This window comes from Candidatus Thorarchaeota archaeon (genome assembly GCA_013388835.1).
Lineage (GTDB): Archaea > Asgardarchaeota > Thorarchaeia > Thorarchaeales > Thorarchaeaceae > JACAEL01.
Map to the genome: position 1 here is coordinate 1 of JACAEL010000092.1, position 55266 is coordinate 55266.

67 protein-coding genes, 4 tRNA genes, 1 rRNA gene and 1 other RNA gene (1 of these 73 only partly in view) are annotated in these 55266 nt (G+C 54.7%); 31 read left to right on the forward strand and 42 right to left on the reverse strand.

Annotated features, from left to right (window positions below; genetic code table 11):
* Positions 1-334: hypothetical protein (locus HXY34_13365; GenBank protein NWF97125.1), on the reverse strand; the 334-nt coding region annotated here is incomplete at its 3' end.
* A gap of 476 nt (positions 335-810) precedes the next feature.
* Positions 811-1149, reverse strand: a complete 339-nt coding sequence (locus HXY34_13370) for a hypothetical protein (GenBank protein NWF97126.1) — start codon at positions 1147-1149, stop codon at positions 811-813.
* A 388-nt stretch (positions 1150-1537) separates the two neighbouring features.
* On the opposite strand from HXY34_13370, the gene HXY34_13375 reads away from it, so the two are divergent.
* From HXY34_13375 to HXY34_13385, 3 genes are all read left to right on the forward strand, one after another.
* A complete protein-coding gene (locus HXY34_13375; GenBank protein ID NWF97127.1) occupies positions 1538-2359 on the forward strand; it encodes an HD domain-containing protein in 822 nt (273 codons plus the stop codon).
* Between the two features lie 132 nt (positions 2360-2491).
* Positions 2492-2929 carry an Lrp/AsnC family transcriptional regulator gene (locus HXY34_13380; protein ID NWF97128.1) on the forward strand — a complete coding sequence of 146 codons (438 nt, stop codon included), beginning with the start codon at positions 2492-2494 and terminating at the stop codon, positions 2927-2929.
* A gap of 14 nt (positions 2930-2943) precedes the next feature.
* Positions 2944-3372: a M67 family metallopeptidase gene (locus HXY34_13385; GenBank protein NWF97129.1), complete on the forward strand. Its 429-nt coding sequence runs from the start codon at positions 2944-2946 to the stop codon at positions 3370-3372.
* Here the strand turns inward: HXY34_13385 and HXY34_13390 are convergent.
* From HXY34_13390 to HXY34_13410, 5 genes are all read right to left on the reverse strand, one after another.
* Positions 3308-3676: a hypothetical protein gene (locus HXY34_13390; GenBank protein NWF97130.1), complete on the reverse strand. Its 369-nt coding sequence runs from the start codon at positions 3674-3676 to the stop codon at positions 3308-3310. The genes HXY34_13385 and HXY34_13390 overlap by 65 nt on opposite strands.
* Complete coding sequence (locus HXY34_13395; GenBank protein NWF97131.1) at positions 3676-4353, reverse strand: hypothetical protein; 678 nt, start codon at positions 4351-4353, stop codon at positions 3676-3678. The genes HXY34_13390 and HXY34_13395 overlap by 1 nt, the downstream gene beginning before the upstream one ends.
* Positions 4354-4357: 4 nt before the next feature.
* Entirely contained in the window at positions 4358-4816 is a 459-nt protein-coding gene (locus tag HXY34_13400; protein ID NWF97132.1) for a hypothetical protein, read from the reverse strand.
* Between the two features lie 29 nt (positions 4817-4845).
* Positions 4846-5427 carry a 50S ribosomal protein L15e gene (locus tag HXY34_13405; GenBank protein ID NWF97133.1) on the reverse strand — a complete coding sequence of 194 codons (582 nt, stop codon included), beginning with the start codon at positions 5425-5427 and terminating at the stop codon, positions 4846-4848.
* Between the two features lie 549 nt (positions 5428-5976).
* Entirely contained in the window at positions 5977-6897 is a 921-nt protein-coding gene (locus tag HXY34_13410; GenBank protein NWF97134.1) for a hydroxyacid dehydrogenase, read from the reverse strand.
* 94 nt (positions 6898-6991) lie between these two features.
* Between HXY34_13410 and HXY34_13415 the strand changes: the two genes are divergently transcribed.
* A complete protein-coding gene (locus HXY34_13415) occupies positions 6992-7531 on the forward strand; it encodes a flavin reductase family protein (protein ID NWF97135.1) in 540 nt (179 codons plus the stop codon).
* Positions 7532-7545: 14 nt separating this feature from the next.
* Here the strand turns inward: HXY34_13415 and HXY34_13420 are convergent, their stop codons facing one another.
* Complete coding sequence (locus HXY34_13420; protein ID NWF97136.1) at positions 7546-8763, reverse strand: redox-regulated ATPase YchF; 1218 nt, start codon at positions 8761-8763, stop codon at positions 7546-7548.
* Between the two features lie 752 nt (positions 8764-9515).
* Here HXY34_13420 and HXY34_13425 point away from each other — a divergent pair.
* Positions 9516-9623, forward strand: a tRNA-Met gene (locus tag HXY34_13425).
* Between the two features lie 173 nt (positions 9624-9796).
* Entirely contained in the window at positions 9797-10054 is a 258-nt protein-coding gene (locus HXY34_13430) for a hypothetical protein (protein ID NWF97137.1), read from the forward strand.
* Between the two features lie 10 nt (positions 10055-10064).
* On the opposite strand, the gene HXY34_13435 is transcribed toward HXY34_13430, so the two are convergent.
* From HXY34_13435 to HXY34_13465, 7 genes are all read right to left on the reverse strand, one after another.
* Positions 10065-10223 (reverse strand): 30S ribosomal protein S27ae, encoded by a 159-nt coding sequence (locus HXY34_13435; protein NWF97138.1) that lies wholly within the window; start codon positions 10221-10223, stop codon positions 10065-10067.
* Positions 10223-10528 carry a 30S ribosomal protein S24e gene (locus HXY34_13440; GenBank protein NWF97139.1) on the reverse strand — a complete coding sequence of 102 codons (306 nt, stop codon included), beginning with the start codon at positions 10526-10528 and terminating at the stop codon, positions 10223-10225. The genes HXY34_13435 and HXY34_13440 overlap by 1 nt, the downstream gene beginning before the upstream one ends.
* Before the next feature lie 87 nt (positions 10529-10615).
* A complete protein-coding gene (locus HXY34_13445; GenBank protein ID NWF97140.1) occupies positions 10616-10828 on the reverse strand; it encodes a hypothetical protein in 213 nt (70 codons plus the stop codon).
* Positions 10829-10845: 17 nt separating this feature from the next.
* Positions 10846-11433: a DNA-directed RNA polymerase gene (locus tag HXY34_13450; protein NWF97141.1), complete on the reverse strand. Its 588-nt coding sequence runs from the start codon at positions 11431-11433 to the stop codon at positions 10846-10848.
* Between the two features lie 484 nt (positions 11434-11917).
* A complete protein-coding gene (locus HXY34_13455) occupies positions 11918-12328 on the reverse strand; it encodes a hypothetical protein (protein ID NWF97142.1) in 411 nt (136 codons plus the stop codon).
* 25 nt (positions 12329-12353) lie between these two features.
* On the reverse strand, positions 12354-13595 hold the full coding sequence (locus tag HXY34_13460; protein ID NWF97143.1) for a translation initiation factor IF-2 subunit gamma: 1242 nt from the start codon (positions 13593-13595) through the stop codon (positions 12354-12356).
* A gap of 100 nt (positions 13596-13695) precedes the next feature.
* Positions 13696-14079 (reverse strand): 30S ribosomal protein S6e, encoded by a 384-nt coding sequence (locus tag HXY34_13465; GenBank protein NWF97144.1) that lies wholly within the window; start codon positions 14077-14079, stop codon positions 13696-13698.
* Between the two features lie 200 nt (positions 14080-14279).
* On the opposite strand from HXY34_13465, the gene HXY34_13470 reads away from it, so the two are divergent.
* From HXY34_13470 to HXY34_13485, 4 genes are all read left to right on the forward strand, one after another.
* Positions 14280-15449 carry a site-2 protease family protein gene (locus HXY34_13470; protein NWF97145.1) on the forward strand — a complete coding sequence of 390 codons (1170 nt, stop codon included), beginning with the start codon at positions 14280-14282 and terminating at the stop codon, positions 15447-15449.
* 55 nt (positions 15450-15504) lie between these two features.
* Positions 15505-16446: a TIGR00269 family protein gene (locus HXY34_13475; protein NWF97146.1), complete on the forward strand. Its 942-nt coding sequence runs from the start codon at positions 15505-15507 to the stop codon at positions 16444-16446.
* Entirely contained in the window at positions 16446-17144 is a 699-nt protein-coding gene (locus HXY34_13480; GenBank protein ID NWF97147.1) for a nucleotidyltransferase domain-containing protein, read from the forward strand. The genes HXY34_13475 and HXY34_13480 overlap by 1 nt, the downstream gene beginning before the upstream one ends.
* 194 nt (positions 17145-17338) lie before the next feature.
* A complete protein-coding gene (locus HXY34_13485; protein NWF97148.1) occupies positions 17339-18454 on the forward strand; it encodes a radical SAM protein in 1116 nt (371 codons plus the stop codon).
* A gap of 2 nt (positions 18455-18456) precedes the next feature.
* On the opposite strand, the gene HXY34_13490 is transcribed toward HXY34_13485, so the two are convergent.
* From HXY34_13490 to HXY34_13500, 3 genes are all read right to left on the reverse strand, one after another.
* Positions 18457-19542 carry an mRNA surveillance protein pelota gene (locus HXY34_13490; GenBank protein ID NWF97149.1) on the reverse strand — a complete coding sequence of 362 codons (1086 nt, stop codon included), beginning with the start codon at positions 19540-19542 and terminating at the stop codon, positions 18457-18459.
* Positions 19543-19568: 26 nt separating this feature from the next.
* Complete coding sequence (locus HXY34_13495) at positions 19569-21002, reverse strand: ATP-binding protein (protein ID NWF97150.1); 1434 nt, start codon at positions 21000-21002, stop codon at positions 19569-19571.
* Between the two features lie 301 nt (positions 21003-21303).
* Complete coding sequence (locus HXY34_13500) at positions 21304-22608, reverse strand: DNA primase (GenBank protein ID NWF97151.1); 1305 nt, start codon at positions 22606-22608, stop codon at positions 21304-21306.
* A gap of 809 nt (positions 22609-23417) precedes the next feature.
* Between HXY34_13500 and HXY34_13505 the strand changes: the two genes are divergently transcribed.
* From HXY34_13505 to HXY34_13520, 4 genes are all read left to right on the forward strand, one after another.
* Complete coding sequence (locus tag HXY34_13505; protein NWF97152.1) at positions 23418-24332, forward strand: type II methionyl aminopeptidase; 915 nt, start codon at positions 23418-23420, stop codon at positions 24330-24332.
* A gap of 70 nt (positions 24333-24402) precedes the next feature.
* Positions 24403-24523: ribosomal RNA gene (gene rrf, locus HXY34_13510) — 5S ribosomal RNA — on the forward strand.
* 96 nt (positions 24524-24619) lie between these two features.
* The gene (locus tag HXY34_13515; protein ID NWF97153.1) at positions 24620-25741 is read left to right on the forward strand and encodes a DUF1512 domain-containing protein; all 1122 of its coding nucleotides are present in this window, start codon (positions 24620-24622) and stop codon (positions 25739-25741) included.
* A 10-nt stretch (positions 25742-25751) separates the two neighbouring features.
* Entirely contained in the window at positions 25752-26123 is a 372-nt protein-coding gene (locus HXY34_13520) for a hypothetical protein (GenBank protein ID NWF97154.1), read from the forward strand.
* On the opposite strand, the gene HXY34_13525 is transcribed toward HXY34_13520, so the two are convergent.
* Entirely contained in the window at positions 26120-27013 is an 894-nt protein-coding gene (locus HXY34_13525; GenBank protein ID NWF97155.1) for a type II methionyl aminopeptidase, read from the reverse strand. The two genes, HXY34_13520 and HXY34_13525, sit on opposite strands and share 4 nt — an antisense overlap.
* 128 nt (positions 27014-27141) lie before the next feature.
* Here HXY34_13525 and HXY34_13530 point away from each other — a divergent pair, with 128 nt between their 5' ends.
* Positions 27142-27381 (forward strand): hypothetical protein, encoded by a 240-nt coding sequence (locus tag HXY34_13530; GenBank protein NWF97156.1) that lies wholly within the window; start codon positions 27142-27144, stop codon positions 27379-27381.
* A complete protein-coding gene (locus HXY34_13535) occupies positions 27378-27794 on the forward strand; it encodes a hypothetical protein (protein NWF97157.1) in 417 nt (138 codons plus the stop codon). The genes HXY34_13530 and HXY34_13535 overlap by 4 nt, the downstream gene beginning before the upstream one ends.
* A gap of 247 nt (positions 27795-28041) precedes the next feature.
* Here HXY34_13535 and HXY34_13540 read toward each other — a convergent pair.
* From HXY34_13540 to infB, 3 genes are all read right to left on the reverse strand, one after another.
* A tRNA-Ser gene (locus HXY34_13540) sits at positions 28042-28158 on the reverse strand.
* Positions 28159-28240: 82 nt separating this feature from the next.
* Positions 28241-28552: signal recognition particle sRNA (gene ffs, locus HXY34_13545), an RNA gene on the reverse strand.
* A 45-nt stretch (positions 28553-28597) separates the two neighbouring features.
* Positions 28598-30394: a translation initiation factor IF-2 gene (gene infB, locus HXY34_13550; GenBank protein NWF97158.1), complete on the reverse strand. Its 1797-nt coding sequence runs from the start codon at positions 30392-30394 to the stop codon at positions 28598-28600.
* 296 nt (positions 30395-30690) lie between these two features.
* Here infB and HXY34_13555 point away from each other — a divergent pair, with 296 nt between their 5' ends.
* Positions 30691-31356, forward strand: coding sequence for a nucleoside-diphosphate kinase (locus HXY34_13555; GenBank protein ID NWF97159.1), 666 nt, complete (start codon positions 30691-30693; stop codon positions 31354-31356).
* Positions 31357-31416: 60 nt separating this feature from the next.
* On the opposite strand, the gene HXY34_13560 is transcribed toward HXY34_13555, so the two are convergent.
* The 4 genes from HXY34_13560 to HXY34_13575 all read right to left on the reverse strand — a co-directional run bounded on the left by HXY34_13560 (position 31417) and on the right by HXY34_13575 (position 33333).
* On the reverse strand, positions 31417-31620 hold the full coding sequence (locus tag HXY34_13560; GenBank protein NWF97160.1) for a 50S ribosomal protein L24e: 204 nt from the start codon (positions 31618-31620) through the stop codon (positions 31417-31419).
* A gap of 2 nt (positions 31621-31622) precedes the next feature.
* Positions 31623-31841, reverse strand: coding sequence for a 30S ribosomal protein S28e (locus tag HXY34_13565; protein NWF97161.1), 219 nt, complete (start codon positions 31839-31841; stop codon positions 31623-31625).
* Positions 31842-31860: 19 nt separating this feature from the next.
* On the reverse strand, positions 31861-32232 hold the full coding sequence (locus tag HXY34_13570; protein NWF97162.1) for a 50S ribosomal protein L7ae: 372 nt from the start codon (positions 32230-32232) through the stop codon (positions 31861-31863).
* A 120-nt stretch (positions 32233-32352) separates the two neighbouring features.
* On the reverse strand, positions 32353-33333 hold the full coding sequence (locus tag HXY34_13575; GenBank protein ID NWF97163.1) for an iron-containing alcohol dehydrogenase: 981 nt from the start codon (positions 33331-33333) through the stop codon (positions 32353-32355).
* Between the two features lie 155 nt (positions 33334-33488).
* Between HXY34_13575 and HXY34_13580 the strand changes: the two genes are divergently transcribed.
* The 7 genes from HXY34_13580 to HXY34_13610 all read left to right on the forward strand — a co-directional run bounded on the left by HXY34_13580 (position 33489) and on the right by HXY34_13610 (position 37060).
* Positions 33489-33986, forward strand: coding sequence for a 50S ribosome-binding GTPase (locus tag HXY34_13580; protein NWF97164.1), 498 nt, complete (start codon positions 33489-33491; stop codon positions 33984-33986).
* Positions 33987-34152: 166 nt separating this feature from the next.
* Positions 34153-34953 (forward strand): DNA-directed RNA polymerase subunit D, encoded by an 801-nt coding sequence (locus HXY34_13585; protein ID NWF97165.1) that lies wholly within the window; start codon positions 34153-34155, stop codon positions 34951-34953.
* 15 nt (positions 34954-34968) lie between these two features.
* Positions 34969-35331: a 50S ribosomal protein L18e gene (locus tag HXY34_13590; protein ID NWF97166.1), complete on the forward strand. Its 363-nt coding sequence runs from the start codon at positions 34969-34971 to the stop codon at positions 35329-35331.
* A 10-nt stretch (positions 35332-35341) separates the two neighbouring features.
* Positions 35342-35794, forward strand: a complete 453-nt coding sequence (locus HXY34_13595) for a 50S ribosomal protein L13 (protein ID NWF97167.1) — start codon at positions 35342-35344, stop codon at positions 35792-35794.
* A gap of 2 nt (positions 35795-35796) precedes the next feature.
* The gene (locus tag HXY34_13600) at positions 35797-36195 is read left to right on the forward strand and encodes a 30S ribosomal protein S9 (protein ID NWF97168.1); all 399 of its coding nucleotides are present in this window, start codon (positions 35797-35799) and stop codon (positions 36193-36195) included.
* A gap of 12 nt (positions 36196-36207) precedes the next feature.
* Entirely contained in the window at positions 36208-36423 is a 216-nt protein-coding gene (locus HXY34_13605; protein NWF97169.1) for a DNA-directed RNA polymerase subunit N, read from the forward strand.
* A gap of 43 nt (positions 36424-36466) precedes the next feature.
* Complete coding sequence (locus HXY34_13610) at positions 36467-37060, forward strand: 30S ribosomal protein S2 (protein ID NWF97170.1); 594 nt, start codon at positions 36467-36469, stop codon at positions 37058-37060.
* Here the strand turns inward: HXY34_13610 and HXY34_13615 are convergent.
* From HXY34_13615 to mvk, 4 genes are read right to left on the reverse strand one after another with little or no spacing between them, the layout of a single operon-like run.
* Positions 37057-37446: a DUF126 domain-containing protein gene (locus HXY34_13615; protein NWF97171.1), complete on the reverse strand. Its 390-nt coding sequence runs from the start codon at positions 37444-37446 to the stop codon at positions 37057-37059. The genes HXY34_13610 and HXY34_13615 overlap by 4 nt on opposite strands.
* Entirely contained in the window at positions 37443-38627 is a 1185-nt protein-coding gene (locus HXY34_13620; protein NWF97172.1) for an aconitase X catalytic domain-containing protein, read from the reverse strand. Before HXY34_13620 ends, HXY34_13615 begins: the two co-directional genes overlap by 4 nt.
* A 14-nt stretch (positions 38628-38641) precedes the next feature.
* On the reverse strand, positions 38642-39940 hold the full coding sequence (locus HXY34_13625) for a UbiD family decarboxylase (GenBank protein ID NWF97173.1): 1299 nt from the start codon (positions 39938-39940) through the stop codon (positions 38642-38644).
* A gap of 11 nt (positions 39941-39951) precedes the next feature.
* Entirely contained in the window at positions 39952-40890 is a 939-nt protein-coding gene (gene mvk, locus HXY34_13630) for a mevalonate kinase (GenBank protein ID NWF97174.1), read from the reverse strand.
* Between the two features lie 119 nt (positions 40891-41009).
* On the opposite strand from mvk, the gene HXY34_13635 reads away from it, so the two are divergent.
* Both HXY34_13635 and HXY34_13640 read left to right on the forward strand, forming a co-directional pair.
* Positions 41010-42002: a DNA cytosine methyltransferase gene (locus tag HXY34_13635; GenBank protein NWF97175.1), complete on the forward strand. Its 993-nt coding sequence runs from the start codon at positions 41010-41012 to the stop codon at positions 42000-42002.
* Positions 41992-42474 carry an exonuclease gene (locus HXY34_13640; GenBank protein NWF97176.1) on the forward strand — a complete coding sequence of 161 codons (483 nt, stop codon included), beginning with the start codon at positions 41992-41994 and terminating at the stop codon, positions 42472-42474. Before HXY34_13635 ends, HXY34_13640 begins: the two co-directional genes overlap by 11 nt.
* A gap of 15 nt (positions 42475-42489) precedes the next feature.
* On the opposite strand, the gene HXY34_13645 is transcribed toward HXY34_13640, so the two are convergent.
* Both HXY34_13645 and HXY34_13650 read right to left on the reverse strand, forming a co-directional pair.
* A tRNA-Pro gene (locus tag HXY34_13645) sits at positions 42490-42627 on the reverse strand.
* A 114-nt stretch (positions 42628-42741) separates the two neighbouring features.
* Entirely contained in the window at positions 42742-45141 is a 2400-nt protein-coding gene (locus HXY34_13650; GenBank protein ID NWF97177.1) for a DUF4968 domain-containing protein, read from the reverse strand.
* Between the two features lie 69 nt (positions 45142-45210).
* Between HXY34_13650 and HXY34_13655 the strand changes: the two genes are divergently transcribed.
* Positions 45211-45468 carry a hypothetical protein gene (locus tag HXY34_13655; GenBank protein NWF97178.1) on the forward strand — a complete coding sequence of 86 codons (258 nt, stop codon included), beginning with the start codon at positions 45211-45213 and terminating at the stop codon, positions 45466-45468.
* Positions 45469-45621: 153 nt separating this feature from the next.
* Here HXY34_13655 and HXY34_13660 read toward each other — a convergent pair.
* Both HXY34_13660 and fhcD read right to left on the reverse strand, forming a co-directional pair.
* Positions 45622-45768: transfer RNA gene (locus HXY34_13660), tRNA-OTHER, on the reverse strand.
* A gap of 203 nt (positions 45769-45971) precedes the next feature.
* Complete coding sequence (gene fhcD, locus HXY34_13665) at positions 45972-46868, reverse strand: formylmethanofuran--tetrahydromethanopterin N-formyltransferase (GenBank protein NWF97179.1); 897 nt, start codon at positions 46866-46868, stop codon at positions 45972-45974.
* Positions 46869-46994: 126 nt separating this feature from the next.
* Between fhcD and HXY34_13670 the strand changes: the two genes are divergently transcribed.
* From HXY34_13670 to HXY34_13680, 3 genes are all read left to right on the forward strand, one after another.
* Positions 46995-47828 (forward strand): formylmethanofuran dehydrogenase subunit C, encoded by an 834-nt coding sequence (locus tag HXY34_13670; protein ID NWF97180.1) that lies wholly within the window; start codon positions 46995-46997, stop codon positions 47826-47828.
* Positions 47828-48793, forward strand: a complete 966-nt coding sequence (locus HXY34_13675; protein NWF97181.1) for a methenyltetrahydromethanopterin cyclohydrolase — start codon at positions 47828-47830, stop codon at positions 48791-48793. Before HXY34_13670 ends, HXY34_13675 begins: the two co-directional genes overlap by 1 nt.
* A 62-nt stretch (positions 48794-48855) precedes the next feature.
* Entirely contained in the window at positions 48856-49134 is a 279-nt protein-coding gene (locus tag HXY34_13680) for a MoaD/ThiS family protein (protein NWF97182.1), read from the forward strand.
* On the opposite strand, the gene HXY34_13685 is transcribed toward HXY34_13680, so the two are convergent.
* Together HXY34_13685 and HXY34_13690 are read right to left on the reverse strand one after the other, a co-directional pair.
* Positions 49131-49658, reverse strand: coding sequence for a 2-oxoacid:acceptor oxidoreductase family protein (locus HXY34_13685; GenBank protein NWF97183.1), 528 nt, complete (start codon positions 49656-49658; stop codon positions 49131-49133). The genes HXY34_13680 and HXY34_13685 overlap by 4 nt on opposite strands.
* A gap of 4 nt (positions 49659-49662) precedes the next feature.
* Positions 49663-50487: a 2-oxoacid:ferredoxin oxidoreductase subunit beta gene (locus tag HXY34_13690; GenBank protein ID NWF97184.1), complete on the reverse strand. Its 825-nt coding sequence runs from the start codon at positions 50485-50487 to the stop codon at positions 49663-49665.
* Between the two features lie 273 nt (positions 50488-50760).
* Between HXY34_13690 and HXY34_13695 the strand changes: the two genes are divergently transcribed.
* Positions 50761-51195: an Lsm family RNA-binding protein gene (locus tag HXY34_13695; protein NWF97185.1), complete on the forward strand. Its 435-nt coding sequence runs from the start codon at positions 50761-50763 to the stop codon at positions 51193-51195.
* Between the two features lie 79 nt (positions 51196-51274).
* Here the strand turns inward: HXY34_13695 and ftsZ are convergent, their stop codons facing one another.
* The 6 genes from ftsZ to HXY34_13725 all read right to left on the reverse strand — a co-directional run.
* The gene (gene ftsZ, locus HXY34_13700) at positions 51275-52537 is read right to left on the reverse strand and encodes a cell division protein FtsZ (GenBank protein NWF97186.1); all 1263 of its coding nucleotides are present in this window, start codon (positions 52535-52537) and stop codon (positions 51275-51277) included.
* Between the two features lie 8 nt (positions 52538-52545).
* Positions 52546-52734, reverse strand: a complete 189-nt coding sequence (locus HXY34_13705; GenBank protein ID NWF97187.1) for a type II toxin-antitoxin system ParD family antitoxin — start codon at positions 52732-52734, stop codon at positions 52546-52548.
* 103 nt (positions 52735-52837) lie between these two features.
* On the reverse strand, positions 52838-53548 hold the full coding sequence (locus HXY34_13710) for a 50S ribosomal protein L2 (protein NWF97188.1): 711 nt from the start codon (positions 53546-53548) through the stop codon (positions 52838-52840).
* 12 nt (positions 53549-53560) lie between these two features.
* Complete coding sequence (locus HXY34_13715) at positions 53561-53824, reverse strand: 50S ribosomal protein L23 (protein ID NWF97189.1); 264 nt, start codon at positions 53822-53824, stop codon at positions 53561-53563.
* 11 nt (positions 53825-53835) lie between these two features.
* Positions 53836-54624 carry a 50S ribosomal protein L4 gene (locus tag HXY34_13720; GenBank protein NWF97190.1) on the reverse strand — a complete coding sequence of 263 codons (789 nt, stop codon included), beginning with the start codon at positions 54622-54624 and terminating at the stop codon, positions 53836-53838.
* Positions 54625-54641: 17 nt separating this feature from the next.
* Positions 54642-55266 carry the 3' portion of a 50S ribosomal protein L3 gene (locus HXY34_13725; GenBank protein ID NWF97191.1) on the reverse strand. Its footprint extends 383 nt past the window's final position, so only the last 625 of its 1008 coding nucleotides appear in the window; its start codon lies beyond the right edge, outside the window — the gene reads right to left on this strand; its stop codon occupies positions 54642-54644.

Consider the following 55266-nt stretch of genomic DNA (forward strand, 5'->3'; position numbering starts at 1 on the left):
GAATCTTGTATGGCACAGCTACTAAGAACATCTCTGCTGGACCGAATATGCCGAATGACTCGGACCCAGTGACAAGTGCAAGCAAGACTGCAAGCACTGCCAGAATCCAAGGTATGCTCACAAGTCGCCTCGTGACTCGTTCGTCAGCATCGATTCGTTCGCAAGACTCCACCGATACATGCGTCATACCGTTTCGTTGGAACTCGTATGTGGGCTCTGTCTTGCCGGTGAGTTCAAATCCGCTTTCTGTACCTGCACGGTTCTTGTGTGTGTCACTGTTCGGGAATTCGGGAAACTTGCATGCTATCCGCACATAGTATGGAGTTAGATCCACTCTTTTCCTTTTCCTAGAGAACTTGTCACCGTCAAGCGACTATTCTCCAGTATGTAATTCCTCTCTCCAGAGCTTAAAAAGCCAAGACATATGTGGGAGTCACCAGCTGGCTCCAAACGGGCTCTGATAGTCCTTAATCACTGAAGCACTGGCAGACGCACCGCTACAGGCAGGGCAACATCACAGTCCATGGTGATGGAACTTGAGCGTCCTTGGGAGTTCCCTAGGAAACCAAACAGTTGAGGTGATACTGGACAACGATTCTTGGATGCCATAGAACGAAGTAACTGGAAATTGTAATCGGCTACTCATCGCTGTCGTCCTCTGAACAAGGAGATGGCGATGGCTCAGGAGTACGGGTGGCGGGGATGGCTCTGGTACTTGCCCTGTCTGTGCACTGTTGAGCACCCTCCTCTCTTTCTGTTCACCTTCAATATGCATAACCAGTGACTGCAGTGGTGCAGTGGAAGTGCTGTCTAGCCGTACCTTCTGCCCGGCAGTAGTTTCAGCGTATCAGGATTCTCCGACCAAGCAAGATACCCAGTGTTTCTAGGTTGAGAAGCATACTTAGTGGGAATGGGAACGCCTGCATGGTCAACGAACTCGGCAGCCCTACTTCGCTTGCTGAGCCGCACAATCACACTCAGGCCAACTCCGAGAACAGTCAGACAGGCAGACGGTACGAAGATGTGAACCTGGGGGACCCGCTTGGTCATGTCCACGCGAAAGGACACGCTTTCATTGGTCGGGTTTCGGAAGATGATGGAGTACATCCCTAGACTTGGGACGGGAATGACCCCTTCGTAACTCGTCACATTCTCCAGTGCATAGACTGTACTCGCACAGCTTGGGTCAGCAGCAGCTGCCTAGAAGTTGGACGGCCCTGGACATCGCTGTGTGGTGCATACATACCTCCGTGCGGAGACGGAGAGCTCGAGGTCAGCTCGACACCTCATGAGACCTCTTCTCGAGGAGTGACCCCAGTGCCGTCTCCTGCTGGGAGCGACAAGGCTCCTGTGTCAAACTCAGTCCAACTAGAAATGAACGGTTGCCTGCACGAGGGGATTCCATTGAGTTGCTCCAGTCGAACATGTATACCGAGACATGAACAGCTTTGTGCCACAATGCGAAGTGTTTTTGTCGTATGTATGCCACACCAGTGATGAGAGATGAATAGACCTACTGAGGGGGTTATACATCTAAGTGAAGAAAGGAACCAAGCATCAAAAGACGACTCTCAAGGAGAGAGTCAGGAAGCTGTTTGAAGACAATCCGCTCTGTCTGGTTGCATTCGACGAGCTTGAGAACGACATTGAAGTCCAGACCATTCTTGAGGACACGAACCGAATGGCGATAGACCGACTCGGATACTCGGACCACGGTCACATCCACTCACTGATAGTCACCAAGAGTGGTGGCGAGTTGTTCAATGCATTGAGGGGAACTGTTGAGCCCACCATAGTTCAGGAGGGGACCGGGGACCTTCAGGATGCCCAGTTGGTCGTGCTACTTGCGTGCTATCTCCATGACGTAGGGATGAGCGTGCATCGTGAGGAACACAATGACTTTTCCGTAGTGCTTGCCATGCCGATAATTGAGCGAGTCCTTGCGAAGGTGTATCCTGCCAACCGACGAAAACAGGTACACATCAGGGGACATGTCCTTCATGCGATAGTGAGCCACGACAAGCTGGTGAAGCCAAGCACTATGGAGGCGGGTCTGGTTGGGATAGCGGACGCGGTCGACATGACTGCAGGACGCGCCAGAATCCCATTCGAGGCGGGAAGTGTCAACATACACTCTGCGTCCGCAATGGCGATACGAGAGGTCAGGATTGGCAAGGGGAAGGACAAGGCGGTCAGAATAGAGGTTGAGATGAGCAATGCGTCAGGTATATTTCAGATACAGGAACTCCTGGAGAAGAAGATTCGTAACGCCCCGAAGCTCATCGACCACATCGAGCTCTATGCCATAATGTCAGGGCAGGAGGACAGGATCCTGTCGGAGCAGCTCAGAGTACTCTGAGGGAGTATCGAACCTGATAGTGCTCAGTATCGAAAACGCTCAAAAGTCGGAAGGTATATGTGCAGGAGCAGACAGACCCGGATTGGCCAATGTCCCCAACAGGCATTTGCTAGCGGCTGAGAGGACAGAGTCGTGAAGCTGGACGAGACTGATCAGAGAATCATCGAGATGCTACAGGAGGACGGCAGAAGGTCTCTTTCTGAGATTGCCACTGCTGTAGACAAGACCGAGGTCACGATACGGAGACGACTGAAGCGGCTGATTGACGAGGGGATCATCAAGAAGTTCACAGTGGTCCTAGACCCTACGAAGATTGGCAGACATGTCTGTGCAATGATTCGGGTCAAGACGCTGATGAAGCAGGCCAGCATTATAGCAGAGCGCGTCAAGGCATACAAAGAGGTGGATGAGGCATACTTTTTGGACGGCGCATGTGGCATAATGCTGAAGGTGACCATGGACGACCTGAGCCAGCTGCGCAGCTTTCTCGAGAAGAGTCTTGGAAAGATACCGGGTGTGGGAGAAGTCGAGACCTGCATAGTACTTGAGACCGTGAAGTCGGCGTTCTAGCAGGGGAGCCAGAGATGCAGTATACACTCCACCTGTCAGAGCAACACTTGAAGAGCCTACATGCCTATGCTGAACGCTGCAGACCCTACGAGGCCCCTGCGTTGCTCTTCGGCAGAGCAGAACAGGGGGAGCTCTTCGTGACAAGGGTGGAGCTGATGAAGAACACGCTTGAGTCGACAGCTGCATTTGAGATAGACCCTGAAGAGGAGTACAGGCTCCTAGTCGAGGCGGAACAGAGAGGAGAGGAGATGCTTGCCATATTCCACTCGCATCCGGCGCCGCCCAGACCGTCATCCAGCGACCTTGCCAACATGAGACTGAACCCGGTGGTCTGGCTCATAGCCTCAAGACAGCAAGACCACTGGGAGTCGAGACCGTTCATTCTTGACGGTGGAAAGGCTGTAGAGGTCCGGATGTCGATTGAGGAGCCAGATACTTACTGAGTGACTTGATGGTTCCCGACGTCTTGCGTGGGTCGAATGAAACCTCCGTCTGGTCCACCATCCGGATCACCGATGCAGCAGTGAGGAGGTCGGGCAACACAGAGGATGAACACTGTAGTATCCCGAGTCCCGAGTCAGGGTCATACGAGTCCAGATAGAAGTGGGAGTCTGCCACACAGACCTCTCCGAAGAGCGTCAGCAGGCTCTTGCGGATGGCTGCGCTCAGTTGCTTCTCACTTACAGCGGGACCGGCATGATGCAGTTGGAACAGGACGTGCCGTCGCCGATACGGTTTCGTGAGCATCACGCCTCCATTATCTCCACACCCGGATAGACGACCTTCTGTGAGCGTCGCATCCTTGCCCTAGCCACCACTTTTCCAGACACCTCCCTCACCGCATGCTTGAGGTACGACTCGTCAAGGCCCAGCAGGCGACCTGCATATACCATTGCTGACGGAGAGCGCATCTCCAGAGGTGTTGTCGCATAGCTGGACAGCACGACCTGCATGTCCGATGCGACCGCGGTCCTAACAGACTCTCGAAGGGTCTTGATTGTTCTGGAGCGCTCCAGACCGGATTGAGAGATCAACGGCGACAGTGACACTTCAAGCACTGTGCCGGAGCTTGCAGCATGACGGGCGACGGTCTTGCAGAGTGTACAGTCTGGCTCAGTACCAGTGACGGATATCATGTCCACTCTGGAGTCGGGAGAGGCCCATACAACCGGACTCGCGCTGCAAAGGGGCATCGAGATGATTGTGTACTTGCTACAATGACGCGCCACCTGATCCTTGATTGCGCGCGCGCTCTTTCCATTGAGGCTCCTTCGGGAATAGACAGTCACACCGTTGACCTCCGCCTCATCTTGGCAAGAGATACCCGGCATGGCCAGACCACAGAGTCCCAGCGCTCTAGCCATGTCTATGTACTTGGTCAGGTCCTCGGTGTGGGCCGGCATTATGCACAGGTCTATCGACAACAGGTCAGACCTCCAGAGACTCGATTGTAGCACTTAGCAGACCACGAACGCTCTCAGGAGTACAGCGGGGGTAGTCGCGAAGATGTACCTGTATGCTGATAAGGTCTGGCCCGACAGCCAGTCGGACTCGCCCCAGATAGGCATCCTGTTTCTCCACCCGGATGTAGAGTGTGCAGTTCTCGTCCAACCTCTGCTCAAGCGTACTCATCAGAGTCTGCCGGTCCGATGGCTCCAGCCTTCCAAGTATCGAGGTGAGGACATGATGGCAGTCCTTCTTACCTCGTAGGTCTGCAGAGAGCACCATTATGGGGCTCTGGTTGTGTCCCTCGGTGGGTGTGACCTTGAGGTCGACCCTCTCGCGGACTGCTTCGGGATACAGAGAGAGGACCGCAGTCTGAACACGACTCAGCACCTCAGTCCCTCTAGAGTATGCACGAGTGGTTATTCTCTCCACGAAGGGCATGGTCATTTCCCTTCGTTACGCACCTTTACTCACTTGCCCAAGTTGTCCTTCGCACGAAGAGACGGACGTATCTTCTCAGCGCCCTTGCCCTTGTTTCGAAGGCCTCTACTACGCTTCCCTGCAGATGTCAGACCGCGGTGAACACGTCCCTTCTGGGACGGGTCACACACCCAGTTGATCTCAGGGTCGTTGTATATCACAGGGTGACTTGGGTCAACTAGGATCACTTCATAGAAGAGCCACTTGTGGTCGTCCCCCACCCAGTATGAGTTGAGTACTCGCAGATTCGGGAACTTCCTTGCAACACGTTCTTCCGCTATCCACTGCCTCGACTTCATGGGCGTGTACCTGGTCACACCAAGGCTTCTGGGCTTCCGGCCTGCTCTTGGTCGTGGCTTCTCACGAGGACCACGACCCACTCGTGCTCTCACAACAACATAGCCCTGCTTGGCTTTGTAGCCCAGCGAACGAGCTCTTCCGAGTCGAGTGGGGCCCTCGAGGCGGACTATGCTCTCTTGCTTTCTCCATACGATTAGCCGGCTCTTGACGAGGTCCGTGCGCTTCTTCTGCTCAGCCAGCCATTCCTGGTCCATTCGTTCATATGCTGACATGAAAGTCTACGTCCTTTGTTGTCATCAGATTCACTTTGCTTGTGGTTCAGCCCTAGTAGGCCACATCCCTGCGGACGCATCCGCCAACACAAAGGAACAGATAGTGTCAACGTGTGGCTGACACTGTGCTCGGACCGCTCCTGCAGTCCTTAAAGATGTAGCGATTGTTCCATCTCCGCTTCAGACCTCGTTGAGTTGTGACAGGTTCGCCCACGCCCACGCGAGGAGCGCCCTGTTTTCCACTCTCCACGTTGATTGTTGGATGGAGTTGGACGCAAGAACCTGTCCTCACCGGGAGGACGCTCCGTGGTGAGTCTCCTCCCAGAGGTCAGTCGAGTGTCGTCAGGACAATCTCAAGACGAGCACGTATGCGTCCGGTCACAGGAGTCCTGTCGCTCCTGGGAGAGAGCACTGGGGTCACTCCTCGACGTCTGATGACGCGTCGAGCCAACCTCAGGCGCTCCGTCTTTGCAGGGAGGTATGTGGGCACCACTCAGCGATGCCCAAGGCGGCCCAACTCGTGGGCAGCTACTACAGACCGCTTGAGTTCTACTTCTTGCCGAGTTCACCGACAACCTTCTCTGCAGCAAGGTCGCCTACTTTCTCTTGAGCCTCTTGTGTTGAGGAGGCAACGTGGGGTGTCGCAATCACCTTCGGGTGCTTGACGAGCTTCCAGTCGACCGGAGGCTCTGACTCGAAGACATCAAGTCCAGCACCCGCAATTTGGCCCTCGTCGAGCGCCTTTAGGAGCGCGGCCTCATCTATGACTCCACCTCGTGAAGTGTTGACCACAAAGGCAGTCTTCTTCATCTTGGCCAACTCCTTTGCACCAATCATCCCCTTCGTCTCTGGCAGGAGTGGCACATGCACAGTGATGAAGTCGGACTCTGTCAGTATCTCTTCAAGAGTAGACTTCTTGAGCCCCAGTTCGCTGCACTTCATTGTCACGTCAGTGCGATGTGCCAACACGAGAACGTTCATACCGAATGCCTTTGCTCTTCGAGCAACCTCTGTCCCAATCCGTCCGAGGCCGACTATTCCCACGGTCTTGTTCCACAGTTCCATGCCAGTGAGCTTCTTCTTTTCCCAACGCTCACTCTTCATGGAACTGTCCGCTTGAGTCAGACTACGAGCGAGACCTAGGAACATTGCAAAGACGAGCTCAGCCACAGAGATTGAGGGGGCCTCTGGTGTGTTCATGACCTTGATTCCTTTTGCCTTGGCGGCCTCGGCATCAACGTTGTCAAGACCAACGCCAGCTCGTACAATGAGCTTCAGCTTGTCTGCTGCATCGATGACCTCCTTGGTCACCTTTGTTGCGCTTCGCACAACAATGCAGTCGAACCCCTTTATCTGCTGTGTTATCGGGCCATCCTTGTCCGCGCTCCGCACAACTACCTCGAGGCCAGCATCCTCGATCTTCTTCTGAGCTGCAGGAGCAATTGGGTCAGCAATCAGTACTCGTGTCATATGCTATCCCTCGTTTGATGGCATTTCTGCCACATAACCCCCGTCTTAAACTTTGACCACAACAGTTTTCCTAGCGCGGAGGGATACCTACGGCATGAAACGGGAACTCAAGCCAATGACGGCCGTTGTGCCATGCCCAGTCGTGTTGCTCAGTGTCGGGGGAAAACCCAGACCGAACATAATCACAATCTCGTGGGCTGCAAACGTGTGTAGTAGTCCTCCGACAGTGGCCGTTGGAATAAGACCGAATCGTCACAGTCACGGAATGGTGATGGAGGAAGGTGACTTCGTGCTCAACATCCCCTCATCAACACAGATTGATGCGTCAGTCTTTGCGGGGTCCAAGTCAGGACGCGACCACGACAAGTTCAAGGAGTGTGGACTCACTCCTGCAAAGGCATCCAAGGTCAAGAGCCCTATGATTGCAGAGTGCCCCATCAACATCGAGTGTCGTACAACTCAGGTGATCAACCTTGGAGCTCATGACCTGTTCTTGGCAGAGGTCCTCGCAGTCCACATAGAAGAGTCGCTCTTGGACGAGAAGGGGCTGCTTGATGTTGAGAGGACGCAGTTGTTTACCTATCTCCCGCTGGTCGCGCAGTATTGGAGACTTGGAAGCAGACTGACGGTCTAGGGAGCCCAGAGGCCTCACTTGCCGCCTTTGGCGCTCACTATCTTGATGACATCCCGGTCCTTCAGCACATGCTTGTCAGAGATGCGCATCTTCGTCCGTGCATCGACCCCATGAATGAAGCTCTCCATCAGGTCAGTGTGGATTACGCCAGCAAACTCCTTTGCGGTGGTCCCCTCGGGGACGAGGAAGACATCAGGTAGGACATTGCCATCTCCATCAGTCAGTGCGGTGGCGTCATGTACGGGATAGACTGATATCATATGCAGGAAGCCAAACACTGCCTCATTCAGTATGTTCTGAACACCAGTGCCCTTGTACTTCTTGAGAATCTCGCTCCGTATCTTCTCCAGTTGCTCAATCTCAGTCTCCTTCAGCTTGGTCGAGTCCATGATCTCAAAGTCCTCGCTACCGGGGATATACTTGATTATCTTCTTCTTCTCCAGTTCTCGTAGTACCCGTTCGGCAAGGGCGCTTACAGGCACAACCAAGTAGTCAGGGAATGTTGCCTTCAGCCTCTGCAGGTTACTCGCAGATGTGGGTCGGTCAATCTTGTTGGCCGCGATGATAATCGGTTTCGAGACCAGTTGAAGACGCCTAGAGAAGACCTTCAGTTCCTCGTCAGTCCACTTGTCTGCGGACTCAGCCTTCAGCCCAGAGTCGCGGACCGCTTTGAGAATCTGTCCCCGGGTGATCTTCAGTCCGGACAGCTTCTCAAGGAGGAGGTCGTCGAACTTCGCGCCCTCTGCACGGATTCGTCCGCTTATACGTCGCCAGTCCTTTGAGACAATTCCAAATATCCACTCGGTAAGCTCATCCTCAAGGAATCGGACATCTTCAACTGGGTCGTGACTGCCTGCTGAGACCTCTTGGCCCTCTGAGTCCAGTGACCCGCTACAGTCCACTATGTGGATGAGAACATCCGCCTGCCGCAGATCATCGAGAAACTGGTTTCCCATCCCACGCCCTGTGTGTGCGCCTGGCACTAGGCCCGCCACATCTATCAGCTTGACAGGAATCAGACGGATGCCATCAATGCATATTGAGTTCTTAGGGTTGTCCTTGACGCCGAAGTCTCTGCAGGCACAGACAGTGCGGACATGCGTGATGCCCACATTCGCTTCTATTGTTGTGAAAGGGTAGCTTCCGACCTTGAAGTCGGTCATACATGCTGCGTTTGTGAATGATGTCTTACCTGAAGAGGGCTTTCCGACTATTCCCACACTAAAGGTCATCTTGCTTCACCGAGAACCGTTTGCTGTCAGTCAGACAGAGTCTTTCACAGGAGTCTCGACACTCCAAGGATACTGCACTGGATCCATTCGAGGAGAGCTGAGAGTTGGACAGACTCAGGCTCAGTGTATGTGCTTTCGGGCAACGCAATTGCCATGCACTGCACGCCTAAGCTCGTCTGACCTCCTGACAGCTGCTGCCGACCCGAATCTCAGACCCGGATGAGAGACCGTACCTATTCTGTGTTCCGGTCCACTATCGGGTCAGGTGATGCCATCGGTCACGCAGTAGACCGTGAGAACATGGCCACGCAACTGTGACGGGGCACTCGCAGATGAGAACAACCTCGGGGCAACAGCAGCCGCGAAACTTGACGGCTTTGGACATGTCATGTGAGATTCCAGCAGCTGTTCAGGAGGTAGGACATCGAGGCAGGACAGGATGAGGCTTGCCCTGTGTGGTGCTTTATATAGTGTGGTGCAGCAACACAGATCAATGTCACCTTGATGCTTCAACGGCCCTCAAGGAGTGACCCCGGTACTGCATCCGGGGGACAGGACTAGTCTGTGCAACTCTGTGTGATGATGAATGTCATCAGGGCTCACGAGAGATGGTCGGACTTTCTGCTGACCTGGAAAGGTCACCGTAAGCAGGCAGTCAGACACCTCTGTCGGCGAGCAAGTCCTGTGATGATGAGTCTGTTGCTACTACGCAACGCTTTTATCTCCCCCACAGAAACAAGTGCATTAGACATAGCGGGTTGGGGAAGCCCGGCCTATCCCGCAGGGCTCATAACCCTGAGATCGGTCGTTCATGGCGAATCGACTTCCGAAAGCCGACGACAATCGACCACCCGCTACCATGTTTCTTTTCCTTGAATGTGCCGTAGCATAAGACTGTCTTCATCGCACACCATGCATCTATGACCGTCTTCCGAAACTAGACTCAGTGCACCAGTCGTCATAGGGCAGTCAGCATCGTACCAACAGGGGAGTTCAAGAGGAGGCGAGTAGAATTAGCAGACAGGGGAATGCCATGATAGTCGAGGTCGCACTTCTTGCGGGAGTCTACTTCATTTGGGTCGTGTCACTTGTGAACTCGATGGTTTCAAGCGAGGAGGTCTCTCTGACTGTCTCTACGCTCCCATTTGTGTTGACGTTTCCACTGTCCCTCGTACTTTCAGCAGTGCTCGAGCCCACGTTGCCCGGTGCATTCGTAGTGGACGTTGGGCTGACCATAGTGGTTGGAGTGCTACTCTTCGTGCGGTGGGTGATGGCGATTGTTGGAGAGTGACAGCTAGGCACTAGCTGCTCTTACGCTTGAACTCGGTGTATCCGCAGCGACCACATGCGAACCTGTTGAAGTGCTCAGCCATGTAGGTGCCTTTCTCACATCGCGGACACTGACGCTTGCTTGATGCGACCTTGCCACTCTTCTCCACCTTGTAGAGCTTGTACGTCACTAGGCCTCCTCCTCCTTCTTCTTCTTCTTCGGTTCATGACGCTTCAGTATGTGGGCATGTTCAATCAGCCTGAGTTGTTCAGGTGTGGAGTATATCCTCGCACTCCCCCGAGTCATGCCTATACCATACTTCGAGCCAAGTCGCGTAATGACAACGCAGGCCGGGTCCGAGTTCAGCTGGGCCACCACTTTTGCCTTGACGTCGGTCCTACTGGGGGTTGTACTGCCGACATGCTCGATTCGGAAGTCAATCTCCTTCCGCTGCAGCAGCTTGTTCTCGAACTCACGCAGAATGTCAATCTTCATAGGCATCAATCTCAGTGTGTGTTCGTACCTGAGTCGGGTCAGCCATGCGACAGGGGGTCACCTAATAAACCTTGCACCATGGCGAGGTCATCGGACCTTCAGAGCATACTTTCCAGGGCGATCTATGTTGAGTCGCTCTGCGACGTATGAGGCCTTTCGAGGGTCTTCGCTGGGGTCCCGCCCGGGCAGTATTACAACGATGCCGGTGAAGGATGTGGAGAGGTTCGTGCTCTTGCAGTTGGGACATACATTCTCATCTGTCAGGAAGTGACACTGTCGACATGCTCGCAGCTTTGCCATTTGATGCGCATCAGCTCCTACTTCTTCTCCTTCTTGGACTCACCACGAGCAGCCTTCACATCAGCCTCAACCCAGGATGCATCAGGTCCAATCTTTCCGAGGAAGGGCTGGCGCATAGTGAGACCAATCTTGCCTGAGCGGTTCCCGGACTCTAGACTTATGGAGGTGATTCTAGCTCGGACTTGGTCGCCTTCCTGGAGCGTGCGCCCGCTCTCCTTGCCGAGCAGAGCATTGGTCTTCGAGTCCTGTGTTATGTAGTCATCACAGATCTGACTCACATGGCACAGACCATCGAGTGGACCCATCCTCACAAACGCACCGAAGTCCATGATCTCCACAACATTGCCTTCGATTACCTCTCCACGCATCGGTTTGAAGACCAGTACTTGATACGTGACTGCATGGTAGGTCTCACCGTCACCAGGCATGAGGCGTCCTTGCCCAATTTCAAGGACCTCAAGCACAGCAATCACGAGACCGATGTCACGGTCTAGGACGTTCTCGTGACTCTTCCTCAGATGCGCTAGTGCAGCCTCTTGTAGAGGCTGTCCAAACTGGGACGGGGGAATCCGTACAGTGTCCCTTACAGTGACGACAGAGTAAATGAGAGATACCTCCTAGGCTCACCAACGGGTAAGTTCCGCCAGAAGTACAATCGGGACCTCGGCCGGGCATCCGAGGACCTGAGGCCGACGGCTCAGCGGCTTTCGAGCAGTTCATAATAAAAAGGTTGTGAAAAGGAATCACCACTCGGGAGGACCATGACACTCGCCATACATCGTCTGGGCACCTCCCGGACCCTCAGAGAGACCCCAGTCATGAGTGGGAGAATGCGGCATGTGCAGAGCCTTGAGACTTCTCCGAGAAGACCGTTCATTTTTGGTTTCACAGAGTGGACACAGGAGTCCTCTCGCGCCCATGTGACGGCACTGGGGTCACTCCTCGAGGTCCCATAAGGTGTCCAGTCGACCTCTGTCTCTGTGTTCACGCAGAGACTTGTGAACATCAAGCATAGAGGTCCAAAATCGTCCGGCTTCTGCGCTGCTGCTGGTGCTGCTGCTGCTGCTGACCGTGCAAGTCCCATGTCGCCTAGAGTACTGCTGAACCATCAAGCATTAGTCGTTTGTGACCCCTGGCTGTCAAGACCGGCACACCCTGCGCTCTTGCGCGTTGTCGCAGATCATCATCGTTGGTTGCCAGTACAGCGCCCATACTCCTAGCAGACACGAGAAGCTGTTCGTCAACTGCCAGCCCAGCCAGTGCCGGGTCAACCTCAATCACATCACACTTGCGGACCAGCTCTCGCGCAATCCTGAACTGCCTCAGCTCAACTCCGCCTGTCAACCTTGTCATTTTGGAGTCGATCTCCGACAGGGAAGAGCTCAACACAACAAACCGGACTCTTGTCTCAAGCGTCCTTTCAGTCTCGACGAAGATGTCAAGTCCACACTGTGCGGGTAGCAGTAGGAAGTTGGTGTCAAGCAGTACCACCTGTGTCAATGTGCATCCTCAACCGTACGGGAGCTCATAGTACAGCATGGCCAATCAGACGCCACTTGTTATCCACTCTGCGCCCTATCGCGATCCTCTGACCGGGTTCTGCACAGACGGGTCTCTTCAGACTCAGCTCAACCTCTTCACCGTGCAGCCTTGTGATTACCCCAACGGTTGCAGCTGTGCCAATGACAAGCATCAGTGGTTCGTTCAGTCGGAGATTCCCTACTTCTCTCACGGTCTCCAGACCCACGACGCGCTCCATTAGCTCAGGCTTGATCATCATTCGGGAGATCACCTTGGGCAATTTGCCAACGCGTCCCAGCACATTGCCCGCCAGTTGGTCTGCGCGTGTGAAACTTGGGTCCAGAGACGTCCCGACGCCAATCAGTCCACCAGGATACGCCTCTTGGAGTGGGTTGCCACTTCCGGACTGGAGACTGACTATCTTTGTCCGAATTGTCTTGAAGCCCTTGTCAGTAGCACTGCCCGGCGCAATCTCAATCTCATCTCCCACTCTCAATCGCCCACGGATGACGGACCCACCCACGACGCCGCCCTGAAGGTCTGCTGGTACAGTGCCGGGCTTGTTGATGTCAAAGGAGCGGGCAATGTACATCTTCGGCGTCGCTTCATCGTCACGCTGTGGTGTGGGAATGACCTTCTCTATGGTCTGAACCAGCAGGTCCATGTTCGCCCCAAAGACAGCAGAGACAGGTATCACCGGAGCATTCTCTGCAATGGTGCCCTTGAGGAATGCTCTGATCTGCTTGTAGTGTTCACGGGCGGCCTCGGGGGTCACCAGTTCAATCTTGTTCTGGATGACGATTAAGTTCTTGACGCCGACAATCTCAATTGCGCGCAGGTGTTCAGAAGTCTGGGGCATTGGACAGGGCTCATTCGCGGCTATAACAAGTATCGCTCCGTCCATCAGGCTTGCTCCACTGAGACAGGTCGCCATCAGTGACTCGTGTCCGGGGCTGTCAACGAAGGATATCTCGCGAATGGCCTCGAGCTCGCCCCCACACTTGCTACACTTTCCATCCTTTGCTCTGTAGCTGGTTGTGTATGCATCCGGCTCGGGGCAAGTCTTACACTTCAGGATGGTGGTGGCAGCGTAGCCCAGTTTGATTGAGATTCCTCGCCTTATCTCATACGAGTACCGGTCCGTCCACTCGCCCGTCAGGCACTCTACAAGCGTGGTCTTTCCATGGTCCACATGACCCAGAGTGCCAATGCTGACCTCTGATTGTCCTTCGTGGTATCTCGGCACCTGTTACTCACTCCGCGAATGCACTTGTGTACTGAGGGATGCCATGCAGAGCACATAAGAAGTCTATGGTCCTACTCATTGCACTCGTGCATGCATAGATTCACGAGGGCTTCATGACCAGCTCTTCAAGAGGTGCGCTACCCTTCTCCTCCACTCTCATATTGACCTGAGATATCTGTGGAGTGAGCTCTCGACCCCGGACGGTCTTTCGTCTGGCTTCACCTCTCTTCTTACCTCTGAAGCCAGGAGGACCGGTGATCAGCACACGCTTCTTGCCCCCACCATGGACATCGGGACGAATCGGAAACCCACTGCTGTCGCTACCCCCAGTTATCTTCAGCTTGTATCCGGGCAGGCCCAGTGCATCACCCTGTACCACATCCCCGACACGCTTGCCAATCAGAAAGTTGGTCTTGGCGTCATCCAGTTGATACTGAATGGCCTTTCCAGTCTCAGGATTCGAGATAACCAGTTTGAACGGCAAGTGAGTATCACGCACCTTGAATTATGCAATGCCCTCTGGACAGGACATCAGCGTCTGCGGTCCAAGTTCGCTTTATGAGGGTTTCGGAAAGGAGATGCGCTGCAACTTGACTCGGACGTCGTCCACAGGCACTCTTCACAACCGTTATAACACGCCCCCTCATGTCACGAAGCCAACCCCTGTGGAGTCTTGGTGTGATAATGGACCCAGTAGTCATTCTCTGGCTGATTCTCATGGTATACATAGTGGCATACATTGTTGCACGGGCGATTGGACTGGAGAGGCTAGGGGAGAGAGGACTCGACGCGAACACACCCCTGGCGATTCTCATAAGGACCCAGAGACTGAACTCAGTGCTGACTCGAGTGGGGAAGAGAATGCCTCAGTGGGTCTTCAATGTCGGAATCATCATCGGTTTCGTTGGAATGGTGGGGGGATTCTATCTCTTCTTGGACAATCTGGTCAAGTTCTTCATACTGCCGGAGGAGGCGGGTGGCGTCGTCCCGATAATACCCGGTGTCACGGTAACAGGCTTGCCGGTCATCTACATCATAATCGGTCTGGCCATAACCCTTCTGACCCACGAGTTCGCTCATGGCCTCGCCTTATCCAGAGACGACATTCCAATCAAGAGCTCAGGCATCCTGTTCTTCTTCGTGTTCTTTGGAGGGTTCGTTGAGCCAGATGACGAGGTCTTCGAGCAGAAGGCATCAAGACGGGCGAGAATGCGTGTGCTTGCCGCAGGCTCTTTCTCAAACATGGTGTGGGCATTTGTGTTCTTTTTACTCCTGTCCAACTATGCAGGGCTCATGTCGATAGGCTTCAATCCACCTAACGGCGCCTATGTATACCAGATATCTCCGGGGTCCCCGGCAGAGAACGCGCTTCAGGTCGGTGATGTGATAGTCGCCCTGAACGGCACGGAAATAGACACTTGGGCAGAGTTGTCGGTCTTCATGAACAGCACAAGACCGAACACATTGCTGAACATTGCAACACTACGGGGCAACTTCAGCATAGTCCTCTCTCAAGCGACAGCAAACTCGACAAGAGGGTACATTGGCATCTACGGGGCGGACTACTGGGAACCCAAGCAGGGATGGGAGTGGATACCCGGAGGAGCGATGTATGCGTTCCATGTGCAGCAGGTGCTGGTCTGGACATTCATTATCCTGTTCTCAGTCGCACTGTTCAACCTGCTTCCAATTCCTGCTCTTGACGGCGACAAGCTCCTCTCGAACGGACTTGGGCTGATCACAGACAATGACAGGCTTGTCAAGATGATCATGAATCCGATTCGGCTCTTTGCCCTGCTCATTGTAGTCCTTAGCATTGTCCTGACCTTCATGACCGGCAAGAGTCTGTTCTGATTACGTCGGATGAGTAGGCTTAACAATCAAGAGGACTCTGACAGAGCAGGTAGTCATGGTATCCGCTCTACAGTGCTCCAAGTGCGACCACCCGGCAGTCTATATGCGCCGTCAGACGGCCGAGCGGCTCTGTGCCAGCTGTCTTGTGAAGACCACACGGCAGAGGGTACAGAGGACAATCAACAAGAGGGGGCTCCTCCGAGAGAATGACACAATACTTGTAGCAGTGTCGGGAGGAAAGGACAGTGCCGTCCTTCTTGACGCTCTGGTCGCCATTGAAGCAGACTACCCCCACGCCAGGCTCATTCCCGTGACGATAGATGAGGGGATAGAGGGGTACAGGGACAGAGCACTCGGGGCAGCCCGCCAGCTCGCCCATGACCTGGGACTTCAACTGGTCATCAGGACCTTCCGCCAGCTCTTCGGACTGGACCTTGACAGCATCGTGAGGAATCGACAGGAGGGGTCAACACTGGGAGCATGCTCATACTGTGGTGTTCTCAGAAGGAGGGCGCTGAATGCGGTGGCACTTGAGCTGGAAGCCGACGTCATAGCCACGGGTCACAACCTTGATGATGAGGCCCAGACCGTCATCATGAACCTAATCAGAGGGGATGGCTTGAGGCTGGTCCGTACGAACCGTCCGCGCGACAACACCATGGACGGGTTTGTTCCACGAGTGAAACCTCTGATAGAGATACCCGAACGCGACATAGTCGCCTATGCTCATCACAGAGAGATTCCATATCATGATGTGCCATGTCCGTATGCTGACGAGGCACTCCGGAACGACCTGAGGAGGTTCCTGAACGAGATGGAGTACATGAGGCCGGGCACTCTGTATGCTGTGTTGAGGTCGGCGGAAGCGCTCTCTGAAGCTCTCAGACAGCACATGGTCATGCAGTCTAACGACAGGTGCCAGATATGTGGCAGTCCGACGAAGTCGTCCGTCTGCAAGGCGTGTGCCATGCTCGAGGAGCTACGGGGTGGACCATAGTGACCAAGCGGCCAAAGGTGCTTCACGAACTGCGAACGGTTCACTATGGGCCGAGCCACTGGAACACACTGGCCGAACTCAGAAAGCGCGCGCTCAGAGTCATGGAGGACTTGGAGACTATCGGACTGAGACCGGTGGTCCATGGTTCAGTGGCACGAGGTGATGTGTCGAGTTCTTCCGACATTGACATTGTGATTCTCTCACTGGTCCCAAGCTACAGAGTCGAGCTTGCTGTAGGGTCCGGCATCAGACGCGAGCTGGTCCAAGCAACTCCATCCTCGGTACTGAAGGGGCACATACACGTCGATGACAGGACGGTCATCTCGTTTCCGCTCTTCAGGATGATGAGTAGAGAGCTGGACTTCTACAAGTGGGGTGGAGTACTGGACAGTGAGGGGATTCGAAAGGAGGAACGGGTTCCGGGTGTTGACAAGCGCCTTCTCCTGATTCAGCCTACAGTCACGGGACACACGGAGAGTGGAGTCATCGGATATGAGCATCTCGTCGCCAAGAGGATTGGCGTCGGTGTTGGTATTGCAGAGGAGAGAGTGAGGGTACTGACGCGACGGGATGCCGTCGGAAGGACGGGAGTATACCTGACCCACACATTGACGGAGGACGAGAACTTCGAGGAGACCGCCAATGCCCTAGCAGACCGCGACCCCGCCCTTAGGCGGACTATGAAGAGAAGGGGTTAGCAACAGCTGCCGCGAAGTTGGACCGCCTTGGACTACACAGAGTGGTGCTTATATGCATCTGTTCGGTCGCAGGAATCCCGAGGTCGGTTCGACGGTTCATGAGACCTCAAGGAGTGACCCCAGTGCCGTTTCTTGGGAGCGACAAGACTCCAGTGTCCAGCCTTATCCAACTAAGAATGGACGGCCGATGAAAGATGGTCAGAGTAATCAAGAGCCTGCAGCGAGGGGGCATGCTTGTCGGGAGTCTTCCCAAGGGTTGTCAGCTGTGCACTCGTGGGTCAAAGCTGGTCCTCTTCGTAACGGGCTTGTGTACCAGCTCGTGCTTCTACTGTCCCGTTTCTGAACGCAAGATTGGCAGAGACCTGATCTTTGCAGATGAGTTGCCAGTCTCGACGGATGATGATGTCCTCTACGAGGCGGAGGCCATTGGTGCAGAAGGAGCAGGCATGAGCGGCGGCGACCCGCTCTGCCGTCTGGAGCGGACTGAACACTTCATACGCCTCCTGAAGGAACGGAACGGCAAGGAGTTCCACATCCATCTATACACCTCTCAGTCTGATGCGGATGAGAGTGTGATGCGTCGGCTCAAGGAGGCGGGGCTGGATGAGATACGCTTTCATCCCCAGTGCTCAGACTGGAGTGCTATCGAGGCTGCAGTCAGACTAGGTATGTCTGTGGGTCTGGAACTGCCAGTGATACCGGGTAGAATTGACAGCCTCATCGAGGCCGCCTCAAGGGCAGAGCAGATGGGGCTCTCGTTCATGAACATAAACGAACTGGAAGCGAGTGAGACCAACTTCGCCCGTATGACCGAACGGGGTATGCGGCTGGCCAGCATGGACAGTGCAAGCATCGAGGGCAGCGCCAGAGATGCAAGGAGTCTTCTAGAGTGGGCAACGACTGGACTGAGACGACTGACGGTCCACTACTGTTCGGCAGGATTCAAGGACAGTGTTCAGATGCGAAACAGACTGCAAAGAAGAATGGAGCGGACCAGACGAGAGTTCGAGGTGGCCGATGACACTGAGCCTCTGCTAGTGCTCGGTGTCGTGAGAGCACCTCACGGCAAGAGCCTGTCAGAAGAGGAACTCTCAACGATAAGCCGAGTCCTCACCGAGGGACTCCAGGTGCCCAGAGAGATGATCAACATTGACCAGATTCGAAGCAGGCTGGAGATAGCACCGTGGATACTTGAAGAGGTGGCCGAAGACCTCAGACATGCGCTTCCGGGACCGATGAACATAGAGATTGGGATTGCGCAGGAGTACCCGACATGGGACCGGTTCCAGACCCTGTTTGAGCCTCTGTGACCTCACTGCACCTTGAAGCGGAGCACCGCGGCAATTCCTCCCAGATTGTGAAGCTGGTCCCCCGCTGGATGCTCCGTCGACACCACATGGAAGGTGCCGCGCGTCTTCTCCACATCATGTATCAGTCGGTCAATCCAACGACGCTGTTCAGCAGAACACTCCCTGAGGCGCAGGTCAGTCACTAACAGGTGCGCTACTGCGCCGTACTGGACGGCCTGTTCAACCTCCGCATCACCATATGCGCCGAGTCCGTCGTTCTTCGCCACATGGGTGATGAGCTCCTCGATGAGTTGGGTCTCGGTCTCAATCTTGAGCTCCGCGACAGTCTTCGAGATGATGCCCCGGAACAGGAGTTCCTTGGCTCCCGGAATGCCGATGCTGTTGGTACCCTCCACAATCAGAGTTGGGAGGGACTTTATGCTTGCTTTCCTGAGATACTCCGCGAAGTGCTCCTTGACGAATCCCGGTCCTGCAATCACAAGCAGACCTATTTGGTGCTGTTCCAGCTGAGACCGCACTGCGCTGACAACATCTGAGAAGAACTCCTCCATTGTCGAGTCGAAGGCCTTCTGGTCGCCACGCTTACGGGATATGTCTGTCCTGACGCTCACAGCCTCACGTAATCCAAAGTCTGCCACCAAGAAGAGCTCAGCACTACCGTCCTCGATTGTGACTAGGAGCGTGACCGCACTCGCACGTTCCTTCTCCGCCTCGGTGATTCGCTTGAGCAGGTACTCTGGCCAGTGGTCCTTTCTGACTGTCAGAACGCTGCCCGGCTCCACGTTGAACGTATGATGTGATCCTATGCTGACCAAGTCCGACGGTCCCTCGAGTATCGTACCTTTGATACGAACTCTGTTGGAGAAGGTGTGGAAAGACACGTCGTCGACAAGCAGTACGAGAGTCATTGGTCGTCGCACACTCTCCTGCTTCCGACTGTCCTCATCGCCAACACGGACCCGGCGCACTGTCCGTGACACCACTCTGTCCCCGCTACTGACTATGTTATAGAGGTGCCACAGATCGTCAAGGGTGTCGACCTGCAGTGTGATGCTGCCCTCTTTCAAGTCGCGCTTCATGACCTTCATTGTGGCATCAGGCGTCTTGACAACCCTTAGAAGAAATAGCTTCCGTAGTCATCAGATGGCTCGATTGTTCGAGCCGGGGTACTAGCCCCAGAGGATGTGGAAGGTGCATCGATGTGCATCGCGAGAGCAATGGCCTGTCGAACATGGGATGGAAGCACATAGTCGGACTCCTGCTGAGCAGCCAGGTCTCCAGAGACCCGGACCAGACCTCCTAGCTCCCGAAGGCGCAGGGTAAGTGCATTCGGACGCCCATCTAGCCTGAGAGCCATGTCCTCGGATGCTTTGATGATCTCACAGACCGACTCCACAGTGAAGTGCGGGATGCGTCCGTCCTCGACTACGGTCTCCGCAATGAATCGCACTGTGTCGTCAATGTGTGCCGGGGTCTTCTCGAACCACGAGGCAAGCATTATCTCATAACCATAGCCACGTATCCTGGACCTGAGGGGAGGGATGATTCGAGGGAGGTCGTCGATGTTGCAGGCTGCAAACAGCAGGAAGTCACAAGGCACATCGTCGACACGCACGGATGCACCTGAGCTGTGGGGGTTGTGTCCGGTGATGGGGTACTTCCGGTCTTGCATTGCAGTGAGCAGGTGCTTCTGATAAGGTCCCAGGGCGGCCAGCTCATCGACATAGACTATTCCCTCGTGTGCTTCGTGTACTGCACCAGCAACGACTCGCAAGTACGCTGCTTGACCCATGGACTCTGCACTCCCATAGGGGTCGTGCTTGACATCCCCCAGCAACTCCACAGGGCTGGAACCACTCACTCGCACGAACCGGGGTGTGTTCAGACCGACAAGGGTGCGTTCCCCCTGTGCGTCGTGTGAGAAGGACATCTCGGCAGACTCGCGATGTCGTGTGACCCTGACAGTGTTACCGCAGTCGCTTCGGAATACTGTGAGTCGACCAGTGTCAGGGTCGCGGATGGCGAGTTCCTGTTCAGCACGTTCTTGGATCACATCTAGGGCCCTGAAGAGGCCCAGATATGCATGGTCGTCGTCCCACGTACTCCGCTTCGACGCACCGCACTCGATACATACGCCCTGCTCCCGCAGACTGAGACTGCCGCACGCAGGACAGCGATACCCCATTCTGATACCGACTTCCAGAGGGAGGTCTTCAGGACGAACGTAGAATGTCTCGTCAGGCTGTAGAACTGACGGACTTGACGTCTGGATCTTGCGTCTTCGAACCACGACCCTTGGACGTTCAGGGTTCTCCGGGTCATGCCTGAGCAATACTTCCTCGCTAGGAGGTGGAAGGAGCGAGTATGCAGCCTTTGCGAGCATCGACTTGCCAACCCCAGGAGGACCGCATAGCAGCACATGCCGCCGCTGTCTTACAGCAGTCTTGACGAGCCATACGGCGTGTTCTTGGCCAATTATCCTCTCAAATGGGTCGTGTGAGAGATTCACCTCACTTGTACTCTCAATGGTGTCGAGGATACAGGTCAAATCAGAACACCCTTGTACGCCGGCAGAAGCTCGTACTCACAACGACATAATTGTGAGTAATACTCCCGGACTTGCATCAGCTGCCGCACAGCTGGAGAGTCTTGGACTACACAAGGTGGTGCTCATGCGATTCTGCAGTGACACATGAGTCCCAAGGTCAACTCGACATCAACTGACCTCGAGGAGTGACCCCAGTGCCATCTCCGAGGAGCGGCAGGACTTCCCTGTCAGACCCTGTCGAACTGACAATGAATGGTCAGGAGTCCCAAGTCCGACGTTCAATCACTCGTCAATCGTACACTCAGGAGGCCACATCGTCGAAAGTGAGGACCTTGAGCAGTGGGGGCCTGTTCTCGAGGTCCGCCATTGCAGCACCAATCAGATACTGAACGTTCTTCTTAGATGCAATGTCGACAAGTCTCTGGGTGACAACCCCGTCGAAGACAACAGCATGGACATTGTCTTGGGACTCCAGCGTCTTGGCCAGTTCTGCGACGCCGCACTCTGTTATCACTTGCTTGTCGGACCCGAAGAGCACCGCGCGAAAAGACTCCCGGACACTGGGGATTCGTGACGAGAAGGCCGGGTCAACAGTGACTGTGCTCTTGCCTCGACGCGGAAGAATGCTTACTCGTTCCGGTTTCGGTGTGACAGTAGCCTCAGCGCTTGATGATGCACTCTCAGGAGGCTCCCGACGCTCGTGGGTCGCCGGGGGTGCTCCTCTCAGCAAGTGCTTCTTCTTCGGAGGTGCTGCGGTCCGCTTGTCAGTGACCAGAGCCAGCGCCTGGTCAGCGGGAATCTTTGACTGAAGTGCCTTGAGAATCTCGCGCCGGGTCAGCTCTTCCACCTCCTTGCCCTCAGGAGCCCTTGCAATATAGTCGATTTTGGCGACCTGCATCAACTCTCTGAGAATGAAGTCGCCGCCCCTGTCACCATCGAGGAATGCAATGACCGTCTTGACCTTCTTGGTCAGGTCGATGACCGACTTTGGAACATTCGTCCCTTCCACGGCAACTGTGTTGTTGATGCCGCTCTTCATCAGATTGATGATGTCGGCCCGACCTTCAACAATGATGATCTCATCGCTCTCCTCAAGACTCGGCCCTGCTGGCAGTTTGTCAGGTCCGAACTTTGCGACAGTCTTCCGGCTCCCCTTCGACACCGCGTCGGCAATCTCCTCAGTGCCAGGTGATACCTCCTCCTCCCAGCCCTTTAGAATGCTTATTGCTCGGCTGACAACCCGGCGTCGCTTGGCACCCCGGATGTCTTCGAGCTTGTCAAGTGTCACCTTCGCAGTACATGGGCCCACACGGTCCACAGTCTCAAGAGTCGCTGCGAGTATCGCAGTAGCCGTCTTGTTCAGTGACACGGGGATCACAATCTCGCCCTTGCTGTGTCCACCTTCGGACTTGATAGCAATCTGAATGCGCCCAATTCGTCCTGTGCGCTGAAGCTCCCGGAGGTCCAGGTCTTCGCCAAGTAGCCCCTCCGTCTGTCCGAACAGGGCACCAACAACATCAGGCTTGTCAACAACACCGTCAATCTCAATGCGTGCGCGAATGACGTACTTCGCAGCACCCTCGTCGAAATCTGTTCCTATGTCTATGCACTTCTCCTTTGAATGGCTCCCGCTTCCCCCGCGTTCGAGTCGCCCTTCAACCAAGTACGCCTTTAAGGGACTGTTCCTGTCCCCTCACATTACATCGGCACATGAATCACTCATTACTACAGACTCTAGGTCACGCCCTGTGAATTTGGGTGATGGTGGTGATGTGGTAATCTTGTGAATGGTGAAGTCCAACTCAAGCGTGGCGGCATCCGACGACTCGTCTGTCATTTTGAGTCCAGAAGTCCGCGGCGCCAGTGAATGTGAACTAATGATGTGAAGATACTCATGCTGTGCCGAAAGAGTCTCGGCACTCCTGACTGTCATCACGTCAGAGCGTATTTTAACATGTCGTTGATGCACTTGAAAACACTAATAACGGTGTGCGAGTAGACGTCATGTGGTTCGGGAGATAGATATCCACTCACGAGGGCGCACCGAGCAATGCAATGACGTGTTGCGCAAGGGGTGGCTCACAGCCCGGACCGGTCCTGTCAAGAAAACACAGTGAGCCACAACGGACTCGTACGATCTGGGCGACAGCCCTGAGATGAGACATGGGTCACCCTGGTCTCGCACATTGACAGGAGGGTCGATGCCGACACAGCCCAACACGACACAGCTCAGCTGAGCCGGACTGTAGTCTGAAGCTAGGACGTTGGGAGTTGGTGGATGGGTACAGGCATCGACCACAACACCGATACGTATGGACTTCGAAACAGAACGCCTGTCCCTTCAGTATTACCACGTGTGGCACCCAGAGAACGGCTTAAGACCCGAGTGCGCTCCTTCAGTTCTGTAGAAAGCATATGAGAGTAAGACCACATCCAGACCTTGTCAAGGCGGGAAGGATAGCTGCACGGGCACTTGCGGATGTCGTCAAGACAGTCCGGCCTGGGGTTCAGGTCAGCAAGGTCTGCAAACTCGCTGAAGCGAAGATACTCGACTATGGTGCGACTGGACTAGCATTCCCGTGTAACCTATCGATAGACGAGGTTGCAGCGCATTACACGAGTCCACGGAACGACACCTCGGTCATACCAGACAAGGGGTTGGTCAAGATAGACATCGGAGCAAGTGTTAGAGGATACCTGTCGGACACAGCCACGACTGTGGACATCGATGGCTCCTACGAGGAGTTTGTCGCCGCCTCATCCTCGGCGCTGGAGGAAGCAATCGAGGCAATGCGCCCAGGAGCTAGACTTGGCGACATCGGGGCAGTGATAGAGAGAGGTATTAAGCGGAACGGTTTCAGACCTGTATACGAGCTCTCAGGGCATCAGATGAAGCGGGGCGTACTTCACGCAGGGAAGAGCGTTCCCAACATCGCGACCAGCTCCGGTCAGCAGGTGTTACGGGGAGAGACCTATGCAATCGAGCCTTTTGCTACTGATGGGGATGGTACCGTAAGGATGACCGCGGAGGCGTACATCTTCTCCAACATGGAGACAGATTGGCGAAGACTGAGGGCAGAGGCCCGCAGCGTCTACACAGTTGCGCGTCGGCGGTTCGGCAGTCTGCCTTGGGCATCCAGATGGCTTGCAGTCGACGGAGTGGATGTGGACGCCGCCATCAGGGAACTGGTCAATGCTGGAGCACTGAGAGAATACCCCGTCCTTGTTGAAGGGAAGCTCGGCATGGTCGCACAGGCCGAACACAGCGTCTTCGTGGGCGCCGACGGTGCGATGGTACTCACCAGTACAAGCACCTCGTCGACAGAGTGACGTCATGCAGTTCAAGCGGTGAGTGTGACACAGAGTAACGTTTAAAACACGTTCGAGGGCATGATGACTCGATGGCGGCCATAGGCGCCGGGGTTCACCGGATCCCGTTCCGATCTCCGAAGTTAAGGCCGGCGACCGTTGTGGGAAATGTGCGGTGCGCGAGCCCGTGACAGGCCCACAAGCTGCCACTTTCTTCTTATCATCCATTGAGAATGCGAATGGGTCAGCAATCTATGACCTTGATAGAAACCATTAAAGCATAACTGAGTGAGGGGCGGCTGATACAGATGCAGTTCGGCACAGAGCCCAACGAGTTCAGTTGGGTCATTAACCTGGCGTTCTTTGCCTTCATAGTCATATTCAGCCTCTACGGCGCAAAGATCCAGATGTGGCAGTGGTTGAAGCAGATTGAGGCGGGTCTGATTGAACTCAGGCGGATGGCCATAGAGTCTCGACAGACGGCAATCAACACATTCAAGGCGTTTGGAAAGTCTGAAGAAGAGGTAGCAGCAGGACTGGACCGGTGGTTGGACTACTTCACGATCATGCCCGTCGACCTTGACCCTGCGGGTATCCTGAAGAGACTCGACCATCTTCTTGACGAGCGACGTGACCGCTTCCAAGAGTTTGTCAGGGAACTTGCTCCTGAGGCGGACAGCACTACAGACCAGAATCTCGAGAACACGCTAGAGGTATCGCAGGTGATGAGTCTGATCTACAGGATTGTCAGACACTTCTATCTGCTGGGAAAGAAGACAGGAAGCCAGATACTGATCATGCAGGTTCAGATGCAGATGCCGGAACTGCTGAGGCTTGCAAAGGCATACTTTGATGCAATTGACGCATTCGCAGAGGGAAAGCCAATTGGAGACGGCATTGGTCCACTGGTGGTGACCAAGTTCGCAAGGGAGTATGGAGGGACTCCAGAAAACTATGTACACGAGGTGACCAGAGAGGTCGGTTACTACCCCATTGGGGTTGACGGACGGAGCGTTTACGCAGTCAGGGCAACAGGGCCGGGTGGAACGGTCGGCAAGCCCGGATTTGCCATCAGGAAGATTGTCGAGGAGAACCCGAAAGCGTTCTCCAGAATCATAACAGTCGATGCAGCGCTGAAGCTGGAGGGCGAGGACTTGGGAAGGGTCTCAGAAGGCACTGGCGCAGCCATAGGAGACCCCGGGCCTGAGAAGCATGCGATTGAGGATGTTGCAACTCAGAATGGGATTGCTCTTGAGGCGATAGTCGTGAAGCAAGACGAGGCTGCAGCGGTTGGCATCATGCAGAAGAAGGTACTCGATGCGATACCAGAGGTCATCGAGAGGATAAAGGACTCGATTGCGAAGAGGACCAAGCCAGGAGACAGGATAATACTGGCGGGCATTGGTAACACAATGGGGATTGGGCTCTGAGGTGAACTGAATGGGGATATTATCGAAGGCAATTGGCGCCATATTCTCCGGCACTGGCATAGTCATTCTCATGTACGGCAGTAGCAGTGATGCTCCACTCTCAATGGTCTGGTTCTTTCTGGGGCTCTTTGTGCTGTCCTTGGGGTTCAGTATGATTACCGCGGGTCGACAGACGCGAGAACAGAAACCACCACCACCCACAATCACAGAGATAAGGTGCGACAGCAAGAGCTGTGACTTCAAGGAGATACGGAACTTCGAGAAGGGGGACTACATCTTGAAACCTGTTCAAGCCCCATGTCCGAAGTGCGGCCAGTCAATGACCGTACAGGGCGTCTACATAGTGAAAGAAGAGGACGAGAGGGACAAGACCACCTTCTAACCTGCCTTTGTGAGTATCCGGGGGCCTTCCTCCGTGATGAAGACCGTGTGTTCAGACTGACTCACAGGTCTTCCCTTCTTCTCGACAAGGACTGGGTGAGGACGGATCGCCTTTGCATGCAGGAGAGCATTGAACTCCGCTTCCACACTGATGGACCTGTCTGACGTGCCCACCCAACGGGATGCAAACGGGAAGGGTCCGTACTTCTTCCGAAGGTGAAGTCTTAGCTTCTCAGTCACTCCCGACAAGGGTCTATCAACATCCGTGTTCGAGAAGATGTAGGTGTTCTTGCTGTCAACAATACCAATGCCGCTCGTTGCGAATGGTTCGATTGCATAGCACTCACCGACCTCAATCGGAGTACTGTCGTGGGTGTGCACGTTGGGAACCCTCTTTCCTGCATGAAGCTTGTACTGCAACATACTGTGCCCAGAGAGTTCCTTGACTGGGACAATGCCATATGCCCTGATCACCTTCTCGATTGTCCGGCCAACTTCACCAAGCGTGTTGCCGGGGACCATCACAGCTATTGCCTCGTTGAGCGCGTCATCCGTCGCAACAACAAGGCCCTCAAGAGTGCCGTCCAAGTCGACTGTTCGTGCGGTGTCTGCAATGTAGCCATCAATCTGAGCTCCCACATCGACCTTGACGAGACCGCTCTCAGGTATCACCGATGTGTCGCTCTTTGGAGAAGTGTAGTGGGCCGCAATATGCTGAACTGACACGTTACATGGAAAGGCTGGACGTGCACCCAGCTCAATTGTCCTTCTCTCAGCCAGACTGCAGATGGTGGACACCTTGACGCCCGGCTTGACCTCCTTGCAGGCCTCGTTGAGGACACGAGCAGCGAGGACACCGGCTCGAACATGGGACGGGTTAGGCTGAGTCACTTTTGTCTGCCGGCGAGCATATTGGTACGACTCCTCTTAAGCAGTTCCGTGGACTCCTTGTTCAGTCCTCTGGCATCAACGGGCGAAGAGGTAATATGGTTCCGCGCTCAGGCAGTCACGAGAGAGCAATGAGTGTGCATGAAGACCAACCGAGAAACAGACGGGTGTCGTTCATTGTCCTGCTGACTCTACTGCTCTCGCCGGGCTCGATACTGCTCTTCTCCAGCCCTTCAATACTCAGCCCAGTGGTCATGCTATTGCTCTCCGCGGTCGCACTCTTCTTCGTGCTGTTCTTCGTAAGACATCTTCGGCGAGTGAGGAGTGCAACACGACCTCCTTCAGAGACCTATCCGGGGGGATATCTATGATGGATGAGACCCCCCATCGCGGTGACGCCGGCAACGACACGAAGCAGTGCTGTGCATGGGGCACATTCGTCATGGCAGTGGTACTGGGGGTCGCAATCCTAACAATTGTATCCCTAATGTCATTCGAGTACTGGCTTGCATTCTGGGTCGTCCCTCCCATGGTCATATTCCTCATCTGTATAACCTTCCAGTGGGCTCGTGGATGTCCATTCGCACGCGTAGACCGTGGAGCGGACGAACGCGCCTTCGAAGAGATGCGTCTGCATGCCTTACCTGCAGAGACTACTGATGGCATTGGCGTCTATCGATGCCCGGACTGCGGTATGTCATTCGATCTGTCCAATGCTCGACCGATGGACGAGAAGGTGTTCCTGTGCCCATTCTGTGGCGTCAGACTCTTCACAAGAGGCTAGCTCATGCCGACACTCTTGTCAAGACGCCGCTGACGATTCAGTCTATTGAGGCACGAAGACTCAGGCATTCACCAGTGGGCTACTATGACCACATGACGCGGTTCTGTTCAGTACCTAACGAGAACAGTCGTCCGTCATCAAACATGGGACCTCCTAGTCATACCTGACACCATACACAATGGTGGATGGGCGCAAGAAGAGGAACTGCGAGGAAATCTCAGTGACAGATGATAGGATTAGAGATAGATGGCGCCGGGAGAGGGATTTGTTCGGGGGCCGTGAGGATGCCTCACCAACCTAACCCTCGCGCCTTGTGGGCACCAACTTAGCAGGCTGGCTCCTTACCATGCTAGGAAATCCCGGCTGTCAGAACTCGCCTGCGGCTCATCTCATAAACCTTGTGAAGCCGCATGAAGTCAGGTGAGGTGGCGAGTGAGCAGGAGGTGCGACGGCTCCTTGATTCCGGATGTCGGTAGTCGGCGGGCAAATCAGTGCCCTTCTCTGAGCAGCACCCTCTGGGGCTCCATCACTCTGCCTTAAGGCTGTTCCCTCCCGGGCCTGACCTGGTTCGGCAGTCTGAGCAGACTTGCAACGGTCCTTCAACTGTTGCTGTCGCCGTGACGGACTCCAGAGACTGCTCATCATCGTCATGCGACTGGACCCACCGAGGTTCCGTTTCACCCTCGATGTCGGTTACTGGCCCCGGTTATTGCCATACCGGTGACAGGTCGTGGCAAACGACCCGGCCCTACCCGTCGCATTTATGTCCAGTGGGAATGACTGAATTAAAGCTATCGTCAGGACTAGACGAGGGAGCCGGAGGCCCTCTTGATCTGGACAATCTCTTCTAGGACATCGAGTTCAGACTGAGATAGGTCCTCGTGGAACTTTCTTCGTATTGCGAGGATGTGTTTGTCGGGGACTTCAGTATAGAGGACATCATTGTTCTTGACCTGTCGCCCGATTGTGGGGCCCCTAATTGAGACTGCGACTTCCATGCCGTCGGTGGCCTCTTCGATGACAACGCCACGGTCCTGTATCTGTAGCACAGTGCCCACTCTTCTTCCGTCGGATGTGATTAGAGACACCTTTGGCCTCAGGATGCCTTGGATGCGGACCCCGACAATGGCGGGGTTCTTATGACGGAAGACATAGTCGGGAATCAGCTGCAGTTTCCCAGGCCTCACAATACTGGCCAGTGAGTCGGCCTTTACCTGCTCCCGCTTGACGATGAGCCATGCGTTGTACTCGTCGTACAGTCTGTAGATGACCTCGTTGACAAAGACCTCGACTCCATACTCCGCAGCGAGTTCCTCGACCTCGGGTGCGAGCTTGACATTGAACCCCAGAACGACGGCATTGAGCGGGTCGGTGTCACCAGCAGCACGAGCCTCAAGGATGTCACGTCTGACGATGGTGCCCACGTCCGCCACTCGAACGGGCACTTTTCGCTCCTGAAGGAACTGAGTCACCGCCTCCAGCGAGCCAAGAGTGTCAGTCTTGAGTACGATTCCGGACGAGTCGCGCTGAATCCTAATTGAGGACACCTCATCCCTGACTCTCTTCTTCATTTCCTCAACCAGAGAGAGGTCCTCAACCACGTATACGGGTGCTCCCGCCACAGCCCCATGGATGTCAGGAGACACTATCTTGACGCCGGCAGCAGCGTGAACCTCCGACACTGGCAAGAACTTCTCTCTCGGGTCGCGAATCTCATCTAGTGGTCGTGGCTGAAGAAGAGAGCGAATCTTGGCAACGATGGGCTCCTCTAGGCCTCCAACGACAATAGTATCGGTCTTGCGAAGGACGCCCTCGTAGATGATGGTGTCGAGTGTGACCCCTAGACCTGTCTCCTCTCGGACTTCGAGCACTGCACCCTTTGCCGGACCAGTGGAAACCCTCAGGCGGTCTCTCATGTACTGCTGTGTGAGACCTGCAAGGACCATCAGCAGTTCAGGAATGCCATCCCCTGTCTTCGCACTGGTTGGGACAATCGCCGCGTTCTTGGTGAAGTCCTGAATGCGGTCAAATCTCTCGGAGGGCACCCCATTGGCTGACAGAGCACCCACGATGTCATAGATGCGTCGGTCCACCTCACCTTGTGTTGAGACACTCTGCGCGCTCATCGACTGAACCAGACTCATCCCTGGTCGGTGCTTCCATCCGGGAATCTTGTCCAGCTTGTTGGCTGCCACCAAGAAGGGTGTCTTGCCGGACCTGAGTATCTTTAGCGACTCATATGTCTGCGTCAGAGGGCCTTCAGTAATGTCGATGACAAGTATCGCTATGTCTGCAATTGCTCCTCCGCGCTTCCTGAGGTTGAGATACGCCTCATGTCCGGGAGTGTCAATGAATAGGAGGCCCTCGATGGCCAGCTGAGTCCTTATGGTCTTTAGGAGGTCACCACATATGGAGATGAGTGTCTCAGTGGGAAAGAATGACGCGCCGATGTGCTGGGTGATTCCAGCCACTTCACGCTCCTGGACTGCGGTTCCTCGCATCTTGTCGAGCAGCGAGGTCTTGCCGTGGTCGATGTGGCCCAGGATGGTTACGATTGGTGAACGGAGCCTGCCGGTTGGACCTGATTTCGGCTGAGACATGGAGCGCACCTCATAAGCAGACACGCACCGGGCACGCCCCGCGGATTTATGAAACTGTCGTTAGCATCGACTCTGCCGCATGAGTTGTCATGACCAGTCACCGCATGGCAGAGGCTGACGCAGGGGGGCATTCAATTCCGTACTTGTGCATATCAGGCAATGTTGTTTCCTCTACCGACTCCGGACTCGACTTCTGCAGAGTCGCTAGCATCCGACATTCTAAAATAGACGTCCCAGAAGGCGGCCCATGACGTAACAGGGTCAAGCTACGCTCTTGACGAACGCGGTGATTCATAATGGAGAAGTCGCTTGTAATTATTAAGCCCGACGGAACAGTCAGAAGGACTGTGGGTGCGCTTGTAGTCAAAGCGCTCATGGACCGCGGATTCAAGATTCGCGCGTTCAAGGAGATGAAGGTCCCAAGGTCACTGGCAGAGCTTCATTATGCGGTGCATGAGGACAAGCCGTTCTTCCCTTGGCTTGTCGACTTCATAACATCTGCACGGGTTCTTGTGATGATTCTTGAGGGTGAGAACGTGATTCAAGGGGTCCGTGACGCGCTGGGTGCGACCTTTGTGCAGAAGGCGGCCCCGGACTCGCTGAGAGGGCGCTATGGTATATGGTCAGGGATAAACATTGCACACGCATCTGATGGTGCAGAGACTGCTACAAATGAGATAGAACTCTGGTTGGAACATGGCGGAGTTGAGGAGTCCAATAGAGCCGAGGATGACGCACGTGCATACGTCAAGAAGTACGGGTCTTCAGGAGTGGACTTCACACGGGAGATCAGGGAGGTCATCAGCACTGCCATCAAGAGTCGTGATGCCTCGAAAGATGTCGTAAAGTCGCTTGTGGACCTGTTGAAGAAGGACTCCAAGGGCATAGGCTCCAAGGAGATAGAGTCTCTGGCCGCAGCGATAGTCACTTCAATCCGAGAAGAGATCGAAAAGAGTAAGTGAGATGGCAAGGTGGCCCAGCGGCCACCTCTGTGCATTCACTCACTGGGAGTAGGCGGTCGCTCAGCCCCGGGCAGCCTTGCCACCCTTCTCGTAGCCCGCAGTCCACTTGGTGTCGCGGGGTTTCTTCCCCCGGTCGAGGCTTGCCACCTTACACTTGTTGGAGCAGAACCACAATACGGCACCATCCTTTGTCCTGACAAAGGCCATTCCCGTACCGGGTTCGATGTCCTTGCTGCAGAAAACGCACTTCTGTGTCCCAACCACCGCTACCGCCTCCGCGTCTTGCGTGCCTCACGCTCTGTCTCTCGCAGTATCAAGATGTCACCCATACGAACAGGGCCCTTGACATTCCTTGTCAGAACTCTGCCCTTGTCCCTTCCGTCAAGAATCTTGACGCGAACCTGTGTGATCTCACCAGTCACGCCAGTGCGACCCAGCAGCTGAATCACTTCGGCTGGTATTGACGGCTCTTTCTCTTCGGTCATGGGAGTCCCTCACAAGGGTTTACTTGCGAAGCCCTGCAATCTTGTCGACTACATCAGCGACAAGGTCCTTTGCCTTTCCTTCAACTATGATTGCAACCGCGGCCGTGGGGCGCTCTACTCCTGCGGCGGTCCCAAGGTCATTCTTGCTCTTGACGAAGATGTAGGGGACCTTCTTGTCATCGCAGAGCCCAGGAAGGTACATGGTGATTTCTGGGGGTTCCACATCCTCTGCAATCAGGACCAGTCTTGCGATTCCACGTTCGATTGACTTCGTGGCCTCATTGATACCTTTCTTGATCCTGCCAGTGTCCTTCGCAGACTCGAGCGCTTCAAGTGCTTTCTTCTGGAGTTCTTCAGTTGCTTCCCAGTCGACAAAACTCGGCTTAGGCATTTGGTCTTACCTCTGTTTTCACGTCATTGGTATGGTAATGGAATGCGTCCTGAGTGGTCGCATCCCAATGGCTCTCGGGATGTCGCTTTTTAAAACTGCCGAACTAACCGCCGGGCGCTGTCAGTAAAGTGTTCTTATGGTTCGCATCAGACTTGCTTTGTCAACACCAGCAAGTATCGAGTGGCGCTCGCGTCGCTCCATCAGGTCCAGTGCATGAACGATATACTCGTAGAAGAGCCCTGGGGTCATTGACATGGCCTTCAGAGAGGTGGGCAACCCTCGTGATTCCATCAGCTTGTGAATACTCTCCTGTGACTGTATGGCATATCCACGCTCCTCCAGATAGTGTAGACACAGCGGAGTTGCAAAGATGACCTGCATACCGTGTAGGTCATGATTTCGCCGCTCCATCGCATGAGATATGGAGTGCTCTGTGCCTGAGCACGGTCTTGAGCTACCAGCAATGCACATCGCCCGTCCTGCGTCAATCTCAGCCCGCACCAGTACTTCCAGACTGCCGTCAGTCAATACGCTGTTCAAGGCGTTTTCGGTGACTCTGTAGGCGTCCTCGTTGAAGGACTCCCCGAAGTTCTCATACGCGAATCTCCATTCGCTGAGACTGGATGCCTTGCAGAGGATGTCACCAACCCCAGCCAGGTTGAGACGGGGGGGAGCCCTCGAGATGATGTCCAAGTCTGCAACGACAGCAATGGGAGTCTTGCACTTCTTCGAGTACTTGAAGCCATTATGGCTTACCGAGGCGACTTCACTGGCAATTCCATCGTGTGACGCCGCTGTTGGGATCGATATCCAGTCGAGGCCTGTGGCGGTCGCTATGAGCTTGGCTGTGTCGATGCTGCGGCCCCCACCAAATCCGATGACAACCCCATTGATACCGCCGGGTGTATGCGCCTCCGGGTCGTCCGACACCTTGACCCAGTTGGGAGTCACAGATAGCAGAGACTCGAGCTGCCCCCGGTAGTCGCGGAGTAACCCCTCATCGGTCACACAGGTCACAGTGTCATAGCCAGAGGTGAGCTGTGATAGCCTCTTGAGGCCTCCAGCCTCGACAATGACTTGACTCGGACAATGATAGGACATCAAATCAGCTCACAGAGGACGTTCCCGTGTCTCAGTTAAGTGCTTCTATCAGACGTCAGTGGCATGTCATGCAGCTGGTGTTACCACAGTCATACGACATCTGAAATCCAGAGTGACAGTCCATGTTTCACATCGACCAACTGGAGCTTGACCGAATGACACAATATGTGAAGGTCGCCCTCATGGGTTCGGGCTTTGCAGGCAAGTCGACCCTAATCAGACTCCTGACTGATGGAACCCAGAAACCGGAGACAAACTATCGTCCAACTGCAGGAATGGACTGCGGCACCATAACCATTGATGCCGATACCAAGGTGACACTGGTGGAGATGGGCGGTCAGTCGCATTTTGAGTTCTTGTGGCCGGACTTTCTACAAGGCAGCAGTATGGTCGTGATAGTGACCGAGAGCACTCCGAAGGCCGTTCTGCAGACGCGCCAGATAATGGAGAAATACAAGGACAAACTCACGGGCAGGCAGATCATCGCCATAGCGAACAAGCAGGACATACCGGGGTCTCTGAAGCCTGAGTCAGTACAGGACCTGCTCGGTGTCCCAACATACGGGATGGTGGCCATCGACCCTAAACAGAGAGTGCACGGCTACAGGGTCCTGCTCGAAGGCATCCGTGAGATGATGCAGGTGGCGGCCTAGCTGCAGTACTCCTGTCAATAGGGGAAGGCTTTTATTCGGTGCAAGGAAAGCAAAACAAGCCCAGGACACGGGCGAGTGAGCTGGAAACCCAGCTATGGGAATCTGGCGAGTCCGTCCGGGATTAGTGTCTTTTGGGTGAGAATCTTACCTTCGAGGTCAGGACACCTTGGAAATCACTATCATTCGAAAGGATAAGGACCTGATACATTTCCTGATCGAGGGAGTCGATGTGGCATTCGCAAACGCGCTCCGGCGGACGATGCTTACCCGACTCCCCGCGATGGCGATACATGAGGTGCTCGTCCTTGAGAACACCAGTGTGATGTACGATGAGATTCTTGCGCATCGCCTCGGTCTGGTTCCACTCGTCACGCCGCTGGAAGACTACAATCTGCCCAGCGAGTGTGAGTGCGAAGGAAAGGGCTGTTCTCTCTGTCAGTGCACACTGACACTGGAGAAGGAGGCGGGCAATCAAGAGGTAGTCGTATATTCTCGCGACTTGTCCTCACAAGACCCGAAGGTGGTTCCAGCCACAGGTGACATCCCTCTTGTTAAGCTAGCTCCCAACCAGAGGCTGATCATAGAGGCATATGCAAGGCTTGGCACTGGTCTGGAACATGCGAAGTTTCAACCTGTTGCAACAGTAGCCTACAAGTATGTGCCGATTGTAAGCATCAACGACGAGAAGTGCAACCGCTGTGCGGAGTGCGTAGAGGTCTGTCCTAGGGGAATCCTGTCGCTTGATGGCAAGACCGTCTCCACGCAGAATGTTCTCAACTGCACACTCTGTGAGATGTGCGTAAGGGCCTGCGAACCGGGAGCCATCACGATTGAGCCCAAAGAGGACAGCTTCCTGTTCAAGGTTGAGTCCACGGGAGCTCTTCCTCCAGAGGAGATCGTGGAGAGAGCAGCAGAGATACTGAAAGAGAGAATCAGAGTGGCCCTTGACTTTGCCAATACACTATAGGAGTGGAAATCATCAATGGTCAGGACCGGTTCAACAGACCCCAACGTGCGCGCTCTGGTCAATGCGCTCCGCAAGGCTTCTACCAAGAACGACGCAAGAGTGTGGAAGAGAGTTGCGGAGCTGGTTTCCCGCCCAACCAGACAGCGTGCTGTAGTCAACCTAGGAAAGATAGAACGTCACTCGAATGACGGTGATGTGATAGTGGTGCCGGGCAAGGTTCTCGGTGCCGGTGTGCTTACCCATAAGGTTGTTGTAGCCGCGCTGAGTGCGTCTGCCTCAGCTCGGGCAACAATTGTCGCCGCAGGAGGCTCGCTCATCACAATCGACGAGCTCGTGACGCGGGTGCCTAAGGGTAGTGGGGTCACCATAATTACATGAGGTGTTCAACATGAGCGAACAGAGAGAGATAGTGTTCGATGCTGACCGCATCATACTCGGCAGGCTGGCTGCCAAGGCGGCAAGAGCGGCACTGATGGGAAACAGAGTCGTGATTGTGAACGCAGAGAAGGCAATTATCACGGGTGACAGACACACAGTCATCAGTATATACAAGGAGAGGCGCAACATCCGAACCTCATACAAACCGCAGAAGGGCCCATTTCATCATCGCCGACCAGACAAGATGGTCAGACGTGTGATACGCGGAATGCTTCCGTATCCCGCACCTCGTGGCAAGGCAGCCCTCAAGCGCGTCACGGTGCACATTGGAGTGCCTAAAGAGTACACTGAGAGGGAGAAGGTCATACTGGAAGAGTCACGCTATTCCAGTCCAAGGAGGAAGTGCATCACCATACGTGACCTGAGCTACGAACTTGGATGGAGAAGCAAGGGGGTGACATAGGAATGCGAGTTGTAGTCACTTCAGGTAAGAGAAAGACCAGCATTGCAAAGGCCACTATCAAGAGTGGTGCGGGACGAGTACGCATCAATGGACAGCCCCTCGAGATATATCAGCCGGAACTCGCACGAATGAGGATTATCGAGCCACTCGTGCTGTTTGGCGATGGCTGGAAGTCCTACGACATAAGCATCAAGGTCAGTGGTGGGGGTTTCATGAGCCAGGCGGACGCTGTAAGGATGGCGATTGCTACAGGCCTGATAGAGATGAGCCAGGACTTCGAGGCGCGTTCTAGGATGTTAGAGCATGACCGGACGATGCTTGTTGGCGATCCACGACGAACCGAGCCAAAGAAGTTCGGTGGGCCATCAGCCCGTTCCCGAAACCAGAAGTCATACAGGTAAGGTGCTTGCGAGATGATTATCCCCGTGAGATGTTTTACATGCGGAAAGGTCGTCGCCGACAAGTATGAGCAGTTCAAGCGCGAGGTCAGACAGGGCGAAGACCCCGCGATTGTATTGGACAGGCTCGGACTGACACGGTATTGCTGTCGAAGAATGCTTCTGTCACACATCGACATCATTGACAGCTTCATGGCTTTTGCCACAACAGACTCGATGGAGGCCAAGTAGAGTGAGCGAAGGAGAAATCTCAGACGCACAGCTGCTGACTTCAATGGACAAGTATCTTGCAGCGGGCTGTCACATTGGAACACAAGTCAAGACACAGGACATGGAGCCATTTGTCTACAGACAGAGACCTATCGGGTTATACGTGCTTGATGTGAGGAAGACCGATGAGCGAATACGGACTGCGGCCAAGTTCATTTCGAGGACGAAACCCGAGAAGGTAGTCATAGTCTCAGGTCGTGTATACGGAAAGCGACCCGTGGAAACCTTTGCGTACTACATTGGCGCATCCGCGTTCACGGAACGCTTTGTTCCCGGTACGTTCACCAACCCGAGTATGCGAGGACCAAGGACATACATCGAACCGGGACTCGTCATACTCACTGACCCGAGGACAGACCAACAGGCCTTGGAGGAAGCATCCCGCATTGGAGTCCCAGTCATCGCGCTCTGTGACACAGACAACGTGACAACCAATGTCGATCTGGTGATTCCCTCCAACAATCGTGGAAGAAAGGCGCTGGCACTAGTCTACTACCTGCTGACCACCCAAGTCTTGAGAGAACGTGGGGACATCCCTCCTGACGGAGAGACTGCATTTACCCCCGAGGACTTCGAACCACAGGTTCAGAGAGTCTAGCTGAGAATGGATATGACGCCGCTGGTGGCGTCCACCTCCACTCTCTGGCCAGTCTGAAACTGTGTCACATCCACTTGGTCGACTGCAGGAATCTCGCCGATTATGCACCCGACAGCCACGACAGGGTCAGTGGTCTTGTTGATTATTGCAAGTGGTGCCCTTCTACCCTTGCTGAGCGCGTAGAGGACGTAAGAGCCCACTGTACTCCCCTTGCCGGCAGGAAAGACCAGCACCTTACCCGAGATGGACTTTCCTTCGAGCGGATGGCCCTTTTCCACAATGACGCCAGTTGCCGGGTCACAGCCTCCGTAGAAGGAGATGTCGGACGGACTATAGAGCACCTCTCCGGTCACTTTGCCTTTGAATATCCGGCGACCCTGAATCATCCTGAGATTGCCTCCCTTATGCATTCGTCAGCGCTTCTGATGAGCGTCTTGAACTTGTTCTTGCCCCGGGCATAGAAGCATGCCTTTGCAGAGTCTGTCATCAGGCCCTTGAAACGTCCTTCCAGCGGCGCTACGGCGCAGCAGGCATCGCTCACAAGATTAGCTCCTGCTCGTTCTATAATGTCATAGTAGCCCATTTTGATTGCCAGTTCCTTTGTAGGTCTTGCTGTGGTAATCCACACGGTCTTGCCCTTACGGACCTTGTGTCCGTCAAGCATCTGTGCAATGTGCGCAATCTCGCCAATGCTTGCATGAGGACAACCAATGCTGATGAAGTCGATGTCTGCACCCTCATCGTCAAGCTTGGTCCTGGCACGCTCAATGTCATCTTGGGTCACAGTCAGGGTCTTATCCGGAACAGGGGTCCTGTTCGGAGTGATTCCCTCCATGTGGAAGATGGCAACACCACCGTAAGTCGCTATTGAGGCGCAGAACGACTTCAGAGCATCTGTAGTCACCCTTGAAACACCGACAATGTATGGGACTGCGCTCTTCGTCCGCTCGCCAATCACCTGGCCCAGAAGACCAAAGTCGTCATTCGTGTCCAGTTGAGCCTGCACATCGTACCTGACTTCGGCGACACGGTTCTTGTCCAGATGAAGGCCGTACTCTGCAGTGCGACCTGTCAGGGCAGCAGCAAGTGCACTGGGACCGCCTTCTCGGTTCGTCCTCGCACCAATGACAGAGTTGGCAAAGCAGACCGCAGAGGACTCGGCCCATGCCACACTCTCACCGTAGTGCGGCAGGTTGCCTATCAGGTATGGTGTACATGTACAGGTAGTTATCACGCCCATTCTCTCAAAGGCATCTACGACCCTCTGCTGGTCCCTAGCAAAGTCTGCGGAGATGCCGTGCTTTTTCCACTCCTGCATGTCCATCCCGGCGGGGTTCAGGGTGGTCAGCACTCGAACCCGTCCGTCTTCGGCCAGGTCAGATAGATACTGAAGCCCCTCTTCGCCCAGATTGTGATATGACACGCCTGCAATCTGTACACTTGTCACAGGTATAAGCCGCTGGGCACCATAAATCTCTCCCAGACTGGTTATGAGCTCCATGGACTTCCTGACAGCAGTCCCGTGCTTGCCCTCAAGCATCTCTTTCTCTTCACGAGTCAGTTCCATTAGCATACACCGCCTTAGTACTTGGACATGTCCACCTTCGGAAACTCAGCCTTGCCAAAGCCCTTTCCCTTGCTGTCTAGGACCTTTGTACAGTCAAAGCCCACCTTTGTGGTCATCTTAGTACCGGGATCAGCGCTGGGGTCAAGCGAACTGCCGGGTTCACGGTCCTTGATCAACAGGTCCACATCCGCCTGGAACCGAGTGGCCATGGCCCATTCGCGCTCCTCCTCATCATAGATGTCTATGTCATCATCATACACCCAGATGTGTTTTGCACTGCTATGACCTGAGAATGCGGCCTCAATCGCTCTGAGACCGTCATCTTCGTTCTTCTTGCGAATCTTGACGGCGACATGGAGCCAGCTCGCTCCGCCCGGAGTAAGACTCACATCGAGCACATCAACACCCCGTTCCCGAATCTTCCGGAAGATGGTTGGTTCGCGTGGCATGCCCATCAGAAGCTTGTGTTCAAGGCGACCGGGCAGCAGCGCCTGCCAGACAGCAGTCTTTCTGTGAGTTATCTTGCGCACCTCGAAGACGGGCTCCTGCCGGACCAAGTCTACAGTCTCTGTGAGGTCTATGAACGGTCCTTCGGAGTGCTTCTCCTGTAGAAAGACTCGACCTTCAAGTACAAACTCGCAGTCTGCAGGGATTCGGAGGTCGACGGTCTTGGCCTTTGTGACTCGGATTGGTCTGAGTGCATTTGCAATCTCCAGCTCGTCAATCCCGGTCTCCACCGATGTAGCTGCGGCAACCAGCACTTCGGGGGTGTTGCCCACACAGTATGCCACGTCGAGCTCACCGGCCCTCTGCAGGAACTTGTGGAAGTCCCGTCCGCTCACAATCCGTGTTGACATCCGAGTCTTGTCTATCTGCATCGCCCTGTGAAAGTCGAGGTTCTGACCGTACTCGGGGTCTGAGGAAACAACCACTGCGGAGGATATGTAGGGCCCACCATCGACGACGTTGTGTCTCAGTATTGGGAGTTCATCAAGGTCTACTCTTTGTCGGACTACCTCTTGACAGGGAGCGTCCTTGACGAGTTCCGGGGGACTACGCTTCTCAATGGCATTGGACAGTGTTGGAATGAGATCAGGAATCTCAATCCCGAAGTAGTCAGCTATCTGGGCCTTGCTACAGAAGAGATTGCCGGCCACTCTGAAACCGGCTTCCTTGACAGACTCGAGCAGCACTGGAGTCGGTTCCAGTGCTTTCAGGATGCCTGCAATCTCGAGGTTCTTGGAGACCGGGGTCTTGATGACCCGGATGCCCGCTCTCTTCACAAGCCCCTCAATGTACTTCTCTAGTATCAAGACATAACACCTCACGTACCAAAGTTAGTGACCCAAAGCTCGGCGGCACCCGCCTTCTTCAACGCCTTACCGATTGCACTTGCTGACTTGGGGTCTGGAGCCAGCGCTATCATGTTGCCACCTCGTCCGGTGCCGGTGAGCTTTGCGCCGACAGCACCGTTTTCACGGGCAACTGCAACGAGCCTATCCAGTTCTGCACACGACACGGTCAAGTCCTGAAGCAGTTCGTGGTTCCGGTCCATTAGTTGACCGGTTCGATCCAGGTCAAGTCTCAGAAGGGCGTGTCTGGCGTCCTCAACGAGGTGAGCGTACTCGTCGGCAATGTTGCTGAACCAAGAGGGGTCGTGTTCTTTCTTGGCCTTCACATCATCGACTACCCTCTTCGTGCTGGCGGTTATTCCGGTGGCAGCAATTACGAGACTCAGAGGACGATCGAGTCGCAGCTTTTCGAAAGTCGGAGGGGCATTTGGATTGGTCTTGAACCAGATGAGACCGCCAAATGTCGAGCATGTGTTGTCCACGCCGGAAGGAGTGCCATGGTATCCCTTTTCTCCCTCATATGCGGCTTGGTTTATCTGGTCGTCATTGAGGCCCAGTCTGAACTCGGAGTTCAGAGCACGAGCTAGAGCCACACAGCTGGCTGCACTGGCACCGATTCCAGATGCGCATGTCAGGTTCCCCTCGAACAGAATATCGATTCCCTGCCTTGTCAGGTCAATCCCTAGGTACTTGACGATGTTGTCAATCGAGGCGCTCTGTTCTTCAGCCTTCTCTTGCTTGTAACCTGGTACTGCGGGCCGCTTGTCCTTGAGTGTCCAGCCGGGTTTCGAGGATCTCTTCACTCGGGCGATAGTCTCGGCCGCGATTCCGGCCGCCAAGGACGGAAGCCCGTAGACCACGAAGTGCTCTCCGAAAAGAATCGTCTTGCCTTTTCCGGTTCCAACTGACATTCTCTCATGCTCCGGTCGAATTGGGCGACTCGTGACAGTCGGTGCTTTTGAAGTCTTGCTTCGACAGATTTCTAACTGGTGTGATGGAGTACTCATCACAGCCCTACGAGGTGCCGCAATTGTCACAACAGAATCCCAGTGAGTTGAGAGTGGTGGACCTGTTCTGTGGTGCAGGAGGGTTCTCGACGGGCTTCGCAGGTCTGGGTGAGCACACCGCTCATCTTGCGTTCGACAACGATTCCCAGTTTATGGACACATACAGACGGAACTTCCCTCACGCTCGGGCTGTGCTTTACGACATCAGTGAACTACACTCCACTCAGATAGAGCACATTCTGGGAGGCAGACCAGACATCCTGATTGCATCGCCGCCATGCGAGGAGTTCAGTCTGGCAAATCCGCGTAGTGAACACTCAGCAGCAGAGAGAATCTACGGAGATGGCAGCGCAAGATTAGTACTGGACACCATTCGTCTCATTGGGGACCTGAGGCCCAAGGTTTTTGTTGTTGAGAACGTCGCAGCACTCGTGATGTCGGGAGGAAGGGAGATTGTGCAGTGGGAGTTTGAGCGAGTCGGCATCGGTGATGTGAAGTTCAACATGATATACGCGCACCGTCATGGCGTGCCATCAAGACGCGCACGGGTGTTCATCAGCAATCTCGAACTCAGACTGCCTCAGAGAAAGCCACCCACTGTAATGGAAGCCATAGGTGACCTCCCACCTCTTGGCCTTGATGCACTGTTGGACCCAGGTAGATGTGTGGCCAATCACCAGCTGAAGCCGTTGACAGAGGAGGACCTGAAGAGGATTCGGAGGACCCGCTCGGGACGAGGAGCCAAGTACTTCACGACCGGCGGACGCAGTCTGCCCAACTGGGTCAGGTTGAAACCAGACTCGGTTGCTTCATCGGTCATTGGACTCTCTAGGTATGTTCATCCATTTGAGAACCGGCTTCTATCTGTGCGCGAACACGCAAGACTCATGAGCTACCATGACAGCTTCGTGTTCTTAGGACCGATAGAGAGTCAATACAATCAGGTCGGCGAGAGCGTACCACCACTGCTGTCCAGACTGATTGCGCAGGAGGTCATATCACAAGTTGAATGGTGAGCCAAACAATGTCTTCGTGGTCTTGCACAGCGTACACTCTGTCTACCGGGTCGTTGAGACCGCCCAAGTCGTCTACGGACTCGGCTTTCCGACGCTGGCCATCTCAAAGGCAGAGGGCTCAGCGGCACAGACGGGGATTCCTGAAGCCAACAGACTGGCCTTGAAAATGAAGCGTAGTTTCATGGTGTTGCCTGATCTCCCAGACGTGATTGAGGCACTCGGTGTGGATAGGCCTCTGATGATAACCTCTCCAATGCTGACCAAGGAGCGGGTGGACTTCAACACTCTTGCGCAAGAGGTGAAGAGCGGTCAAAGAGTGATGATAGCGCTGTGTGGGACGAGCAGTTCGTTCTCGAGGAAAGAGATGGACCTTGGAGAGTGTCGCAGCCTGGATGCGGTCGTGGACATAGGTCCGGTCGGTTCAGCAGCCGTCATTCTCTACAACGTGCGTAGCAGGTTGGGAGAAGGATAGCTGAAAAGGAGAAGGTGGTGGGCTGGAGGAGATTTGTTCTCGTGACGCTGAGTGAGTCACGACTTGAACTCTTGGTCCTGTGACACAGCATGCGCCACAGTCTGACCACTTGGACCCAAACCAAGTATCATAGCCAAGCTAGACCACCAACCCAATCTACGCCAGTCTCGACCCACGCTGTGGCAGGTCAATTCTGAGCGTACGACGGGAAGCTACGGAATCAAAGATAAACGTTGCCACACAGCAAGGACAAGGTCACGCTGGGAATCACAACACCATCTCCAAGCGACGCTCTTGACCGTTATCGGCCGTCACTATTCTGAGTCTGCTACCCACATCATTCACCCGCAGGACGCTGAGTGTGATCTCCTGCCCGTCCAAGCACACAGTTGACGGCCTTCTGACAATCCCACGGACCTCAAACACCAGTTTCCGTCTCGGGGGTTTCCAGTCGCCCTTGCGTTGTCCCACAGTCAACAGGAGCGACCTCTCGGAAGACTCTGTGCTGAATAACACAGTTGCGGAGGGGCCATCCTGAGAGACCCCGTCATCCTCATAGAACTCGAACTTGCCACATCCCTGGGGATAGACTGCAAGTATGAGGTCGCCTTGGTTCTTATCTGTGTTCTCGGTGACCGTTCCCATAGGCACAACAGACCCTCCTCTGACGTAGACCGGCAATAACTCGAGGGGCGCATCCACAACAATCTCTCTTGGTCCCTCAAAGGACTCGTCGGTCCAGAAGTCAAACCATTTGCCTGCAGGAAGGTAGACGGTGCGGGACACTGAGCCCTGCTCTAGGACCGGAGCCACAAGCAACGCAGGACCCACCATGAACTGATCTTCGATTCCCTGGGCTCTTGCATCATCCTGAAACTCAAACGCCATGGGTCGCATTATGGGGTGACCTGTCCGACTGGCATGCCTAGCCAAGGAGTAGAGGTAGCGGAGCAGTCTATACCGGAGAGACACATACTCTCGTGACACAGACTCTATCTCCTTGCCAAATGCCCATGGTTCCTGACGCGCAGTGTTCATGTTCGAGTGATTACGGAAGAACGGATAGAAGCATCCTACCTGATACCAGCGTGCGAGCAGCTCCGGTGTCACGTCCCCCATGAAGCCCCCCACATCAGCGCCACAGAAGGGCACTGCTGAGAGACCCAGGTTCAGAAGCATTGGAATAGACATGCGGAGATGCTCCCACGTCGAGTGAATGTCACCGGTCCATGTTGCAGCATAGCGCTGATATCCAGAGAAACCGGAGCGCGTCAAGACAAAGGGACGTTGGCCCGGATGTGTCGCCTTCAACCCGTCAAAGACCGCATTGGCCATCAAGAGCCCGTAGACATTCCTCAGGCGTGGTTCCCAAGGGCGCCCTTCAGAGTCAACCACAGAATCCATGGAGTACTCCTCCTTGAGGCCATCGTATATGCAGTTGCTTGGTTCGTTCATGTCAATCCAGCTGCTGTTACTGACCCCACAGGACGCAAGTCCAGCATATTTGGAGCCAAACCACTCACGGACCTCAGCACGGGAGAAGTCAGGGAACACGGTCTCACCGGGCCAGACGATACCCACATAGAACTGGCCGTCACGTCGCCTCAGGAAGTAGCCCTTTGATACGCCCTCTCTATACATGTCATAGCTGTCGTCGACCTTCACGCCAGGATCGATGATCGTCATCACACGGAAGCCCTTCTTGGCCAGCTTTCGAACAAATGCACTTGGATCTGGAAACACGACAGGATTCCATGTGAAGAGCCGGTACTCGTTCATGTACTCGATGTCAAGCACGATGGTATCACAGGGGATGCGTCGCGTTCGAAACTGCTCGGCTATGTCGAGGAGGTCTCGTTCACTCTCATAGGTCATCCATCGGGACTGCTGATAGCCCAGTGCCCACCTTGGTGGGAAGCGAGGCCTACCAGTGATTGATGCGTAGCGCTCAACCACATCGGCCATCGAGGGGCCTGCAATCACGTAGAGGTCAAATGGACCACCTGATGCACCTATGGTGAAAGAGTCGTCTGAGTTGGACCCAAGGTCGAAGGAAGTACGATAGCTATTGTCAAGGAACACACCACATGCCTTACCCTTACTGAGAATGATCAGGAAGGGATTGCTCTGATAGATGGGGTCTGCGTCGATTGTGCTGTACGCGTTGTCGGTGTTCCACATCTCATACCTCCGACCTCTCTTGTCGAGGCCCCCGGTCTTTTCCCCAAGCCCATAGAATCGTGCATCATCAGGCATCACGAACTGGCACAAGAACCCGTCTCCGTCCATTAGAGGACCGCGGGGTAAGGTCTGAAGGAGGAGGTCCCCGGAGGGGTCACTCACACCGAGTGCAAATGGCGTCTTCTGCGCCCGTACGTTGACCCCCTCAGTCTGGACAGAGATAGAATCTGATTCATCCACCACCGTCACAGAGACTTCTTCAGAGAACGGAACACGTGAGAAAGACTCGTGGTCTCTGTAGACACGGTCCCCATGTGCAACCTGTACTCGTACTAGGCTGGGGCTGAGGAAGGACACCCTCACTCTGCCGTGTGAACAGAGCAACTCGACACTGGACTTCTCAACCGAAAAGGAAGTCACATCACCCAGATGACTTGACAAGACGCATCCCTTGAGGGGTTGCGAAACCGATGTACTTTTCTGCATTGCTCTAGAACAGAAAGATTCCGAAAGGTTCATGCAGAAACATGACGGTATGAGCAAAGGTCTTGACAGATGAGTTTGCTTGGGCCAGACGACTTCGGACTGGGAAGAAAGGGGCGGGCTAAGAAACTAGCCAGAGACCTCTCTCCTGAGTTGCACAGGACGATTGAACAATGGCTCGAAGAAACGGACGAGTCGGTAGCATTGGATCGAATACGGGAACTTGTCGGTCCGGAGGAAGCAGCACTCATTCTTCGTCACCATAGGGAGAAGTCAAGGACTGGAAAAGTGGAACGAAGGATATCGGCAGACCGCAGAGTCGATGACTGAGACTAGAGTACAACTCAGAGATGATCATGTGACTGCCAGAGACGAAACACAGGAGCCTCAGAAGGTGCCGACCATAGTGCACATCGCCACAGTCTTGAAACGGAGTAGGAATGCTCAGCAGACATCAGAGGTGTGGACTGGCAGAAATGGGGATGGAGCCCCAGGCGAGATCTGTTCCAAGGCGGACTTGTCCGGTCTCGTTTGAACTCGCGACTTCCTCATAGTAGCGCAAGAGACTCTCAGATGAGCTCGCTGCGGTCTTACCAAGGAGGCGATCTAACCGATCTAAGCTACTGGGGCTTATCTGTAGCACAACGGGTACCCCCCGTTGTACGCTGGGCAAAGTTCTGGATGCGCGTGAGATAAAGGTTTCGAACTGAAGTTCTCATGATAGCCGGCAGCCTGCAGTGTGTCCGCGGCAGAGTAGTGATTCTGCCCATGTATGCCGAGGAGGCCTCAATTGCTGTACGAATCCGGAGAGAGGCGGCACGAGGCGGATGCTTCTATGGGCCCAGCTCATGCAAGGCGACCTTGTATTGACCCAGCTTTCCATCGTAGTTCCCGGCAGTGACTCCAAGAATGCCGGGGTGGTTGCAGACGGTCTGGACTGCCACTCGCATGGCCTCAGCCACACATCTCAGATTAAGGCCATTGATCACAATCTCCATTACAAAGTCACTTCCTTCTGGCACAAGCGTGTCTGGCACAACTGCCCTGAGTGTCGGGCAGAACCGCTCATTGGTTGATGCACGGAGTGTGCTGTATCTTGAGAAGGGTTTGGAGCCTGCACCCACAAGGCCTCCGGGGAACGGGGTATATGCGCCCTCCACACACTCTATTGCTTTCACCGCGGCCATTCCGCTCGTCATTCCCGACTCGATATCGCGGCAGAAGTAGATTATGTTGCCGCCTGCCACGCCCTTGGTTCTGCCAAAGTCGTTCTCGACAACGAAGGTACCGCTCATCCGTGGGACTAGCCACAGGGTTCTGCCATCTATGGGGCCCTTCTTGACCTGATAGCCGTCTCCAAAGAACGAGAGGGTCTTTCCAATTGGATACTCCTCCACAGAGTCTGGCGTTTCATCGTAGGCGCAAGCGGTGGGGCTGGGAAGCACGCACTGTCCGATTCGTGCAACAAGCTGACTCTCAAGGTCCTTCTTGCTGGCGGTTGCGAACACTACTCGCACACCGGGACGACCGTCAGGGGTGTCCTTTGGAGGCACTACAGACTCGATGCCCGCCTCTGCGGGAGACATTATGACGGATGTCGCGAATCCCGTGGCTTCTTGAGCGGTGACTCTTGCCCAAGCTTCGCTATATGCAGTTATGAGCGTGCGGTTCATGTGCATTGTGAAGCACTCTGCAAATGTGTCTTCGATGCGTACTCCGTTGACTCTCATGGTCGGTCCCAACAGAATCGAGGAGAGCGCTCCTTTTCATTTTTCCGAGGCATTTATCTCTGGAACCAGTTCTCCCGAAGCGAACACTGGATGACCATCACTCTTACACTCAGGTGTCCTCTAGACATGCCCATTGAGGCAGAAACAATCACCCCGGCGAGTTTTGCGGGCCAGACTCTGGAGAAGTCCTGCGCACTTGAAGTGAGACAGGGCAACAGAGTCCTAACGCTGGGAGATTTCTTCCATCTGGACGGGACAGTGGGCTCCAACCCAGATGATACAGAGGTCGTCGTGATTGGCGACCTGAGGATGGTGAAGCGGATTGGAATGGGTATGGACGGCGGGAGGATGACTGTCATTGGAGATGCAGGAATGTATCTGGGGGCAGAGATGAGGTCCGGACGGATACTTGTGAAGGGCTCTGTTGACGCGTGGGCAGGTGCAGAGATGAGTGGTGGTAACATCCAGATTGAGGGAGATGCAGGGGACTACCTGTGCGCGGGGTACCCGGGGAGCAAGCACGGGATGAGAGGGGGCCGCGTATTCGTGTCAGGCAATGCAGGTGCAGAGATGGCATCACATATGCACAGGGGGTTCATAGCGGTGAAGGGGCATGTGGGAGACCATGCTGCTGCAAGGATGAGTGGTGGGACGATAATGATAGGTGGGGCTGTAGGTCAGAGGCTCGGACTGGGAGCAACAAGGGGCATGGTGCTTGTAATGGGCAGAGCTGAAGCGATGCTGCCCACATACAGGTTTGGCGGGGTCTCTGCGCGAGAGTTCGTGTTCTACTATGTCCGATACCTCAAGTCAAGACGACCCGACCACATCCTCAACGAACTCGGTCCTGATGAGAGGTGGGTGAAATACATGGGAGACCTTGCAGAGGGACAACCGGGCATGGAGGTCTACTTGCGCGCATCATTGAATATGCATCTTGTGCCGTCGGGGTGGCCATGATGGAAGAGAGTGTGAACGTGGGAGCATATGCGAAGGTCCGGGAGATCATTGACCGCTGTGCTGAACTTCGGTGTTCCGCAACTGAGTTGAAGAACGGGGCCACACTCATAGACGCGGGCGTGAATGTGGAAGGGTCACATGAGCTAGGCAGGCTGATTGGCGAAGCTTGCATGGGCGGGCTTGGGAGCGTGAGGATTACTCAGATGCACATCGCTGAGATGACGTTGCCGGCAGTGGTCGTAGGCACAAACCGGCCCGTCATTGCCACGATGGGCTCGCAGTTTGCGGGGTGGTCCGTGAAGTCAACGACGTTCTCCGCAATGGCATCAGGACCTGCTCGGGCCCTGGCCCTGAAGGAATCTGGGCTCTTTGAGAAACTGGGCTACAGAGACGACTCGAAGATAGGAGTGGTCGTGCTGGAGACACGTCAACTGCCTGATGAGCGCGTGCTCGGGGAGATAGCTAGCGCATGCTGTATAGACCCCAGTGGGCTCTACTGCATAGTAGTGCCTACTGCCAGTCTGGCAGGTTCTGTGCAAATTGCCGCTCGCATTGTCGAGGTTGGGGTACACAAGATGCACTTGCTCGGATACAGTCTGGATGGTATGAGGACCGGGCATGGGGTGGCGCCAATTGCACCTGTGGCGAGCAGCGATGCAAAGGCGATGGGAGTCACGAACGATTGCATACTCTACGCTGGTAGAGTGTACTTCTACTTACGTCCCACTCCGGACGGCAGACTCGAGGAACTCGTCAACAGAGTCCCGTCAAGTGCCTCCTCTCAGTACGGCCAGCCATTCTACAAGCTCTTCAAGTCGGTGGGCTTTGACTTCTATAAGATAGACCCCAATCTGTTCAGTCCTGCAGAGGTGACTCTTGTGGACCTGACAAACGAGAGGACATACAGGGCCGGGAAGACTAATCCCGATGTCCTCAGAGAGTCACTGAAGGCAGTTGCAGAATAGGACTTGAAAGCGATTACGAACAGAGGACAACGTATTTGTGATGTGTGGAGTAGAGGACTGCCATGAGAGTAGAGGTCACATTCAGGGGTGTACTCGCCGGCTCGCTGGGAAGAGGACAGATGATCATGGAGCTCGATACGGGCTCCACAATTGCTCAACTCCTTCAGAAGATGATAGGGGTGGAGCAGAATGTCTTACGGATTTGGAAAGCACCAGAAGAAGTGGTCCGGGATGCCCTTGTACTTCGCAACGGGGTGGACATAGGTCTCACAGGAGACTTGGAAACGACACTTGTAGATGGTGATAGAGTCGTCATACTGCCGCTAGTCCATGGCGGCTAGACCGCATCGGCACCAGCTCGGACAGCCTGAGAGTTTAGCGGGAAGGTCTTCTCTGGGACCATGTCACGAAGTGCCTTTTCCAGCAGCTCAACTGACACCACGCCAGACCTCTTCGAGAACGCACCTAGCATGACCATGTTGGACATCATTCGGTTTCCCAATTCATCAGCAATACGCATTGCAGCCACCGGAACTATGTCGAAGCGGTTCGCATATGCCCTGTAATCGACTAGGTCGGGGTCTACAAGGACTGTGCTTCCCTCCTTGGCCTCCGAGATGTGCATGTCAAATGCCTTCTGTGACATCAAGATGGAGTAGTCGGCCTTCAGGACCTTCGGATACTTGATTGGACGGTCACTTATGACCACCTCAGACTTGGCGGATGTGCCTCTTGCTTCGGAGCCATAGCTCTGGGTCTGCACTGCTTCGAGACCACCATGAATCACGGCAGCGTGGGCAAGTACGACGCCAGCGAGTACGACACCCATTCCACCAGTGCCAGCAATCCTCACTTCAGTCTTCAATGTATCACCTCTGAGGCGCCATGTTGCGCATGGACACGGTCAGCTCTGGAAACTCACGGTCTACGAACTCGCCAAGGTCAATTCCGTTCTTCGTTGGGACGGAGAAGGTGATAGGGTCGTCCCTCTTTCGTACGGGTAGCCTCTTGAACCACTTGAGCATCTCCACAGCGTCGCCCATCTGGTTTCTTCGGCCATAGCCCGTGGGACACTGACTGAGGATCTCGATGAAGGAGAACCCTTTCGTTTCAAGCCCTTTCTTTATTGCGCGAGATGCCTGCACAGGATGTGCGGTGGTCCACCTTGCGACATACGCGGCACCCGCAGCAGCGACTAGGCGCGACAAGTCGAACGGGCGCTCGGGATTGCCATAGGGGGTAGTGGTGGTATTATCACCAGTGAAAGTGGTGGGTCCAACCTGTCCTCCCGTCATACCATACTGATAGTTGTTACTGCACACCACGGTCATCTCAATATTCCGACGTGCAGCATGGATGAGGTGATTTCCTCCAATTGCCGCCAGATCCCCATCTCCGCTTATCACGACAACTTTCAACTCGGGACGCGCAAGTTTCAGCCCGGTGGCAAAGGCGATGGCCCTACCGTGTGTAGTATGAAGTGTGTCTGCATTGAAGTGGGGAGAGGGAATCCATGCGCCACAGCCAATTCCGGACACAAAGGCAAAGCCATCAAGGCTCTCATGTCCGAGGTCGCGGACTGCTTTCAGGAAGGAATTGACAATTATACCATTCCCACAGCCGGGGCAGAACGGGGTCGCAAGACTCTCTCTGCGGAGATACTGAATGGCAAAATGCTCTTGTGGGGCACTCAAAGCAATCCCACATAAGCGGGAATTTGAGAGGCTAATAACCCATTCTGTATGCACAGGAGTTGGTCTGACCGTGCATAGTTCAGACAGCGAGTGCTGGGCCGTCACGAGTCACGCTGCACTGGACGCATCGGTGAGTGTGCCAGCCGACAGAGACTGACTGCACGCATGCCTGATGGGGGCTACGGCGGACACAGGCATCTGCCGCAATGAGCATCACTTTTAAGGCGACAAGTGGCGAAGGGACCGGTCTAGCAGATGGCTAGGTGAGTCAGTATGTCTGAAGTCGCAGCAATGAGAGCTTTCAACAGAGAGCTAGCAGCAGTCGTTGGCGCCACTGTGAATGTGACGACCAATGTGGGAAAGACCTACACAGGCACCCTAAAGGGAATAGACCAGAACACCCTTAGCATCATACTATCGGATGTACACTGTGTTGAGGACGAGGTCAGCATTCCGAAGATATTCATCTACGGTAGCAGTATTGTTTCATTCTCCCTGTCAGAGCGGGAGATCAGCCTGGAAGGACTCGCCAAGGAACTCGAGAAGCAGTTCCCGCCAGGTGGTGTGAGATACTTCGCCGACACACAAGTCGTAGTCGTAATGAACAAGGTACGGATTACTAAGGATGGAGTAGAAGGTTCGGGACCGCTCTACGAGAGAGTCTCTGAAGTGGTCAAGAAGTGGATGGAAGAACACGGTCTCGCTTAGCAGCATGATGAGGCCCACATCCGAGCACTCTCCACTCAGTCTTGACTAGGTCGACCTACTCTACTCGGTGCTGTTCTGCCTACAGGATTCGCTTCAGACCCAACTCATCAAGACTCTTCACAGGTTCCTCCTTCGCTGCCTCTGTCCTGCGGGGCATTGACTGTCGATCAATTGGCTTGAGGCGCTCCTCCCACGCCACTCTCGAACTTGTCGGGAACTTGCCTATGCTCCGGGCGTCGGCCCTTATCCGAGCTGTGTCAATGGAACCACCGGACTGATGACTGAGGAGCCCGAGGTCGGCAAGTCGTCTTCTGCTTGGTGAAGTGGGGGTCATCTCATCCTTCGCCCTAGGCAACAGCTGCGGGCTCTTGACTCCGGTGAGAATCAGCATCACACGCAGCATACCATTGAGTCGCGGGTCAACCCTTGCACCCCATATCACCGTCGCATCTGAACACATCTTGCTTGAGACAAGTTCTCCAACCTTGTTGGCTTCTGCAAGTGACATGTCGGCACCACCTGTGATGTGAATGAGCGCGCCGGTCGCTCCAGCCCATTCCACCTCAAGTAGTGGGCTGTTGAGTGCGTTCTTTATGGCATTGGCCGCCCGCTCCTCGCCCGAGGCCTCACCCAAGCCAACCAATGCAACACCCCCATTGCATATTATGGAGCGCACGTCTGCGTAGTCGAGGTTGATTAGGCTCGGCATCGTGATTGTCTCAGTGATACCCTTCACCATGGATGCCAAGACCTCGTCTGCAACACCAAATGCTTCCTCGATAGGGAGGTCAGGGACAAGGTCCATGAGCTTCTGATTGTCGATCACCACCACAGTGTCAGCGAACTCCTGAAGTTTCAACAGACCGGCCTTTGCCTTGTCAATGCGTGTTCGTTCAAGCGCAAAGGGCATCGTGACGACTCCGACGACTATGGCATCGTTCTTCTTCGCAATCTCAGCCACGACGGGTGCACTCCCAGTGCCCGTGCCGCCCCCCATTCCACATGTCACAAAGACTAGGTCTGCATCGCGCAGGAGTTCTGTGAGCTGAGGGGAGGACTCCTCTGCTGCCGCTTGGCCCACGTGGGGGTAGCCGCCAGTTCCCAGACCACGGGTGATTCGTTCTCCAATCAGGAGCTTGCGATGGGCTGTGGTGACAGCAAGGTGCTGCCTATCTGTGTTGATGGCGACGCACTCAGCACCCTGAACTCCAATGGTCATCAGGCGCTTCACCGTGTTGTTGCCCGCACCTCCACAACCAATGACAACAATCCGTGCCTGCCCCACATCTCTTGCTCCAGTAGGAAGACGCTCACTGGATCCGTGCTCCCGAGCTGAGTCGATGAATGTCTTCAAACCTTACCAATGACCTCCGAGTCTGCTTGTATGTCGGTCTTGTTCGAGTCCCAGAGTTCTCTCTTCAGCATGTCCCTTATCGCTATCCTGATGGTCTCAGAACGGTTGGGGTAGTGACCTGCTTGCACAAGACGCTCTATGTCATCAAGTATCCGCTCGGGAAGATGCACCGCTATCAGCCGCATGGACAGTCCTCATTGGTAGCGACCATGGGCGTGCATAAGGAGGCTTGTAATACCGGCGGAAAACAAGAAAAAGAGGGCGATGATGAAGGCTTAAGCCTTCATCCTACTTGCTCTTGCGACCAGTCCTACGAGCAGCAATGTGCCCGACCTTGCGGCCTGGTGATGCATGACGGCTGACTGTTGACAGATGATGCGAGTGACCACCATGTGGATGAGAAACCGCGTTCATGGCGGTACCTCTTACAACTGGCCATTTCGTCACCCTCGCGTGGGCATGATGATAGGCAGCACCAGCCTTCAAGAGGGGCTTTTCTGGTCTACCACCACCCGCGATGATCCCGATTGTGGCTCTGCAGCGCGGACTGAAGAGCTTCTGCTTGCCACTTGGGAGTCGCACAAGTGCCTTGGACTTGTCAATGGAGATGATTGTTGCCACGAGACCGGAGGACCTCACGTACTTACCTCCGTCACCAGGGCTTCCTTCGATATTGTAGATAGGGGTGCCCTCGGGGATATACTCGAGCATCAGTGTATTCCCGTTCTGAAGAGTAGCATTAGGACCACACTGAACAGTCTGGCCCACCTGCAGGCCCTCAGGCGCGACCATGAAGTGGCTCTTGGACTCGCCCTTATATCGGATCTCCGCAAGAGGTGCTCCTCTCCCGCTCTCGTGGTGAAGTCCCACAACCTCACCTTCGTAGGTCTTGTCTGGGGCCCACTTTGGGTGCTTGACAGGGGCAATCTTCCTGTGGCTAGGACTCTGCCACTGGCTTGTACCAGATCCTTTTCGCTGGACTAGAACTCGTCTACCCATACTGACACCACCCTAGAAGACTCCCATCTTGGTCGCGACGTCAGCGGCACTGTACTCCGGTGCCAGTCGCACAATGGCCTTCTTCCGTCCATCGGGCAGGATGACGGTGTTCACCTTCTCCACAATCACCTCAAAGAGGGTCTCGACTGCCCATTTGATTGTGTTCTTGTTCGCCCTCCTGTCAACGTAGAAAGCCAGTCGGTTCTGTGATTCTACATTGTTCAGGCTGGCCTCAGTCACGACGGGCCTAAGTATTACTTCATTTGGATCTCTCATCGCGACTCACCTCAGCTGAACAGCTGTTCCTTCTCCAACCTGTCGATGGCAGACCTTGTCCAGACCACTAGACGCCCCGGATGAGTGCCAGGTGCGAGTACCTCTGCATTGAGCCCATGCACTTCGACAACATCAACGCCGGGGAGATTGCGCGCAGCCTGTCCAATCCCTCGGTCCTGACCCACAACAATCAGAAAGGACTTTGGGGTCCGCATCTTGCGTCCTCGCATCTTCCCCTTTCCAGCTCTCACACTGCGTCCCGATATCGCACGGTATAGGTCTGCATCCAGACCAAGTGCATTTGCCACCTCACGCATCTCCTTTGTTGTGGAGATGGTCTCGAGGTCATCGCTCACCACAAGTGGAATCTCGGGTACACTCTCGGTCTTGTGACCTCGTGCAGTGACGATCTCTTTCTTGGAAGAGGCCGCAATTGCAGAGCGAATGGCAAGACGTCGCTCCTTTGTGTTGATTCGCTCAACGAGGACCTTTCTGGCCTCGGGAGGATGCGTTCTCCTGCCACCAACCGTGGTTGGTGCAAACCCACCTTTGTTCGCAGCTCCAGTGCCTGAGCCCTTTATTCTTGCAACTCTTGATCTCCCACGTCCAGTGTTCCAGCTCTCGGCAGTATTCCGCTTGCCGGCAAGCTCGTCCACTCCGTGTGGCTGATACCTAAGGGACTGCAACGCGAGCACTGCTCTCTGAATGATATCTGGACGGTAGGGTGTGTCAAACTGAAACGGCAGCTGAATACTTGGACCCGCCTTTCCCTTCAACGAGTATGTCTTAACACTAGCCAATCTGATTCAACCTCCAACTACTGCTTGGACGCAGTGCTGATGTAGCTCACCTGCATCGGGGTGCCACTGTGACCTGACCTTGGACGGATGGCGTATCTAAGACGGATGGGTCGCTTCACCGGTCCGGGCACAGAGCCTCTCAGCATCACATAGTCACCACGAATCACACCGTAGTTGACAAACCCGCCGGCGGGCGTGATCTCCTCACCACGTTCGCCAATCTTGACCACAACACTGTTGTATATGGTACGAGTGTGGAATCCAGTCTGTCCACCACGTGGCACGGTGTATCGTATGTTGGTCGGGTTCCAAGGACCAATGCAGCCCACACCTCGTTTTGTCTTGCGGGACTTGTGTTGTAGCACCTTGACACCAGTACGACGTACTACGCCTTGAAAGCCGTGACCCTTGGTGACTGCAAGGGTGTCAACCAGCATTCCTTCGTTCAGGATCTCTGCAATCCGAAGGTCCTTTCCCAGCACGCTCTTTGCGTACTCAAAGGCCTTCTTGACGTCAGATGCACCGACCTTGTACTCCATTATGTCAGGTTTCTTCTTGGGTACCGCAGCGAGACGAGGCTGAGTGTGAATGAGCAGTCGTATCTCAAAGAGCGAATCCAGCTTGGCTTCAAACTCCTTCATC

Excerpts from the sequence above, each read along its gene's own strand:
- HXY34_13600 (NWF97168.1), top strand. The coding sequence starts at position 35,797 with ATGCGAGTTGTAGTCACTTCAGGTAAGAGAAAGACCAGCATTGCAAAG.
- HXY34_13710 (NWF97188.1), bottom strand. The coding sequence starts at position 53,548 with ATGGGTAGACGAGTTCTAGTCCAGCGAAAAGGATCTGGTACAAGCCAG.
- HXY34_13620 (NWF97172.1), bottom strand. The coding sequence starts at position 38,627 with ATGGAACTGACTCGTGAAGAGAAAGAGATGCTTGAGGGCAAGCACGGG.
- HXY34_13530 (NWF97156.1), top strand. The coding sequence starts at position 27,142 with ATGAGTGTGCATGAAGACCAACCGAGAAACAGACGGGTGTCGTTCATT.
- HXY34_13445 (NWF97140.1), bottom strand. The coding sequence starts at position 10,828 with ATGGCAAAGCTGCGAGCATGTCGACAGTGTCACTTCCTGACAGATGAG.
- HXY34_13490 (NWF97149.1), bottom strand. The coding sequence starts at position 19,542 with ATGAAGGTCATGAAGCGCGACTTGAAAGAGGGCAGCATCACACTGCAG.
- infB (NWF97158.1), bottom strand. The coding sequence starts at position 30,394 with ATGTCTCAGCCGAAATCAGGTCCAACCGGCAGGCTCCGTTCACCAATC.
- HXY34_13515 (NWF97153.1), top strand. The coding sequence starts at position 24,620 with ATGCAGTTCGGCACAGAGCCCAACGAGTTCAGTTGGGTCATTAACCTG.
- HXY34_13715 (NWF97189.1), bottom strand. The coding sequence starts at position 53,824 with ATGAGAGATCCAAATGAAGTAATACTTAGGCCCGTCGTGACTGAGGCC.
- fhcD (NWF97179.1), bottom strand. The coding sequence starts at position 46,868 with ATGAGAGTCAACGGAGTACGCATCGAAGACACATTTGCAGAGTGCTTC.
- HXY34_13405 (NWF97133.1), bottom strand. The coding sequence starts at position 5,427 with ATGTCAGCATATGAACGAATGGACCAGGAATGGCTGGCTGAGCAGAAG.
- HXY34_13650 (NWF97177.1), bottom strand. The coding sequence starts at position 45,141 with ATGCAGAAAAGTACATCGGTTTCGCAACCCCTCAAGGGATGCGTCTTG.
- HXY34_13605 (NWF97169.1), top strand. The coding sequence starts at position 36,208 with ATGATTATCCCCGTGAGATGTTTTACATGCGGAAAGGTCGTCGCCGAC.
- HXY34_13430 (NWF97137.1), top strand. The coding sequence starts at position 9,797 with ATGATAGTCGAGGTCGCACTTCTTGCGGGAGTCTACTTCATTTGGGTC.
- HXY34_13555 (NWF97159.1), top strand. The coding sequence starts at position 30,691 with ATGGAGAAGTCGCTTGTAATTATTAAGCCCGACGGAACAGTCAGAAGG.
- HXY34_13575 (NWF97163.1), bottom strand. The coding sequence starts at position 33,333 with ATGTCCTATCATTGTCCGAGTCAAGTCATTGTCGAGGCTGGAGGCCTC.
- HXY34_13475 (NWF97146.1), top strand. The coding sequence starts at position 15,505 with ATGGTATCCGCTCTACAGTGCTCCAAGTGCGACCACCCGGCAGTCTAT.
- HXY34_13485 (NWF97148.1), top strand. The coding sequence starts at position 17,339 with ATGGTCAGAGTAATCAAGAGCCTGCAGCGAGGGGGCATGCTTGTCGGG.
- HXY34_13680 (NWF97182.1), top strand. The coding sequence starts at position 48,856 with ATGAGAGTAGAGGTCACATTCAGGGGTGTACTCGCCGGCTCGCTGGGA.
- HXY34_13535 (NWF97157.1), top strand. The coding sequence starts at position 27,378 with ATGATGGATGAGACCCCCCATCGCGGTGACGCCGGCAACGACACGAAG.
- HXY34_13420 (NWF97136.1), bottom strand. The coding sequence starts at position 8,763 with ATGACCTTTAGTGTGGGAATAGTCGGAAAGCCCTCTTCAGGTAAGACA.
- HXY34_13390 (NWF97130.1), bottom strand. The coding sequence starts at position 3,676 with ATGCTCACGAAACCGTATCGGCGACGGCACGTCCTGTTCCAACTGCAT.
- HXY34_13695 (NWF97185.1), top strand. The coding sequence starts at position 50,761 with ATGTCTGAAGTCGCAGCAATGAGAGCTTTCAACAGAGAGCTAGCAGCA.
- HXY34_13470 (NWF97145.1), top strand. The coding sequence starts at position 14,280 with ATGGACCCAGTAGTCATTCTCTGGCTGATTCTCATGGTATACATAGTG.
- HXY34_13655 (NWF97178.1), top strand. The coding sequence starts at position 45,211 with ATGAGTTTGCTTGGGCCAGACGACTTCGGACTGGGAAGAAAGGGGCGG.
- HXY34_13610 (NWF97170.1), top strand. The coding sequence starts at position 36,467 with ATGGACAAGTATCTTGCAGCGGGCTGTCACATTGGAACACAAGTCAAG.
- HXY34_13595 (NWF97167.1), top strand. The coding sequence starts at position 35,342 with ATGAGCGAACAGAGAGAGATAGTGTTCGATGCTGACCGCATCATACTC.
- HXY34_13590 (NWF97166.1), top strand. The coding sequence starts at position 34,969 with ATGGTCAGGACCGGTTCAACAGACCCCAACGTGCGCGCTCTGGTCAAT.
- mvk (NWF97174.1), bottom strand. The coding sequence starts at position 40,890 with ATGTCAGTTGGAACCGGAAAAGGCAAGACGATTCTTTTCGGAGAGCAC.
- HXY34_13385 (NWF97129.1), top strand. The coding sequence starts at position 2,944 with ATGCAGTATACACTCCACCTGTCAGAGCAACACTTGAAGAGCCTACAT.
- HXY34_13705 (NWF97187.1), bottom strand. The coding sequence starts at position 52,734 with ATGCGGCTGATAGCGGTGCATCTTCCCGAGCGGATACTTGATGACATA.
- HXY34_13440 (NWF97139.1), bottom strand. The coding sequence starts at position 10,528 with ATGAAGATTGACATTCTGCGTGAGTTCGAGAACAAGCTGCTGCAGCGG.
- HXY34_13565 (NWF97161.1), bottom strand. The coding sequence starts at position 31,841 with ATGACCGAAGAGAAAGAGCCGTCAATACCAGCCGAAGTGATTCAGCTG.
- HXY34_13580 (NWF97164.1), top strand. The coding sequence starts at position 33,489 with ATGACACAATATGTGAAGGTCGCCCTCATGGGTTCGGGCTTTGCAGGC.
- HXY34_13415 (NWF97135.1), top strand. The coding sequence starts at position 6,992 with ATGAAACGGGAACTCAAGCCAATGACGGCCGTTGTGCCATGCCCAGTC.
- HXY34_13670 (NWF97180.1), top strand. The coding sequence starts at position 46,995 with ATGCCCATTGAGGCAGAAACAATCACCCCGGCGAGTTTTGCGGGCCAG.
- HXY34_13400 (NWF97132.1), bottom strand. The coding sequence starts at position 4,816 with ATGCCCTTCGTGGAGAGAATAACCACTCGTGCATACTCTAGAGGGACT.
- HXY34_13505 (NWF97152.1), top strand. The coding sequence starts at position 23,418 with ATGAGAGTAAGACCACATCCAGACCTTGTCAAGGCGGGAAGGATAGCT.
- HXY34_13520 (NWF97154.1), top strand. The coding sequence starts at position 25,752 with ATGGGGATATTATCGAAGGCAATTGGCGCCATATTCTCCGGCACTGGC.
- HXY34_13410 (NWF97134.1), bottom strand. The coding sequence starts at position 6,897 with ATGACACGAGTACTGATTGCTGACCCAATTGCTCCTGCAGCTCAGAAG.
- HXY34_13615 (NWF97171.1), bottom strand. The coding sequence starts at position 37,446 with ATGATTCAGGGTCGCCGGATATTCAAAGGCAAAGTGACCGGAGAGGTG.
- HXY34_13675 (NWF97181.1), top strand. The coding sequence starts at position 47,828 with ATGGAAGAGAGTGTGAACGTGGGAGCATATGCGAAGGTCCGGGAGATC.
- HXY34_13570 (NWF97162.1), bottom strand. The coding sequence starts at position 32,232 with ATGCCTAAGCCGAGTTTTGTCGACTGGGAAGCAACTGAAGAACTCCAG.